This window comes from Thalassobacillus devorans (genome assembly GCF_011761345.1).
Classification (GTDB): Bacteria; Bacillota; Bacilli; order Bacillales; family Halobacillaceae; genus Thalassobacillus; species Thalassobacillus devorans.
The window spans coordinates 288,358-339,821 of the sequence record NZ_JAASRY010000005.1; the positions used below are offsets into that span (position 1 = coordinate 288,358).

Annotated in this window: 48 protein-coding genes and 1 riboswitch (1 of these 49 running past the window's edge); of the genes, 37 read left to right on the forward strand and 11 right to left on the reverse strand. The window is 43.2% G+C overall.

Features of this window, described 5'->3' with window-relative positions:
* Nucleotides 1–389: the 5' end (the start) of a LysM peptidoglycan-binding domain-containing protein gene (locus FHS45_RS16595; protein ID WP_229717929.1), read on the reverse strand. It extends 418 nt beyond the left edge of the window; 389 of the gene's 807 nt are visible here — the first part of the coding sequence; the start codon lies at nt 387–389; its stop codon lies beyond the left edge, outside the window.
* 214 nt (nt 390–603) lie between these two features.
* Between FHS45_RS16595 and FHS45_RS16600 the strand changes: the two genes are divergently transcribed.
* The 9 genes from FHS45_RS16600 to FHS45_RS16640 all read left to right on the forward strand — a co-directional run bounded on the left by FHS45_RS16600 (nt 604) and on the right by FHS45_RS16640 (nt 11,287).
* A complete protein-coding gene (locus FHS45_RS16600) occupies nt 604–1,164 on the forward strand; it encodes a CotY/CotZ family spore coat protein (protein ID WP_062439782.1) in 561 nt (186 codons plus the stop codon).
* Nucleotides 1,165–1,291: 127 nt separating this feature from the next.
* Complete coding sequence (gene eutB / locus FHS45_RS16605; protein WP_062439779.1) at nt 1,292–2,272, forward strand: hydroxyectoine utilization dehydratase EutB; 981 nt, start codon at nt 1,292–1,294, stop codon at nt 2,270–2,272.
* Nucleotides 2,273–2,296: 24 nt separating this feature from the next.
* Nucleotides 2,297–3,973, forward strand: coding sequence for a PucR family transcriptional regulator (locus FHS45_RS16610; RefSeq protein WP_062439776.1), 1,677 nt, complete (start codon nt 2,297–2,299; stop codon nt 3,971–3,973).
* Between the two features lie 181 nt (nt 3,974–4,154).
* The gene (locus tag FHS45_RS16615; protein WP_062440638.1) at nt 4,155–5,360 is read left to right on the forward strand and encodes a M24 family metallopeptidase; all 1,206 of its coding nucleotides are present in this window, start codon (nt 4,155–4,157) and stop codon (nt 5,358–5,360) included.
* Between the two features lie 13 nt (nt 5,361–5,373).
* Nucleotides 5,374–6,321 carry a cyclodeaminase gene (locus FHS45_RS16620; protein WP_062439773.1) on the forward strand — a complete coding sequence of 316 codons (948 nt, stop codon included), beginning with the start codon at nt 5,374–5,376 and terminating at the stop codon, nt 6,319–6,321.
* 23 nt (nt 6,322–6,344) lie between these two features.
* Nucleotides 6,345–7,544 carry a cystathionine gamma-synthase family protein gene (locus FHS45_RS16625; RefSeq protein WP_062439762.1) on the forward strand — a complete coding sequence of 400 codons (1,200 nt, stop codon included), beginning with the start codon at nt 6,345–6,347 and terminating at the stop codon, nt 7,542–7,544.
* Between the two features lie 15 nt (nt 7,545–7,559).
* Complete coding sequence (locus FHS45_RS16630) at nt 7,560–8,780, forward strand: M20 metallopeptidase family protein (RefSeq protein WP_229717930.1); 1,221 nt, start codon at nt 7,560–7,562, stop codon at nt 8,778–8,780.
* Nucleotides 8,773–9,822 carry a homoserine dehydrogenase gene (locus FHS45_RS16635; protein WP_062439759.1) on the forward strand — a complete coding sequence of 350 codons (1,050 nt, stop codon included), beginning with the start codon at nt 8,773–8,775 and terminating at the stop codon, nt 9,820–9,822. Before FHS45_RS16630 ends, FHS45_RS16635 begins: the two co-directional genes overlap by 8 nt.
* Nucleotides 9,823–9,838: 16 nt before the next feature.
* A complete protein-coding gene (locus tag FHS45_RS16640) occupies nt 9,839–11,287 on the forward strand; it encodes an aldehyde dehydrogenase family protein (protein ID WP_062439757.1) in 1,449 nt (482 codons plus the stop codon).
* A 51-nt stretch (nt 11,288–11,338) separates the two neighbouring features.
* Here the strand turns inward: FHS45_RS16640 and FHS45_RS16645 are convergent, their stop codons facing one another.
* The gene (locus FHS45_RS16645; RefSeq protein ID WP_062439754.1) at nt 11,339–11,596 is read right to left on the reverse strand and encodes a hypothetical protein; all 258 of its coding nucleotides are present in this window, start codon (nt 11,594–11,596) and stop codon (nt 11,339–11,341) included.
* Nucleotides 11,597–11,891: 295 nt separating this feature from the next.
* On the opposite strand from FHS45_RS16645, the gene FHS45_RS16650 reads away from it, so the two are divergent.
* The 12 genes from FHS45_RS16650 to lhgO all read left to right on the forward strand — a co-directional run bounded on the left by FHS45_RS16650 (nt 11,892) and on the right by lhgO (nt 24,833).
* On the forward strand, nt 11,892–12,671 hold the full coding sequence (locus FHS45_RS16650; RefSeq protein WP_062439752.1) for a glutamine ABC transporter substrate-binding protein: 780 nt from the start codon (nt 11,892–11,894) through the stop codon (nt 12,669–12,671).
* 151 nt (nt 12,672–12,822) lie between these two features.
* Nucleotides 12,823–13,479, forward strand: a complete 657-nt coding sequence (locus FHS45_RS16655) for an amino acid ABC transporter permease (protein ID WP_062439749.1) — start codon at nt 12,823–12,825, stop codon at nt 13,477–13,479.
* Complete coding sequence (locus FHS45_RS16660; RefSeq protein WP_062440633.1) at nt 13,479–14,201, forward strand: amino acid ABC transporter ATP-binding protein; 723 nt, start codon at nt 13,479–13,481, stop codon at nt 14,199–14,201. The genes FHS45_RS16655 and FHS45_RS16660 overlap by 1 nt, the downstream gene beginning before the upstream one ends.
* A gap of 243 nt (nt 14,202–14,444) precedes the next feature.
* Nucleotides 14,445–16,046, forward strand: a complete 1,602-nt coding sequence (locus FHS45_RS16665; protein ID WP_062439747.1) for an ATP-binding protein — start codon at nt 14,445–14,447, stop codon at nt 16,044–16,046.
* Nucleotides 16,039–16,716 carry a response regulator gene (locus tag FHS45_RS16670; RefSeq protein ID WP_062439744.1) on the forward strand — a complete coding sequence of 226 codons (678 nt, stop codon included), beginning with the start codon at nt 16,039–16,041 and terminating at the stop codon, nt 16,714–16,716. Before FHS45_RS16665 ends, FHS45_RS16670 begins: the two co-directional genes overlap by 8 nt.
* Nucleotides 16,717–16,886: 170 nt before the next feature.
* On the forward strand, nt 16,887–17,897 hold the full coding sequence (locus tag FHS45_RS16675) for a tripartite tricarboxylate transporter substrate binding protein (RefSeq protein WP_062440630.1): 1,011 nt from the start codon (nt 16,887–16,889) through the stop codon (nt 17,895–17,897).
* 130 nt (nt 17,898–18,027) lie between these two features.
* On the forward strand, nt 18,028–18,474 hold the full coding sequence (locus tag FHS45_RS16680; protein ID WP_243847164.1) for a tripartite tricarboxylate transporter TctB family protein: 447 nt from the start codon (nt 18,028–18,030) through the stop codon (nt 18,472–18,474).
* Between the two features lie 16 nt (nt 18,475–18,490).
* Nucleotides 18,491–19,984, forward strand: coding sequence for a tripartite tricarboxylate transporter permease (locus FHS45_RS16685; RefSeq protein ID WP_062439742.1), 1,494 nt, complete (start codon nt 18,491–18,493; stop codon nt 19,982–19,984).
* Between the two features lie 14 nt (nt 19,985–19,998).
* Nucleotides 19,999–21,429, forward strand: a complete 1,431-nt coding sequence (locus FHS45_RS16690) for a bifunctional 2-methylcitrate dehydratase/aconitate hydratase (RefSeq protein ID WP_062439738.1) — start codon at nt 19,999–20,001, stop codon at nt 21,427–21,429.
* Nucleotides 21,430–22,299, forward strand: a complete 870-nt coding sequence (gene prpB / locus FHS45_RS16695) for a methylisocitrate lyase (RefSeq protein ID WP_062439734.1) — start codon at nt 21,430–21,432, stop codon at nt 22,297–22,299. It begins immediately after the preceding gene.
* A 335-nt stretch (nt 22,300–22,634) separates the two neighbouring features.
* A complete protein-coding gene (gene glaH / locus FHS45_RS16700; protein ID WP_062439728.1) occupies nt 22,635–23,570 on the forward strand; it encodes a glutarate dioxygenase GlaH in 936 nt (311 codons plus the stop codon).
* 27 nt (nt 23,571–23,597) lie between these two features.
* On the forward strand, nt 23,598–24,833 hold the full coding sequence (gene lhgO, locus FHS45_RS16705; RefSeq protein ID WP_062439725.1) for an L-2-hydroxyglutarate oxidase: 1,236 nt from the start codon (nt 23,598–23,600) through the stop codon (nt 24,831–24,833).
* A gap of 70 nt (nt 24,834–24,903) precedes the next feature.
* On the opposite strand, the gene FHS45_RS16710 is transcribed toward lhgO, so the two are convergent.
* Complete coding sequence (locus tag FHS45_RS16710; protein WP_062439722.1) at nt 24,904–25,209, reverse strand: DUF3870 domain-containing protein; 306 nt, start codon at nt 25,207–25,209, stop codon at nt 24,904–24,906.
* A 22-nt stretch (nt 25,210–25,231) separates the two neighbouring features.
* Nucleotides 25,232–26,290, reverse strand: a complete 1,059-nt coding sequence (locus FHS45_RS16715; protein ID WP_062439719.1) for a DctP family TRAP transporter solute-binding subunit — start codon at nt 26,288–26,290, stop codon at nt 25,232–25,234.
* Nucleotides 26,291–26,383: 93 nt separating this feature from the next.
* Between FHS45_RS16715 and FHS45_RS16720 the strand changes: the two genes are divergently transcribed.
* The 7 genes from FHS45_RS16720 (at nt 26,384) to FHS45_RS16750 (ending at nt 34,252) form a co-directional block, all read left to right on the forward strand.
* Complete coding sequence (locus tag FHS45_RS16720; RefSeq protein WP_062439716.1) at nt 26,384–27,985, forward strand: ATP-binding protein; 1,602 nt, start codon at nt 26,384–26,386, stop codon at nt 27,983–27,985.
* Nucleotides 27,982–28,671 (forward strand): response regulator, encoded by a 690-nt coding sequence (locus tag FHS45_RS16725; protein ID WP_062439714.1) that lies wholly within the window; start codon nt 27,982–27,984, stop codon nt 28,669–28,671. The genes FHS45_RS16720 and FHS45_RS16725 overlap by 4 nt, the downstream gene beginning before the upstream one ends.
* Nucleotides 28,672–28,848: 177 nt before the next feature.
* Entirely contained in the window at nt 28,849–29,847 is a 999-nt protein-coding gene (locus FHS45_RS16730) for a TAXI family TRAP transporter solute-binding subunit (RefSeq protein WP_062439711.1), read from the forward strand.
* 42 nt (nt 29,848–29,889) lie between these two features.
* Entirely contained in the window at nt 29,890–30,378 is a 489-nt protein-coding gene (locus FHS45_RS16735; protein ID WP_062439708.1) for a DUF1850 domain-containing protein, read from the forward strand.
* A gap of 4 nt (nt 30,379–30,382) precedes the next feature.
* Nucleotides 30,383–32,554 carry a TRAP transporter permease gene (locus FHS45_RS16740; RefSeq protein WP_062439705.1) on the forward strand — a complete coding sequence of 724 codons (2,172 nt, stop codon included), beginning with the start codon at nt 30,383–30,385 and terminating at the stop codon, nt 32,552–32,554.
* A gap of 12 nt (nt 32,555–32,566) precedes the next feature.
* The gene (locus FHS45_RS16745) at nt 32,567–33,457 is read left to right on the forward strand and encodes a fumarylacetoacetate hydrolase family protein (protein WP_062439702.1); all 891 of its coding nucleotides are present in this window, start codon (nt 32,567–32,569) and stop codon (nt 33,455–33,457) included.
* A gap of 3 nt (nt 33,458–33,460) precedes the next feature.
* On the forward strand, nt 33,461–34,252 hold the full coding sequence (locus tag FHS45_RS16750) for an SDR family oxidoreductase (RefSeq protein ID WP_062439700.1): 792 nt from the start codon (nt 33,461–33,463) through the stop codon (nt 34,250–34,252).
* 117 nt (nt 34,253–34,369) lie between these two features.
* Here the strand turns inward: FHS45_RS16750 and FHS45_RS16755 are convergent, their stop codons facing one another.
* From FHS45_RS16755 to ectA, 5 genes are all read right to left on the reverse strand, one after another.
* A complete protein-coding gene (locus FHS45_RS16755) occupies nt 34,370–35,200 on the reverse strand; it encodes an STAS domain-containing protein (protein ID WP_229717934.1) in 831 nt (276 codons plus the stop codon).
* Between the two features lie 82 nt (nt 35,201–35,282).
* Nucleotides 35,283–36,515, reverse strand: coding sequence for a peptidase T (gene pepT, locus FHS45_RS16760; protein WP_062439687.1), 1,233 nt, complete (start codon nt 36,513–36,515; stop codon nt 35,283–35,285).
* 110 nt (nt 36,516–36,625) lie between these two features.
* Nucleotides 36,626–37,012, reverse strand: a complete 387-nt coding sequence (locus FHS45_RS16765; RefSeq protein ID WP_062439684.1) for an ectoine synthase — start codon at nt 37,010–37,012, stop codon at nt 36,626–36,628.
* Nucleotides 37,013–37,040: 28 nt separating this feature from the next.
* Nucleotides 37,041–38,318 (reverse strand): diaminobutyrate--2-oxoglutarate transaminase, encoded by a 1,278-nt coding sequence (gene ectB, locus FHS45_RS16770; protein WP_062439682.1) that lies wholly within the window; start codon nt 38,316–38,318, stop codon nt 37,041–37,043.
* A gap of 52 nt (nt 38,319–38,370) precedes the next feature.
* On the reverse strand, nt 38,371–38,889 hold the full coding sequence (ectA, locus tag FHS45_RS16775; RefSeq protein WP_082411899.1) for a diaminobutyrate acetyltransferase: 519 nt from the start codon (nt 38,887–38,889) through the stop codon (nt 38,371–38,373).
* Nucleotides 38,890–39,327: 438 nt separating this feature from the next.
* Here ectA and FHS45_RS16780 point away from each other — a divergent pair, with 438 nt between their 5' ends.
* The 3 genes from FHS45_RS16780 (at nt 39,328) to FHS45_RS16790 (ending at nt 42,082) form a co-directional block, all read left to right on the forward strand.
* On the forward strand, nt 39,328–40,665 hold the full coding sequence (locus tag FHS45_RS16780; protein ID WP_062439676.1) for an MATE family efflux transporter: 1,338 nt from the start codon (nt 39,328–39,330) through the stop codon (nt 40,663–40,665).
* Between the two features lie 182 nt (nt 40,666–40,847).
* Nucleotides 40,848–41,585, forward strand: coding sequence for a Cof-type HAD-IIB family hydrolase (locus FHS45_RS16785; protein WP_062439674.1), 738 nt, complete (start codon nt 40,848–40,850; stop codon nt 41,583–41,585).
* Between the two features lie 71 nt (nt 41,586–41,656).
* Entirely contained in the window at nt 41,657–42,082 is a 426-nt protein-coding gene (locus FHS45_RS16790) for a universal stress protein (RefSeq protein WP_062439673.1), read from the forward strand.
* 234 nt (nt 42,083–42,316) lie between these two features.
* Here the strand turns inward: FHS45_RS16790 and FHS45_RS16795 are convergent, their stop codons facing one another.
* The gene (locus FHS45_RS16795) at nt 42,317–42,799 is read right to left on the reverse strand and encodes a DinB family protein (protein ID WP_062439671.1); all 483 of its coding nucleotides are present in this window, start codon (nt 42,797–42,799) and stop codon (nt 42,317–42,319) included.
* A 123-nt stretch (nt 42,800–42,922) separates the two neighbouring features.
* Between FHS45_RS16795 and FHS45_RS16800 the strand changes: the two genes are divergently transcribed.
* Both FHS45_RS16800 and FHS45_RS16805 read left to right on the forward strand, forming a co-directional pair.
* Nucleotides 42,923–43,981 carry a C45 family autoproteolytic acyltransferase/hydrolase gene (locus FHS45_RS16800; RefSeq protein WP_062439670.1) on the forward strand — a complete coding sequence of 353 codons (1,059 nt, stop codon included), beginning with the start codon at nt 42,923–42,925 and terminating at the stop codon, nt 43,979–43,981.
* A 144-nt stretch (nt 43,982–44,125) separates the two neighbouring features.
* Nucleotides 44,126–45,433: a lysine N(6)-hydroxylase/L-ornithine N(5)-oxygenase family protein gene (locus FHS45_RS16805; RefSeq protein WP_062439668.1), complete on the forward strand. Its 1,308-nt coding sequence runs from the start codon at nt 44,126–44,128 to the stop codon at nt 45,431–45,433.
* 86 nt (nt 45,434–45,519) lie between these two features.
* On the opposite strand, the gene FHS45_RS16810 is transcribed toward FHS45_RS16805, so the two are convergent.
* Nucleotides 45,520–46,929: a Na+/H+ antiporter NhaC family protein gene (locus FHS45_RS16810; protein WP_062439667.1), complete on the reverse strand. Its 1,410-nt coding sequence runs from the start codon at nt 46,927–46,929 to the stop codon at nt 45,520–45,522.
* Nucleotides 46,930–47,073: 144 nt separating this feature from the next.
* A riboswitch (SAM riboswitch) is annotated at nt 47,074–47,185 on the forward strand.
* A gap of 212 nt (nt 47,186–47,397) precedes the next feature.
* Here FHS45_RS16810 and msrA point away from each other — a divergent pair.
* The 4 genes from msrA to FHS45_RS16830 all read left to right on the forward strand — a co-directional run bounded on the left by msrA (nt 47,398) and on the right by FHS45_RS16830 (nt 51,365).
* The gene (gene msrA, locus FHS45_RS16815; RefSeq protein ID WP_062439664.1) at nt 47,398–47,871 is read left to right on the forward strand and encodes a peptide-methionine (S)-S-oxide reductase MsrA; all 474 of its coding nucleotides are present in this window, start codon (nt 47,398–47,400) and stop codon (nt 47,869–47,871) included.
* 498 nt (nt 47,872–48,369) lie between these two features.
* On the forward strand, nt 48,370–48,798 hold the full coding sequence (locus FHS45_RS16820) for a hypothetical protein (protein ID WP_062439662.1): 429 nt from the start codon (nt 48,370–48,372) through the stop codon (nt 48,796–48,798).
* Nucleotides 48,799–48,810: 12 nt separating this feature from the next.
* Nucleotides 48,811–49,716 (forward strand): HD-GYP domain-containing protein, encoded by a 906-nt coding sequence (locus tag FHS45_RS20490; protein WP_062439658.1) that lies wholly within the window; start codon nt 48,811–48,813, stop codon nt 49,714–49,716.
* 224 nt (nt 49,717–49,940) lie between these two features.
* Nucleotides 49,941–51,365 (forward strand): hypothetical protein, encoded by a 1,425-nt coding sequence (locus FHS45_RS16830; RefSeq protein ID WP_062439655.1) that lies wholly within the window; start codon nt 49,941–49,943, stop codon nt 51,363–51,365.
* Nucleotides 51,366–51,464: the final 99 nt, after the last annotated feature.

Sequence of the window (51,464 nt, forward strand, 5' to 3'; positions counted from 1 at the left end):
GCGATACGATAAAGGGTGTCCCCCGTTTCAACTTCATACGTAAACGCAGGAACAAGCAGCAGCTGATCAATATATATAAGGTTCGGATTATTGATGTTATTAATCCCTGCAAGCAACTCTACGGAAGTTTGAAAAGAAGCTGCAACTCCTCGCAAACCGTCTCCAGGAAATACCACATAGCTCATAATTGCAGGTTGTTCCCCGGTAGGGACAATCAGGACATCTTCAGGGAAAATCAAGCCACGATCTGTAACAGGTGGGTACAAATGGTTGGCCTGTTCAATCGCTTCAATCGTACTGCCGAACCTCCGGGCAATCGAATATAATGTATCCCCGCGCTTGATTGTGTACATATAGCTTTTTTGCTGAATAATTGGCAAAATACACACCTCCTCACTTAGAAGCTATGTGAAAAAATATAGGAAAAGAACGAAAATACTCCGTCACCGAGGGGCAATTCCAATGTGCAACTGTCTATTCAACTATCATTCTTCAGAACAGGCACCCATTTTTTTGATAAATAGACGATTGTACAGCCATTACTGTCAATTCTCCATAGATTATTAGTGCAGTAAAATAATCAAGAAAAAGGAGAGATATTTAATGAGCTGTGGAAAACATGATTTTGACACCTGCGTATGTGAGACGGTTCGTAAAATCATCAAAGCACAAGATGAAGTAGCTGGCGTAGGAGATGATTGTTGTGATACAGGGTGTGAGCAGTCCATTCGTGACTTGCTTTCACCAGTAGGAAACGGCAATGGTCCAACTACAATCCCATTCTTTCTATATTGTAAAGGTGACTGTGACCCATTTATCGGAAGTGGGGTAACTCGTCAACGACTCGGCATGTCTCAAAACTTTGCGTTCCAATGTGTGGAATCGCCTATCTTCCGAGCGAAAAAATTCGTAGATAAAGATGAGTGCTGCGTACAATTGGAGTTGTTATTGCCAGTAAACGAAGGTGGGCAAACCCCTGGACCAGGCGGAGATACCGTTTGTGATTTCTTCCCTGGTAATGCTGTCAGAGACTTCCTGGCAACTGGAATCTGTATTACAGTTGACTTAGATTGCTTCTGTGGTATTGCTTGCTTAGACCCTGTAACGCCTCTACCTTCTTCAGAATTAACTATGGCAGCTGCTGATGCTTCTAAAAATTGCTAAGTAATAAGAAAGACAGCCAAAGGATGTATGATCCTTTGGCTGTCTTATTTACATAAATTGATAATTTAGAATTGACTGATAATTATATACTTATATATAATTCAGGAAAGGTATTGGGGGTGGTGGAATGGAAAGTGTACAAACAGCTGATGTGACATTCAGAGATATTTGGAGAGCTAAAAAGCGTATTGCCACAATCGCAACTAAGACTCCATTGCTTTTTTCTCAACCTTTGTCTGATAGAATGGGGTCTCATGTCTATATTAAGCTTGAGAATATGCAGCCGACAGGGGCTTTTAAACTAAGGGGAGCAGCAAACAAAATGTTATCTTTGACCGAGGAAGAGCGAAAAAAAGGGGTTGCTACCTTTTCAACAGGAAATCATGGGATTGCTGTTGCCTATGTCGCAGGAAAGAATAATATTCCCGCAACGGTCTGTATTTCGAAAAGAGTACCCCAGGAAAAGGTGAAAAAACTGAAAGAGCTTGGCGCCCATGTAGAAATCGTCGGTGACAACCAGGACGATGCCGAGCAATACTGCTATGAGCTTGAAAAGCAATCAGGCATAACGGTAGTCAAGCCGTTCGATGACCCAGAAGTGATCGCCGGACAGGGAACAATTGGTTTAGAGATACTAGAAGATTGTCCAGAGATTGACCAGGCTATCATTCCATTATCTGGCGGTGGATTACTTGCCGGGATCAGTCTGGCTTTAAAGACAACCGATCCTCAGATAAATATCACAGGAGTTTCTATGGAGCAGGGTGCGGTCATGCATGAAAGCCTCAAACATGGCAAGCCCATCGTTTTGAAAGAAGCAGATACATTAGCCGATAGCCTGCTGGGTGGTCTTGGTCCGGATAATCGCTATACTTTTTCAATGGTGAAGCAATTAATGGATGAGAGCGTGCTTGTATCAGAGGATTCGATTGCAAAAGGGATAATGTTTATGCTGGAATATCATAAAATGGCAATAGAGGGGGCAGCCGGAGCAGGAATTGGCTGGCTGCTGGGAGAAGAAAGTAATAAATATAAAAATATTGTCCTAGTCATCAGCGGAAACAATGTCGATCACGACACGATCCGTTCCTTGACCGGCAAGTATTAGTTTAACAAGGGTGAGGTGGGGGATATGGGATTGACCGTAAAAGACATCATCCAGCTTCCAATTATGGAAACAGCCAAGGTAAAGACAGGTAAGTCGGTATTACACGAAATAGAGGTCGATTGGATTTCGGTGATTGAGACCCCCGTTGAAAATTTTGTGCGCAGCAATGAATTCGTCCTAAGTACAGGAATTGGCTGTGAAGATGACCCCCTGCTACTGGAAGAATTTACGAGAGATGTCATCCAATCCGGAGCTTCTGTCCTGGCATTTGCCACTGGCCGGTATATCTATGATATACCAGATCGAATTTTACAGCTCGCTGAGCAAAGTGACTTGATTCTCATCGACCTCCCGTGGGAAATACGTTTTGGAGATATCCTGCAAGTTGTGCTGGAAGAGATTAGTTTTGAAAAGAAAGCTGAAAGACAGCAGGCCGAAGAAATAAGACAAGAATTGATTACCTTTGTCCTGAATGGAAAAGGCCTTCAGGAAATCTCTAATTATTTATATGAAAATACGAAGATACCGATTGCGATCAGCGATCATAATAAGCGGATCCGTGCCAACCATGATGTTGACCCGCACCTGCTGGATGTATTCAATGGAAAGGTCGACGGGCAGGTACAGCAAATCCCCCAGACGGATATCCAGTTCAGCGAGCATCCGTTGTACCACCATATCGAAGAATTCGTCATCGATCAACAGACATGTTATCAGCTGACTATTTTATCGAATCAGAAAAAACAAGGGTATTTGATTTTCAAACCGGATGACCGCCACCAGTTGACGTGGCTGGTCATGAATATTTTAGAGCATGCCCTGACGGCTTGTGCCCTTTATTTTTTGCAGGAAAATGCTATTGAAATGACCGAAATACGCTTGAAGGACAACTTTTTGCTGGAACTCGCCAAAAACGAAAATGAAATTACGAAACAAACGTTGTCTAAAGGGCAGCTGCTTGGTTATGATCTGACGAAGTCGTATATCTGTATGGTGGGTGAAATCAGTTTTACCGAAACGAATCAAAAGTTGAAAGAGACGGATCGTTCTGCAGGCTCTTCCCTCCACAGTCGTAATTATTATATTCAAAAAGAAATCAATCAGGCTGGCGAGCTGCTGAATAGAAGCACCATGACGACGTTTGAAGATGGAGAAGTCATTGTGTATCTGGAAGCGGATCATCATCCTTATATGGAAGCGTCCAACCAATTTCTTGATATGGTCGAAAGGCGTTTGAATGATTTATTAGCTGGTATTGAGATATCATGGGGGATCGCCATTCATAAGGACGGCCATTATTCCTTTCATAAAAGCTATCAGGAAGCGAAAACAGCGCTTGATATCGGCAAGCAGCAGTATGGAAAAGGGGAACGGACTTTTTTCAGTGATACACGCATCAACCGGCTGCTTATGGCTCTTTCCCATGATCCGGATATCTCGTCAATTGTCAAAGACACATTGGAGAAGCTGATTGAATATGATAAGAAGCGGCAGACGGACCTGATCCACACGTTCATTGTTTATAATAAATACAATAGCAATGTCAGTCAGACGGCACGTGCACTTAACCTTCACCGGCAATCACTATTACACCGTCTGCGGAATATAGAACATCTGACAGGCTTGTCACTAGTCGACTCTGATGATTTATTCCTGCTGGAACTTAGTGTCCGTTTATGGATGCTGAAAAAACTTGAATAATACAAAATATAGGCGCTCTGTGAAACCCATTATGGGTTCTTGCGGAGCGCCTATTTAATTTGTATAAAGCCTAGCTGAAAAAGTTCATACATATTGGACATTACATTTGTTTACTTTGATGAATACAATGAGAAGTAAGAATTATATAAAAATTCAGTTAACGTAAGGAGGGAATATGATGATGCTTCCTTTTGATATTTTAGAATACCATGGGCGGCTGGAAAAAACAAAGAAGCGCATGGAAGAGAAAGGGATAGAGGTGCTGCTGATCACAGATCCCGCTAATATGAATTATCTTTCTGGGTATGATGCATGGTCTTTTTATGTCCATCAGATGCTTGTCATCATTATCGATGAAGCACAGCCATTGTGGATAGGCCGATTCCAGGATGCGAACGGTGCCAGGAAGACAACCTGGATCTATGATGAAAATGTTATTTCGTATCCTGACTACTACGTTCATTCCGATACCTATCATCCAATGGACTTCATCGCTGAGATTTTAAATCAAATTGGTCAGGGAAACCGGGCGATCGGTGTTGAAATGGATAACTATTATTTTTCGGCGAAAGCATTCGAACAGCTGAAGAGGAATATGCCGAATGCAACTTTCAAAAATGCGGACTTGTTAGTTAATGGTGTCCGCATCATTAAGTCTGATCAAGAAATTGAATACATGAAGCGAGCCGCTCAGATAGCCGAACATGCCATGGAAAAAGGAATTGAAAGTATATATGCTGGGGCAAAAGAATCGGATGTAGCGGCAACTATATATTATCACCTCGTCAAAGGGGCGAATGGGCATGGAGGCGATTATCCTTCCATCGTACCATTGCTGCCATCAGGTGAAAATACCTGCACTCCACACCTTACCTGGTCAGAACGGTCCTTTATGACTGGCGAATCTGTCATCATTGAATTGGCTGGCTGTTATAAACGTTATCACGTTCCGTTAGCCCGTACGGTTTCGCTAGGAACGCCTACGGAAGAAATGACAACGCTTTCACCGATAGTGACAGAAGGAATTCAGGAAGTGCTGGCAGCGATAAAGCCAGGAATAACCTGCGGTGATATTGAGGAAGTATGGCGCAACAGCATCAAGAAGTATGGCATGGAAAAAGAATCGAGACTGGGCTACTCCGTTGGTTTGGGCTACCCCCCTGACTGGGGTGAGCACACCGCGAGCCTGCGAAAAGGTGACCAGACAGTTTTAGAGCCAAATATGACATTCCATCTGATTCCGGGACTTTGGTTTGATCACTATGGCATTGAAATATCGGAGACCTTCCGAGTTACGGATACTGGCTGTGAACGGTTTACCAACTATCCTCAAGGGTTGATTGTACGGGATCCATCGAACCTCAATCCAACCGATAAAATCAGCTAGGAGGTGTCTCGTGATGAAGCTGTTTGCTAAGGAGGAGATGGAGAAGGTCGTTCACCTCGATAAAGAAGTTATTGATGTAGTCGAGAAGGCCTTTACTGATTTAGTGAAAAAGGAAGTACAAATGCCGCCAATAATGCGGATTGATATACCGGAATATAATGGCGAAGTTGATATCAAATCAGCTTATATAGCCGGGTATGACAGCTTCGCCGTAAAGCTTTCCTCTGGTTTTTTCGATAATTATAAATTTGGCTTGCCAAGCGCCAGTGGCATGATGCTGTTATTGAGTTCAGAAACCGGGATCCCGCAGGCTGTGCTTGCAGATAACGGTTATCTTACGGAAATGCGTACAGCTGCTGCAGGGGCTGTCGCAGCTAAGCACCTGGCCCGGGAGCATATAAATACAGCAGGTGTAATTGGAACAGGGGCACAGGCACGATATCAAGTAAAAGCTCTCAAGCTAGTCCGGGACTTTGATCGATTGCTCGTCTATGGACGGACACACGAGAAAGCGGAAAAATACAAAGACGAGATGGAGCGGGAGCTAGGAATTGAGGTAACCATCTCCCGTACAGCGGAAGAAGTAGTCAAGGCTAGTGATGTCGTCATAACTACCACACCAGCAACTGACCCGGTGATTAAAGCCGAATGGCTTCATCCTGGCTTGCATATAACTGCGATGGGGTCAGACGCAGAGCATAAGCAGGAGCTTGAAAGCAGCGTATTGGAAAAGGCGGATGTATTCGTCTGCGATGTCGTAGCTCAGTCCATAAGGCTTGGAGAACTACGCGCATGCAACAGCCAGCGGGTGATCGATGAAGCGATTGAAATGGGGGAGATTACAGCTGGCAGCAAAAAAGGGCGAAGTTCTGAAAATCAAATAACAATTTGTGATTTGACTGGAACTGGAGTCCAGGATACAGCGATTGCTAGATATGCCTATGAGAGGCTTACTAAATAAATATAACAAGGGAGGAATTTAGGATGAAAAAGACAAACATCGGAACACGGGCGATTTGGGCAGGGGAAAAGGCTTCTTTAGCTTTCGGAGCAACACAGGTACCGGTAGTTCACAGTGTATCATTTGGTTATGACGATATGGATGACTGGTATGAAGTAGCGGTAGGCAATAAAGAAGGGCACATTTATGGGCGTAATACGAACCCTACCGTTCAGGCATTTGAAGAAAAGATCAGGATTCTGGAAGATGCGGAAGCAGCGACCAGTTTTTCAACAGGAATGGCAGCAATCAGTAATACACTGGGAACACTTTTGTTCCCTGGCGACCGGATCGTATCGATCAAAGATACGTACGGGGGCACGAACAAAATTTTCACAGAATTCCTTCCACAGCAGCAAATCGATGTAGAACTTTGTGAGACAGGTGATCATGAAGCGATTGAAAGAGAAGTAATGAAAGGCTGTAAAGTGCTTTATCTCGAGACACCGACCAACCCGACCGTCAAAATAACAGATATTGAGCGAATGGCAAAGGTGGCTAAAAAGGTCGGAGCACTTGTTGTTGTAGATAATACGTTCGCAACACCAGTCAACCAGAACCCATTGGCGTTAGGAGCAGACCTGGTCATCCACAGTGCCACTAAATTCTTAGGCGGTCACGCCGATGCACTCGGTGGAGCTCTTGTAGGAAGTAAGGAACTCGTTGAGAAAGTGTACCATTACCGCGAGATCAACGGTGCTACGCTCGATCCCATGGCGGCTTACCTGCTTCTCCGTGGTATGAAAACATTGAAGCTTCGTATTGATCGTCAAAATGAAAATGCCTTGGCGATAGCGCGTCATTTAAAAACCATCGATATTGTCGATGATGTATTCTACCCTGGGCTGGAAGAGCATAAAGGCCACGATATTGCAAAGACGCAAATGAAGGGATTTGGCGGCATGCTGAGCTTTTCTGTCAAAGGCGGTATGGATACTGTCCGCCATTTACTGCCTAAGCTTAAGTATTCCAACCGTGCAGCTAACCTTGGTGCTGTGGAAACGATTGTCGGTCCAGCCAGAACGACCAGCCATGTCGAGTGTACGCCGGAAGAACGGGCGGCAATGGGGATACCCGAAGGATTGATTCGCTACTCTGCAGGGATTGAAGATATCGAAGATTTAAAAGAAGACTTGAATCAAGCATTCCGTTCATTGCCAGAGAGTTTGACAGTGAAAGGGTGATAGGGAGGGGTCCCTGTGCAAATTAAACATGACCCGGCAACCGTGAATGCCGAACGAATAAAAGCAGAATTGATCCGGTGGCGGCGCCATTTGCACCGCCATCCGGAATTAAGTTTTCAGGAAAAAGAGACGAGTGCATACATTCTCCACGAGATTAAAGCGATGGGGGGTTTTGATATCCACCCCAATGTCGGCGGGTATGGCATTGTGGCTACCCTGAGCAATGGAGAGGGCCCTGTCATCGGGTTGCGTGCAGATATGGACGCTTTGCCTATTAACGAACACAATGATGCGGAATATCAATCCATTCACCAAGGTATAATGCACGCCTGTGGTCATGATGCCCATACGGCTATGCTGTTAGGAGCTGCCAGACTATTAAGTGAAGATGCAAAGGCAGGAAGGTTAAAGGGTACAATCAAGTTCATTTTCCAACCGGCAGAAGAAGACACCAACGATGCCGGGTTAACCGGGGCACCATTGATGCTGCAGTCCGGACTTTTGGATAGCATCGATGTATTCCTTGCTTTACATGTATGCCCCTGGCATGCGACAGGTGAAATTCAGGTGAATGACGGACCGAGCATGGCAAATATCGATAATTTCCACATGACAATCAAAGCGACTGGCGGCCATGGCGGCTATCCTCATTTGGCCACGGATCCGATTTGGATGTCGAGCTACTTTTTACAAGGATTGTACAGTATTATAAGCCGAAAAATAGACCCACTTTCCGTAGGTACCATCAGTGTAGGAGAAATTCATGGAGGGGAGACGGCAAATGTCATTCCTGATGAAGTGACAATCACTGGTACCATACGCTCCTACACGAAGGATATGCGGGCCCGGCTAGTCCAGGAATTAGAACAGGTAGCTAATGTCATTCCGCCACTGGGTGGAACTTATGTGCTGGAAATCGAAACTGGAGAGCCTGCTTTAGATAATGATAGACGGGTGAATGAAGTGATCAGGAGAGCTGCCAGACATCTCTACCCCAATATGAAAATCCATGAGGGGCCATTTGGTATGGGTGGCGAGGATTTCGCTCATATGATAGCTGAAAAGCCAGGAGCGATGTTTTTTCTCGGATGCGCTAAGAAAGGGACACCAGAACGAAAGCTGCATTCAGGTGACTTTCAAATAGATGAAAACGCCCTGCCAATTGGTGCAGCGATTTTAATGAATAGCGCTCACAGGTTGTTACAAATCGAAGAAGGGAGGAAGGTCGATGACTAAAATAGCATTTGTCGGTTTTGGTGGTGTCGGGCAGGCGCTGGCAGAAATTCTGTTGGAGAGGAAGGGGCAGCTGGAAAGTTGTTATAGCCTTGATGCAGAAGTGGTTGCGGTTTCGGATATGATGAAAGGTGCAGTTTATAAACCTGATGGGTTAAATGTTGCTCAGTTGCTCGAAGCAGTAAGGGAGACGGGTAATGTGGAGAACTACCCTGACGAGCCTGGCGTGGTCAAGGGACTCAATAGTATGGAAACAATTCAGCATACTAATGCCGATATGATTGTCGAGGTTACTTTTACTGATGTGGAAACCGGACAGCCTGCCATCGACCATTGCCGGGCAGCGTTTGAAAAAGGAAAAAGTGTCGTAACCACGAACAAAGGACCGGTGGCGCTCGCTTACAAAGAACTTAGTGGGCTTGCAGAGAAAAACGGGGCTTACTGGGGCTTCGAAGGTACTGTTATGAGCGGAACGCCAGCATTAAGAATGCCAATAGCTACACTTGCAGGCAATGAAATAACGGAGATCAAAGGAATCTTAAACGGTACAACAAATTATATTCTTACAGAAATGGAAAAAGGTAATTCCTACGAGGCAGCTCTACAAAAAGCCAAAGAGCTGGGGTATGCAGAAGCAGACCCGACGAATGATGTGGAAGGATATGATGCCCGTTATAAAGCGGCTATCCTCTCCGGATATCTAATGGGTACGCCAATTTCATCAAAGGATATCCCATGCAAAGGTATCAGTGATATGACGCTTGAAATGGTCAATGAAGCCCTGAAAGATAATAAGAAATGGCGATTATTGGCGCAGGTGAAGAAAGAGAATGGAGAGGTTACCGCCTCTGTTGAACCACAATTATTAGACGCGGATGATCCTTTGGCAGGCGTAACAGGTGCAACAAATGCCATTCTTTATGAATGTGATCTGGCAGGACCAATCATGTTGACGGGGGCAGGTGCCGGGCTTAAAGAAACAGGTTTCTCCTTATTGATTGACCTGATTGACTACCAAAGACAGAAGACTACGGCGAAAATTTAAGGAAGGTGGTGTTGAAATGCATACCAAAGTGAAAGCAGTAAAGATGCTGATCGGCGGAGAATGGGTCCATTCGAATCAAACATTTGAGGTGGTTGACCCTCAAAATAATCGTCCAATCGCTTCAGTACCTTTGGGGAGCAGTAAGGATATGCTTACCGCGATTGAAAAAGCAGAAGAGGCTTATATGAAAACGGCAGTCTGGCCAACCCACGAACGGATTCGAGTGTTATCGGAAGCAGCTAATTATATGAAAGAAAATGCAGAGGATTTTGCCAGAACAGTTGCTTCGGAAGGAAGCAAAACAATCAATGAAGCTCGTGGGGAAGTGAAGCGGGCTATCCAGACGATTCAGATTAGTGCCGAAGAAGCGCGCAGGATCAACGGGGAAACGATTAATTTTGACCAAAATGAAGGCAGTGAAAACCGTGTCGGCTATCATTACAGGTTTCCGGTAGGGGTTGTCGGTGCGATTACCCCATTCAATGATCCACTGAACCTTGTCGCCCATAAAGTCGGACCCGCAATCGCAGCCGGGAATGCTATTGTTGTCAAACCAGCATCTGTCACTCCGCTTAGTGCTTTGATGTTAGCGGAAGCTTTCGTCCACGCTGGATTGCCAGATGGATTCTTATCCGTGGTTACTGGTTCAGGACGTGAAATCGGTGAAACACTCGTCACTCACCCTTCTGTTAAAGTTTTATCCTTTACAGGCGGCCCGGATGCCGGGAAGAAGATATCGGAACAGGCAGGCCCTAAAAAAGTGAGCATGGAGCTTGGATCCAATTCTCCTGTAATCGTATTGAACGATGCTAACCTGAACGATGCGGTTCAATCCTGTGTCTCCGGTGCTTTCTCTGCAGTCGGCCAAAACTGTATCGGGGTTCAGCGAATCTACGTTCAAAAAGACGTTTACTCCCGCTTCCTTGATACGTTCATCAGTCGCACGTCTGAATTAAAGGTCGGAGATAAAATGGATGAACTGACGGATGTCGGTCCGATGATTAATGAACGGGAAGCCAAACGAGTCGAAAGCTGGGTGAACGAAGCATTAATGAAAGGAGCAAAGCTCCATACTGGCGGCAAACGAGAAGGAAGCTACTATTATCCTACTGTTTTAAGTGATGTACCAAAGACAGCCAAAATCGCATATGAGGAAATATTCGGGCCAGTTGTCCTGATCACTCCTGTTGCAAACCTGCATGAAGCCATTGAGCGTTCCAATGATGTGGATTACGGCTTGCAGGCAGGGATATTCACTTCTGATATCAATCATGCTTTCCATGCAATCAAAGGTTTGAATGTCGGTGGTGTCATGATTAATGACAGCAGCGATTACCGGATTGATGCCATGCCGTTTGGCGGTGTCAAAGGTTCTGGCATTGGGCGCGAGGGTGTCCGGTACGCTATTGAATCGATGACTGAACCAAAAGTTGTCTGCTTCCGGTTACAGGAAAATTTATTATAAAGTATAAAGCCGCCTGGTTCTCCAGGCGGTTTCTTTCTGTCACATCCCTATCTAACTCTTTGAATGAATGGCTTCTAATGCTTTATGTTTATCTTCCCTTTTTACATAAAACTTATATTCATTGCCATAATTATTACTCGTTACGCCTGTATTACCTGATAAGTGAACATTGGAGGCTACACGGTACTTAATGGAAGACGATTTAAGTTTGGAAACGACTTTATAGTATTCTTTCAGACTGAATGTAGAATAGATAAATGTTTTTTTGCTTGAAATCAAGTAATCGATCCAGTTAACCAGGAAGTTCATTCTATCACTCCTTGCAATTTTATAAGTACTTAGTTCTATAAATATGGTGAAAAATCCTAGTAAAATACTAGAAAAATGTTAGTTGATATAGTTTACAGGTTATCGTCAAATTGTAAATCTTTCGTAAACAGTAGTAATACGTAATAATTGGCTGCAATTATTAGCAATCAACCGAAAAAGTTATAAAAATCACTAATTTTGCATAAATATGACATAATATTCATTATTCAGAAAATTTTATTTAATCGTGACTTTTGAGATAATTAATTACGCACATAAAAAGGGGGACAAGAAAATGAGAAAAGGAAAAGGGTACTTATTTATACTGACAATTGTATTATCCGCTCTACTATTAGCTGGTTGTAACACTGGCGATGCAACGGAAAAGTATACAGTTGCGACAGATAATAACTTCGTTCCATTTGAATTTTTGAACGAAGAAACAGGTGAGATGGAAGGGTTCGACATCGATCTGATCAAAGCGATTGCTGATGAAGCTGGCTTTGAGGTGGAGATCGAGTCTATGAAATTTGATGGGGTAGTCAGTGGAATGCAGTCCGGCCGTTATGACATCGGAATTGCAGGGATGACTATTACAGAAGAACGTAAAGAAACAATCGACTTTTCAGATCCGTACTACGATGCAGGTTTGATGATTGCTGTTAATAAAGATAATGAAGAGATAAAGTCGGAAGATGATCTGGCAGGTAAAAAAGTAGGTACTCGTTCCGGGACAACCAGTGAAGAATATATTAAAGCAAACCATCCGGATGCTGATCTTGTAACATTCCCTGGTATTGTAGAAGCATACATGGACTTGGAGTCCGGCCGTCTGGATGCTGTTATGTATGATGTTCCGAACGTACAATATTATGTCGCCAATGACTCTGCAAAACTGAAAACTGTCGGAGATATTCTGCAAGGGGAGCAATATGGTATTGCATTCCCTAAAGATTCCGAGCTGGTTGAAGATGTTAACCAGGCGTTAGAAACGATCATAGAGAATGGTACGTACGATGACATCTATGAAAAATGGTTCGGTGAGCGTAAATACGGCACAGAATCCTCTGAATAATAGACAAGTCACCAAGAAGTCATAGCTGATCTTAAAAGCGTAGCAAGTGATTAGCTTGTTGCGCTTTTATTTTAGTCTAGGAAATTATAAAATCTTCTTTTTGTAGTCAATTTATATGATGCACAAAACGTAGAATAAGGAGCGAACATTCATGGATTTTATTACGCAATCCCACTATTACCGGGTTATGCCCATGCTGCTCGAAGGGCTGGTATGGACATTATTGATTACAGGTATCGGATTGATCTTCGGTTTTATCCTCGGAGCTATCTTCGGTTTTGCCCGTCTTTCTAAAAGTAAAATCATCTACGGTATTGCGACTGTCTATGTGGAAGTCGTCCGTGGAACACCGATTCTTGCACAAATTCTCTTCATCTATTTTGGTCTTTCCGATTTGTTAGGAGTTAATATTGATAAAATAACTGCTTCTATTATAGCTATTGCTATCAATGCAGGAGCCTACATCGCCGAGATTGTTCGTGGTGCTGTCTACTCGATTGATAAAGGGCAAGAGGAAGCAGGAAGATCTATCGGTCTGACTCGTAACCAGACGATGCGCTACATTATTTGGCCGCAGGCTTTCAGAAGAATGATTCCACCGCTTGGTAACCAGTTTGTTATCAGCTTGAAGGATACCTCGCTTTTCTCCGTTATTGCCGTAGGGGAGCTGCTATATATGGGGCAGCAGTATTACGGTGCGACCTTTGCCGCTTTTGAGGCTTTGACGATGGTTTGTATCATGTACCTAGTCATCACTGTGCCGACAGCGGTTTACTTGAGAAGGGTAGAAAGGAGACTTGACGTATGATGATCAGCGTTAGAGATTTGCATAAATCATTTGGTTCCGTTGAAGTATTGAAAGGAATTAATGCAGAAGTTAAAGAAAAAGAAGTAGTCTGCGTTATCGGGCCATCCGGTTCCGGAAAAAGTACGTTCCTTCGATGTCTGAATTTACTGGAAGAGGTGACTTCCGGCGATGTTCTGATTGAAGGCACAAACCTTACGGATCCGAAAGTTAATATTAATGAAGTACGCTCCCGGGTCGGGATGGTATTTCAGCATTTTAACCTTTTTCCACACAGAACGGTCATGGAGAATATCACCCTTGGGCCTATTAAAGTTAAAGGACTGAGCAAAGACGAAGCAAAGAAAGTCGCATTGCCTTTGCTGGATAAAGTCGGACTAAGCGATAAAGCCGATGTTTATCCGGAGAGCTTGTCAGGGGGGCAAAAGCAGCGTGTCGCCATTGCCCGTTCACTTGCGATGGAACCAAGAATCATGCTGTTTGATGAACCGACATCAGCCCTTGATCCGGAACTGGTGGGGGATGTTTTAGCTGTAATGAAGGACCTTGCCAAAGAAGGCATGACCATGGTGGTCGTTACACATGAAATGGGCTTTGCCCGGGAAGTTGGCGACAGGGTATTGTTCATGGATGAAGGGATTATCATGGAAGAAGATATACCCGAAAATCTCTTCGGAAACCCGCAGAACCCACGGACGCAGGAGTTCTTAAGTAAAGTATTATAAAAAGAAAGATTGTGTTTGGTGTTTTGCCGTGGTATAGTAGTTGAGCGATGAGCTAATTTGCGTAAGACGACAGGATTTGCTTGCATAAGCTAAACGATGAATGTGGTCATCGGTCCTTCGCCGCAAAATGTGAAAAGCCTTCCCATATCAGGGGAGGCTTTTTTTTATTTTCGCTTCAACCCTGTCCTGACATGTTAAAATAAACTAAAATAAAAGCGCTTTACGTAAAGGAGTTCTCTCATCATGACTAGCCGTTTCCATGTTTCCTTACAAACAAAAATCCTTGGGCTGGTAATCACATTAATTGTTTCGATTATCATTATACTCTCTGGAGTGTTTGCATATTGGGAAAAGCAGGAGACAGAGGAAAAAATGGGCCAGCTGGCACTACAGGCTGCGACTACACTTTCTTTTATGCCGACCATCAAAGAGGCATTTAATAGGGATGATCCAGCAGAGATTATACAGCCGATAGCGTTAAGCGTACAAAAAGAGATAGGTGCAGAGTTTGTCGTCATAGGGAATCAGGATAGTTTTCGTTATGCGCACCCTGACCCTTGGAAAATCGGGAAACAAATGGTTGGCGGAGATAACGATCGTGCTTTGAAAAATGGTGAATATTATATCTCAAAAGCAGAAGGTACATTAGGGCCGTCGCTGAGGGGCAAGGCACCTATCTTAGATGATGATGGAGATATCATCGGGATTGTGTCCGTCGGCTTTTTGATTGATGATATCAACTCAGCTGCCTTGCAGAAATTTATGGATATCGGTGGTATTTCTATTGCAGTTCTTCTTCTCGGCACATTTGGAAGTTTTATGCTGGCTAGAAGTATACGGAAGGACACGATGGGGCTTGAGCCTTTCCAGATAGCCTCGCTGTACCGCGATAGGGAGGCTGTTCTTTCTTCGGTGAAGGAAGGAATCATTGCAATTGATCATCAAGGCCTCGTTACGATGATCAATCAATCAGCAAAAGCTATGTTGAATATAGAGGAAGATACGAACAAGAAACCAATCGAAGATATATTACCGAATACTCAAATGCTTCGTGTCCTGGAATCCGGCATGCCTGAACATAATGAAGAAATGATTCTGAAAGACCGGGTCATCATTGTCAATCGCACACCTATTCTCGAGAATGACAACGTCGTCGGGGTAGTTGCCAGTTTTCGAGACAAGACAGAGGTAAGAGAAATGGTTAATGCTCTTTCTGAAGTGAAGCGGTATTCTGAGGACTTAAGGGCGCAAACCCATGAATTTACCAATAAAATGTACGTTTTGCTTGGCCTGCTTCAATTAGGAAATTATCAGGAAGCTGTAGATTTGATAGAAAGCGAGTTTCAAACTTCCCAAAATCAAAACCGTATCTTATTTGATCAAATTCAAGATGATACGGTACAGGCTATTCTGTTGGGGAAAATAAGTAAAGCGTCGGAACAAAAAGTAGAGTTCTCAATTGATAGTGAATCATCTCTTCAATTAATTCCAAAACATATCAATCGTTCTAAGCTGGTAACGATATTAGGTAATATCATTGACAATGCCTTCGAAGCGGTAAGTAGTCAGGAAGAGAAAAAGGTGAGTTTCTTTGCAACTGATCTCGGCAGTGATATTGTTTTTGAAATTACAGATAATGGACCTGGCATCTCTGACTCTATAATGCCGTATTTGTTCATGAGAGGATTTTCCACTAAAAAAGGTCAAAACCGAGGTTTTGGATTAGCGAACGTGAACGAAATTGTAGAAGAACTTGGTGGGACGATGGAAATCAGCCAGACATCCAGTGAGGGAGCAATGTTTTCAATATTCATACCTAAAAAGGGAGGTGGCTTCAATGATTAAGGTAGTGATCGCGGAAGATGATTTTCGGGTGGCACAGCTCCATGAAAAATTTTTAAGTGAAATAACAGGATTCCAAGTAGTCGGAAAAGCATTGAATGGAAAGGAAACTCTTGAACTCATAGCTGACGAACAACCAGATTTATTATTATTGGATGTCTATATGCCAGATAGGCTGGGGACGGAATTGCTGCATGATGTTAGAGAGCTTTCTCCTACGATAGATATCATTATGATCACAGCTGCCAATGATAAAGCAATGATTGAAATAGCTTTGAAATATGGTGTTATCGACTATATCATTAAGCCGGTTTCTCTTGACCGCTTCAAAAAAACTATCCATGATTATCAAGAAAAGCAACAAATGATAGACTCGACGGATACCTTCGATCAGGATATGGTAGATCAATTGATTGGCAGCAGGAAGAATACTATCCCTCCGAATGAAAATATGCCAAAAGGAATAGATCCACTTACCCTTGATAAGGTGAGAAGCATGCTTGCAGAAGCTAAAGACGGTCTGACCGCCGAACAGGCAAGTGATCAGATGGGGGCGTCCAAAACTACTGCCCGGCGCTATTTGGAGTATTTGATTTCTATAGAAGAAGGAAAGGCAGAAATGCGGTACGGTAAAGTAGGAAGACCAGAAAGAAAATATTACTTGCATACCTGACTAGCCACCGTGAAAACGGTGGCTGTTTTTTGTATAACCTCATAAATTTTATGTGGTTTATTTTTTTATTGCCTTTAAAACAGAATATTTTGAAAACGGTTACAAAACCATTTCTTTCTTTTACCATGAAGTTAATGAAAGATTACAATTTGAAAGGGAGAGATATTTACATGAAGAAATTATGGATGATGGCTATTTTATCATTACTTGTATTTGTAGTAGCTTGCGGCGATCAAAGCGCTGATTCAGAAGCGGATTCTGGAGAAGGCGGAGGTGACTGGGAGCCAGAGCAGAATATAGAAATTGTAGCTCCTAGTGGCGCTGGTGGCGGCTGGGATACAACAGCCAGAAGTGTCGGTAAGATTATGGAAGAGGAAGGTATTGTAGATACAGATATTGGTGTTGTCAATAAGCCTGGTGGCGGAGGCGCTGTAGGCTGGTCTTACATCAATAGCACGAATGATCCGCACAATTTATTCGTATCGTCTCCTCCATTAATATTTGTTCCGTTAAACGGGCAGTCAGACTTGTCCTATGAAGATTTCACACCACTATCCAATATGATTGCAGACTATGGTGCATTTGCTGTTTCTGAAGATGCCGAGTGGGACAACCTCAATGATTTGTTTGACGATATGAAAGAAGATCCTTCGAGCGTAACGGTAGTTGGAGCATCTTCACCTGGTTCCATGGATCACATGCAATTCGTTAAAATCGCCAAGGCGGCGGGTGTGGATATCCAGGAAATCAAATATGTTTCTGAACAGGAAGGCGGAGCGCTTACACAGATTTTGAATGGAAGTGCCGACGTTTATTCCACAGGTGTAGCTGAAACAGTGGAACAAGTAAAAGCAGGGAAAATTAAAGTTCTAGGTGTCACTTCAGAAGAAAGACTGGATGGAGATGTCTTATCTGATTTTGAAACTGCTAAAGAACAGGGAATCGATGCATCCTTCGTTAACTGGAGAGGGTTCTTCGGTCCGAAAGACATGGATCCTGCAGCAGTTGCTTATTATGAAGAAAAATTCAAGGAAGTCAGCGACTCTGATAAATTCGCAGAGCTTCGTGACCAGTACGGATGGGACGAAATGTACATGAATAGTGAAGAATACCAGGAGTTCCTAAAAGAACAAAATGACGAATTAGGAAGCCTGCTGGAAGAGCTGGGCTTAGGTCAATAAACAGAACATGCGAGTTTGTTTACTTAAGGGTCTGACTACTTTCATGCCGCCCAAATGGCGGTTCAGGAAGGCAGACCCTTCTCTTGCAAACTCGAAATCTTTTATGAAGGTGATGCATGTGCTTAAAACGATGAATCAAAAAATTAGTGTCTTTCTCATACTGTTTGGAATCGGTTATCTGTATTTAAGTTACAACTTGAAGGAATACCCATATGTTCCTGTGGATTCCGATCTTGTGCCGAAAGCGCTTGGGTACCTCCTGGTTGGATTAGCCGTATTGCTTTTCTTTGACAAGTCCTCCGAAACGGAAGAACAAAAGAAAAAACGCAGCGTGCCCAAAAAAGAATTGATGGTCATACTTGCAGTCGGAGGAATGATCTTTTTATATATTTTCTTATTTGAAATAGTCGGGTTCCTGATAGCTACGGCATTGTTTATTTTCTTCTGTTCCTGGTTCCTGGGTTATAACAGATGGGTGAGCAATTTATTGGTATCACTTATTTTTCCTTCCGTTTTGTATTATCTATTCAACTATTTATTACAGATTCGTTTACCACAAGGAATATTACCATTTTAAAAGGTGTTGGTGAAAAATGGGTGCATTAGACGGCCTGATGCAAGGCTTCCAAGTTGCATTTAGTTTACAAGGAATCATGTTCGTTTTGATTGGCGTTGTAACCGGGACATTAATTGGAATGATGCCTGGTTTGGGACCGATCAGTGCTATTGCTATCATGATTCCAGTCACATATGGAATGGATCCTTCCACTGCTTTGGTGATGATGGCTGGGGTTTATTATGGCGCTGTCTTTGGCGGTTCAACCTCTTCAATTTTATTAAACGCGCCGGGGATTTCAGGTACAGTAGCAACCGCATTCGATGGCTACCCAATGGCGCAGCGGGGAGAGGCTGGTAAGGCACTGGCAATTGCAGCTATCTCCTCTTTCACAGGAGGAACTGTTTCGGTGGTTCTATTGATGTTGTTCGCGCCAGCTCTCGCACAGGTAGCAGTTTCGTTTGGTCCCCCGCAGTATTTTGCCTTGATGTTTCTAGGACTTACTGCAATCTCAAGTCTATCGGAAGGTTCGACGATTAAAGCATTGATATCAGCTACGTTAGGTTTCATAGCAGCTACGATTGGGATGGATGCCCAGACAGGGACTACCCGCTTTACGTTTGGAACCCCTAATCTTATTGAAGGTATCGACTTTCTTGTCATAGCTCTTGGACTTTTTGCCATTGCAGAAGTCTGTTTCTTAATCATAAATCGAAAAGACAAATCGTTAAGCAAACAAAGTGACATCGGCAATTTGAAGTTGAGTAAAGAAGATCTTAAAGAAATGAAAGGACCGATGACCAGACAATCTTTCTTAGGTTTCATTCTTGGTGTGCTCCCAGGCGCCGGTGCAACAATTGCGTCATTTATCGGTTATATTACTGAAAAAAGGATAGCCAAGAAGCCGGAAGAATTCGGGAAAGGCTCGGTAAGAGGAGTGGCTGCACCGGAAACAGCCAACAACGCTGCTACGAGCGGTGCATTCGTTCCGTTGCTAAGTTTAGGTATTCCTGGCTCTGGTACTACTGCCGTCATGCTGGGGGCATTTCTGGTTCTGGGCATTCAGCCTGGTCCACTGCTAGTACAGGATCGTCCGGAAGTTTTCTGGGGGATTATTGCCAGTATGTATATCGGAAACGTATTTTTATTGATTCTTAACTTACCATTGATCCCTTATATCGCAAAAATATTGAAGATATCCCGGCCGATGCTGATCTCTCTTGTCATCATTTTCAGCTTAATTGGTGTATATTCTATCAGCTTCAGTACATTTGACCTTTATTTATTACTCATTTTTGGGGTGATCGGCTACTTGATGCGCTTGTTTTCATTTCCTGCAGCCCCATTCATACTTGCCTTTATCCTGGGCGGAATGATGGAACAGGCGTTGCGACAGGCGTTGACCGCATCGGGTGGCAATCTGGCAATCCTTGTTTCTGATCCTATTTCCATTTCCTTATTGATTGTCAGTGCCTTGTCATTTGTCGTGCCACTAATAAGAATTCGCAAAAAAGATGTTACACAAGATTAAGAGGTGAAAGGAACATGCAAGTATTTGATGAAGTAATTGAAGAAATCGCTGCTTACGTGACAGAAGAACAGCAATTCAGTGAAGAAGCCTATCGTAATGCCCGCTATGTTTTGCTGGATTCCGTCGGGTGTGCGATTCTTGCACAGAAATATCCAGAGTGTACAAAACACTTGGGTCCGATTGTACCAGGGATACAGACACCTAATGGTGCGCGCGTTCCCGGGACCTCTTATGAATTGGACCCTGTCCAGGCTGCCTTCAATATCGGGTTATTAATTCGCTGGCTAGATTATAACGATACCTGGCTTGCAGAGGAATGGGGGCACCCATCCGATAATCTTGGAGGTATATTAGCTTTAGCGGACTATCTTTCTCGCAAACGTCTGTCAGAAGGCAAAGATCCTTTGACTATGAAAGAAGTGCTCTACCGTTCCATCCAGGCACATGAAATCCAGGGGATTCTGGCCTTAAGCAATAGCATGAACCGACAGGGGATCGATCATGTGCTTTTCGTTAAAATTGCAACCACTGCAGTCGCTGCAGCCATGTTAGATGGCACGAAACAACAAGTGATGAATGCTGTCAGTAATGCATGGATTGATAATGGAAGCTTGAGGACTTACCGTCATTTTCCGAATACGGGATCCCGTAAATCATGGGCAGCAGGTGATGCGACCAGTCGTGGAGTCCGCCTTGCATTAATGGCGGTGAAAGATGAAATGGGCTATCCGACAGCACTCAGTGCTAAAACATGGGGATTTCAAGATGTCATGTTAGGGGGAAAAGATCTGACACTTTCCCGTAAAATGAAAGATTATGTGATGGAAAATGTTTTATTTAAAATATCTTTTCCAGCTGAATTTCATGCTCAAACTGCTGCCGAATGTGCCATCCTATTGCACGAGCAAGTGAAGGAAAGAGTGGGTGAGGTGCAAGAGATCGTTATTGAAACGCAGGAATCAGCCAAGCGGATTATCGACAAGACAGGGGAATTGAATAACCCGGCTGACCGTGACCATTGTATCCAATACATCACCGCTGTGGGACTGCTGTTAGGAAAACTAGAAGCCGACCATTATGAAGATGATTTTGCACTGGCTAATCCTGAGATTGATCAGCTTCGAGAAAAAATGAAAGTGGTAGAATATGCTGACTATACCGAAGAATATCTGGATCCTGATAAGCGCTCAATCGCTAACGCTGTGACGGTTCACTTTAATGATGGAAGCAAAACAGAAAGGGTGGAGATACGCTATCCAATCGGCCACCGTGAGCGAAGGAGAGAGGGCTATCCTCTATTAGAAGCTAAGTTTCTTAAAAATATGGAAGTTCGATATACAAAAAAACGGACGGAGCATCTATTAAATCTTCATAACGAGGAGAAACTTCCAGATAAAGAAGTCCATGCGTATTTCAAGGAACTTGTAGAGCAGGGGGGATTGTAGATGTCATGGATGATGGACGAGCGAACAGGGCAGAAGGAATTGAGTACATCATTTCGAAACCAGATGAAGAACAAGGAATTAATGCGGCTGGTGGGCGCTCATCATGGATTATCAGGTATCATAGCAAAAGATGTTGGTTTTAATTCCCTTTACTTATCGGGAGGAGCATTATCTGCAAGTAAAGGGCTGCCTGATATCGGATTAATGACTCACGAAGAACTAGTTCACAAGTCAGAAGAAATTATCGATGCTACAAACTTACCATTGCTCGTTGACATCGACACTGGCTATGGAGAGGCTTTTAACGTAGCAAGGCTGGCCCGTGATTTAGTAAAAGTCAGGGTAGCCGCTGTCCAGATTGAAGATCAGGTTTTCCCGAAGAAGTGCGGACATTTGGATGGCAAGCAATTGACAGCTAAAGAAGAAGTAGGAGAAAAGATACGTTTGATGAAACAAGCAGAACCCGACTTGGTCATCGTCGCACGTACCGATGCGTTAGCGGTCACTGGCAGGGAAGATGCTATTGATAGAGCAAAATACTATATGGAAGCTGGAGCGGATGCCATTTTTCCTGAAGCCGTGCGAACAGATGAAGAAATGAAATATTTTGCTTCCCGGCTGGATGTTCCATTGCTTTTCAATATGACCGAGTTTGGTAAAACCCCTTATAAGACGGCTGAAGAAATTGCTGCACTTGGATTCTCAATGGTGATCTATCCTGTTACATCACTACGCGTAGCTGCCAAAGCTGTGGAGCGTGTGTATCGAACTATCTATGAAAAAGGAACACAGCAAAGTATGCTTGAAGATATGCAGACCAGGAAAGAGCTATACCAGGCGATCGACTATGAAAAATACGATGAGCTTTAAAGGTTACAAAAGTGTACGCGCTCTTAACAATTACTATAAGTATAGTGAAAAAGTTAATTATATTATTGACAGAAAATTTAGATTCCTATATAGTAGATAACAGAAAGCAACCTTTAGAAAGGTCTCCCCTTTCAAAGCCGGTTTGCTAATTTATCACTAATGTTCAAATAAATAAGTGACTGTCAAAACTGCCAGAGCTCTGAGCGCCAGAGCACCCACGCAGTTTAGAAGCCAGTATTTTTCCTTGAAATTAAGGGACAATACTGGCTTTTTTTAATCGCTGAAGGGCCCGTCAGCAGCCAAAAACTATTAAAAATATCAGGAGGTTTTTAACAATGTGTGCGATGGATCTACAAAAAGGTAAATTAGAGCTTCAAACTGGAAAAGGTTATAAGGTGGAGCAGCATCCGGACCACCACCGTCTCTATCATATTGAATTTGAAAGCGATGTCATTGATAAATTCGTAGCAGACTTAAAGGATGTCAGTGATGAGCAGCTGGAATATGTTCCATATATGCGTTTGATGGCGGCTGATAAACTGGTAGAGTTAGTAGGAGAAGAGTTTGTACAGACAATCCGTGGTATTCTTCATGACCGTAATACAGGCGGGTTTACCATTGGGCTGCAGGGCCGGACGAAAGACGATCAGGATTATGTGAAGTTTTCTACGGCACTGACCCATCTTGTCGGTACGCCGAACTTCGATGCGATGTCAGGTAAGTACTACGCACGTTTTACGGTAAAGCATACAGATGATAGTGATTCCTATCTTCGCCAGGCATACCGGACGTTCACATTGCACACCGATGGTACCTATGTCGATGAGCCGACGGACTGGCTGCTGATGATGAAGTTCGAGGAAGAAAATGCCGTTGGCGGACGCTCCCGTTTGCTTCATCTAGATGATTGGGAAGAGATGGATTATTTTTATAATCATCCGATGGCAAAATATAAATTCACATACAAAGCGCCTGCAAGTAAAAACGTCTCAGAAGATATACTGCGCCAGACTTTCTATGAGCATAATAATGGTCCTTGCATTTGTTTCATCGACCAGTTCGTATACCCGGAAACTATCGATCAGGCAAAGTATCTAAAGGACTTGTCCCATTCCATGGAAAATTCGCCGGCCACAATCGGTCTTGATCTTCCGGAAGGCGACTTGATCATGCTGAATAACCACTTCTGGCTGCATGGCCGTGAAGCGTTCGAAAAAAATACGGAATTGCATAGAGAATTGCTGCGTCAGCGAGGAAGATTCGCAGAGTAAGCGTTGGATGAGGAGGGAGTAGTCAGCATGTATGATTTCACCATAATCGGTGGGGGAATAGTCGGATTATCTACCGCCTATTCTCTTACTAAAAAATATCCGGCTGCCAAAATAGCCGTCATAGAAAAAGAACAATCCTGGGCGAGTCATCAGACTGGCCGCAACAGCGGGGTCATCCACTCCGGTGTCTATTACAAGCCAGGGAGCATGAAAGCCAGACTAGCCAAGCAGGGCGCCGCTTCCATGGTAGCGTTTTGTAAAGAGCATAGTGTCGATCATGAGGTTTGCGGAAAAGTGTTGGTGGCGACCGAAGAGGAAGAGCTGCCAAGAATGGAAAAGCTATATAAGAACGCACACCAGAATGGCATAAATGCTACTTGGCTAAGTCGGGAAGAACTGCTGGAAATCGAGCCCCACGTCAACGGGAAAGCGGCCCTGAAGGTGCCGACAACAGGGATCGTCAACTATAAACAAGTAACCGAGACGTTGGCGAGGTTAGTAGAAGAAGCAGGGGTAGATTTGCTGCTTGGTACGAAGGTATTAAATATTGATGAATCATCCCGGGAGGTATTTATCGACACGGATAAACAGACTATCCTGTCCCGTTTCTTGGTCAACTGCGCCGGGCTTCATAGTGACCGCCTGGTAAAGATGGCTAAGATACAGACAGACGTGAAAATCGTACCATTCCGCGGCGAGTATTTCACGTTGAAAGATGATAAACGCCACCTTGTGAAAAACCTGATATATCCGATTCCGAACCCGGATTTCCCTTTTCTTGGCGTCCATTTAACCAGGATGATTGATGGCAGTATTCATGCGGGTCCTAACGCTGTACTGAGCTTCAAACGGGAAGGGTACCATAAAACAGCCTTTCACCTGAAAGATACGCTGGAGACGATTACTTTTCCTGGCTTTTGGAAAATGGCGGGCAGTAACTTACAGGAAGGCTTGAAAGAGATGGTGCGATCTTTCCATAAACAAACCTTTGTCAAAAGCCTGCAGCGACTTGTCCCGGAAATTCAGGTGGATGATGTAGTACCTACTCATGCGGGGGTAAGGGCACAAGCGATGTTGAAGGATGGTCGTCTCGTGGATGATTTCTATATCATCCCAGGGAAGAAGTCGATCCATGTCTGTAATGCGCCTTCACCGGCCGCTACGGCATCCTTAGAAATCGGGAAAGAAATTGTTCACCGGATCCCTCCTCAGGACCACTTGAAGGCGACAAATGAACTGAAGCCAAGTCTTGTCACGAATTAAGCTGTTTCGTTTCAACACATTGATATCGGAAGAATTATATACTAAAAAACCGCTCACAAGGAGCGGTTTTTTAGTCGTGCATTTGATACTGTTTATAGGAATCTTTTAAGGCAGCTGCAATAGCATTGCCTGCTTTCCCTCGATAACCGTTTTCCAGCTGTTGCAAAGGCTCATCCAACCCTTCCTTGAGGCTGTACCCTTTTAACAGATTTTTTACGTATTCTCTGCCGTGATCGGTTGCCAGTGTGCAGGACGCGTCCACAATGACCCCGTATTTTTTATCGATTTCCAGAGTCAGCGTCAAGGATTCCGAAATATGATTGGCTGCAATTCCAGTTGGTAACTTCGAATGCCCGGCTACAAAAATTGTATTCATGTTTTCTCCTCCTACAAGCTAGTTAATTACTGTATTTATCCTTTAATTTATATATTTTCTTCATTAACTTTGAGCCTACCATCGATTCTGTTTCTTCATAAATCGGACGGAGCCGCTGCTCCCATGCTTCCTGTTGCGTTTGTGTCAGGTAATCAATCTGCAGGTTCTCTTCCTGCCTCAATTTTCTTGTAGACTCGTCGTTCATTTCAATGGAGTGGCGTCGAACCCAGTTCGTGGTTTCTGTCATCGCTCCTTCGATGATTTCTCTATGTTCGTCAGAAAGGTTGTTCCAAAACGCTTCATTGATCAATACGGCATACCCAAGGTAACCATGGTTACTGATAGTCATATAGGACTGATCCTGAAATAACTTTTTTGAATAAATATTGGAAGCAGTGTTTTCCTGGCCGTTGACGAAGTCCACTTCAAGATTACGATATGTTTTATTAAAAGGAAGTTCACTGGTACTGGCGCCTAATTGTTCGAACTGGGACTCTATGACAGGACTAGGCATTATCCGGAAATGGAGACGATGAAAATCCTCGGGATTTAAGATTGGGTGGCTGCTATTGGTAACTTGTTTGTAACCATTATACCAAAAGGTCAATCCTTTGATGTCATCCTGTTCAAGGTCACTGAGCAGTGTTTCCCCGATTTCCCCCTGATAGGCCTCCTCTATAGCTTGATAGGAAGGGAAAGCGAATGGGAGGTCGAGAACTTGCCATTTCGGAAAACGTTTCGTTAAATTAGAAGTGGCAGGTGCAATCATTTCCACCCGTCCCTCTCTCAGTGCTTCATACTCATTCTGATCACTATAGAGCGTGCCGTTGGAATGCACTTGGATTTTAATTTCCCCGTTGGTACGTGATTCTACAAGAGATGCAAATCTTCTGGCTGCCATTCCTTTCGGGGTATTCTCTGCCACTACATGACTGAATTGGATGACAATCTTATCTTTGATCCCTTCCTGCTCATCATCATATTCCAGAGAGCTGGAGGCATTACTCAAATCGAATCCGAAAAACAGGGCAGTGAAAATTCCGGTAATGATAAAAGCCGTAATCGTGATGACTGTGCGCAATCCTGCCACCTCGCTCGTAATCGTTTTCAATAGTGTAACACACTAAAGAATAAATGGTACACTAGGTATAGCCTGATGGAAGGAAGGTTCCTCATGACACTCAAGCATATGCCTATCCGCTGGAAAATCACCATCCTGTCATTTGGGGTCGTTCTTTTTTCGATTCTGATCGGTGGGATTATTGTAATTGGAAATACGATTGAATCAAAAGAAGATGCGTTGGGAGAACACGCCATGATCACCGGGCGGACGGTCGCCAACCTTCCTGATATCAAAGAAAATTTGACAGAACCAGCCGGCTGGACAAAAATAAACCCCATTGTAGAACGGATTCGAACCGTGAACGATGCGGACTATATTGTTATTTTGAATATGAACAGGATTCGATATTCTCACCCCGTTGCTGATCAGCTAGGTACCGTATCATCCGGTAAAGATGAAGGTCCTGCCTTTGCAGAACACAGCTATACCGCTAAAGCGCAAGGGGAGATGGGGACGGCTATCCGTGCGTTCGTTCCCATTATGAGTGAGAATCACGAACAAATCGGAGTGGCAATTGTTGGGAATATCCTTCCATCCGTTGGTGAAATTTTAAATGATATAAAAAAAGAAATTCTATTTGTTCTTTTTTTAACTGCCTTATTCGGGGTGATCGGTTCCTGGCTGCTTGCCCGTCATTTGAAAGACCAGACTTTTCGACTGGAGCCTTATGAAATTGTACAGCTATTAGTAGAAAGAACAGCAACTTTCCAGGCAATGAATGAAGGGATAGTCGCAATCGATAAGAACGGAAGCATATCGATTCTTAATGATAAAGCGAAACAAATTCTTGATATAAAAGGAGACCGGATTGGCGATCCAATTCAATCTGTTGTGCGTGAGACCAAATTATTAAAAGTATTACAGGAAGGGGCTCCTGTCTATCATGAAGAAATGCGGGTCGGGGACAAGTTGATTATGAGTACCCGCGTACCCATCCGTGTGGAGGATGAAATCGTAGGTGCTGTCGCAGTTTTCCAGGACCGGACAGAGGCAACGAAGCTTGCTGAAGAATTAACTGGTGTGAAAGCCTTTGTCGATGCACTACGGGTACAGAACCATGAACATTTAAATAAGCTTCATACAATTGCAGGACTGATTCAATTGGACAAAAAGGAGCAGGCGCTGGAATTTGTATTTGACGCTAGTGAAAAACAAGAAGAATTATCCCGGTTTTTGATTACGAAAATGAAAGATTACAGTATTTCCGGACTTCTGCTCAGTAAGGTGAGCCGGGGGAAAGAAATAGGGATAGAGGTTTCCATTGATGAAACCAGTGAATTGAAAAGTTATCCCCCGTTACTGGACAAACATGATTTTGTACTGATTTTAGGAAACTTAATCGAAAATGCCTTCCACTCCTTCCATGGTATCAAACGGGATCAGAAATGGGTGGATATCTCCATCAAACAGGATGATACCGTCTGTTCCATAGCAGTGGAGGATAATGGAAAAGGAATTCCAAAAGAGAAAAAGAATCATATTTTTGAGAAAGGCTACACCACGAAAGGGGAAGGTGGTTCAGGCTATGGTTTGTATCTCGTCCATAAAACAGTGGAAAAAGGACAGGGTGAAATAGAAGTTATTTCTCAACCAGGGGAAGGGACGAGCGTCTTGTTGATATTTCCGATGAACTTGAAGGAGGAAAAAGCATGACATCACCCGTGATAAAAGTTTTGTTGATTGAAGATGATCCGATGGTTCAGGAAGTAAACAGGCAGTTCATCGAACGCGTCCCTGGATTTCAAGTGGAAGCAATCGCTTCTGACGGAGAAGAGGGAATGGAGCTCACCAGGAAAATTAAACCAGACTTGATTGTGTTAGATATTTATATGCCTGAAAAAGATGGGATGGAAACGCTGGAACAGCTTCGAGGGGAACAGCTGGATATAGATGTCATTGTAATTACAGCTGCCAAAGATAAAGGAACGATTAAAAAAATGCTGCAGCGGGGCGCGACGGACTATATAGTCAAACCATTCAAGTTCGAACGCCTGGAGCAGGCGCTGACTCGCTACCGGGACCTGCATCAACGTTTTTCCGGTGAGGGAGAGCTGGCCCAGAAGCAAATTGATGATGTCCTGACAGGCACCAAACCGTTGCCATCTTCCCCGAAAGAACTACCCAAGGGATTGAATGAACAGACGCTGGAGCAAATAACGGTTTTCTTAAGGGGGCAAGAGGAAGCCCTTTCTGCAGAACAAGTTGCAGATGGGATTGGCATTGCCCGTGTAACAGCAAGAAGGTACCTGGATTATTTGAAAAATATCGGGGAAGTCGTCCTTGATATTCAGTATGGCGGTGTTGGACGCCCTGTAAATCGATATAAAATCAATCATTAAACAGGCTTATCTCATTTGGAATGAGGTGGCCTTTTTTATTTTCCTTCTTTAAGGAACTCGAGGGTAATAATATAGTGACCAAAATGACCAAAATGTCCAATATGGTCATAATATTCAAAAAATGAGATGTAAGCGGTAACATGTAATTAGTTTATATTTCGAAATGGGGGTTTTTATATGATAAAGCGATTATCATTTATTTTTACTTTAGCAATTGTCATGCTGTTGGCTGCTTGTGGTGGTAATGATGAGGCGGATGGTTCGGAAGGAGATTCCGGTGGTTCTGGTGAACAATCAATTGTATTTGGTACAGGTGGTACATCCGGAACCTATTACCCGATCGGCGGAGCATTGAAGCCTATTTTTGAAGAAAGTGATCAAATTGGCAATGTTACGGTGGAGTCCACTGGTGCTTCCGTCGCCAACATTCAGAACATTCAGGATGGATTGAACCAGATGGCAATTATCATGAGTGATGTAGGATATGATGCGATTGAGGGTACTGGGCAATTCGATGGTGGCTCTGTTGATGTACAAGCAATGGCTGGCATGTATCAGAATGTTGTCCAAGTAGTTGCTTTGAAAGATAGTGGGATTGAATCCATCGAAGATTTAGAAGGTAAAAAAGTCGGTGTTGGTAAGGTGGGTTCCGGAGTAGAACAAAGTGCGAAGAAAGTATTGGAGTCTGTGGGAGTGACTTACGACGATTTATCTAAAGTGACGCATACTGGCTACGCTGACAGTGTACAGGAAATGAAAAACGGAAATCTGGATGCGGCATTCTTTACATCCGGAGTACCAAACAGTAATATCACTGATTTGATGCAGCAGACGGACATTAACTTTGTAGAAATCAAAGGGGATACTGCTGAAAAACTGATGGAGAAATATCCATTCTATAAAGAATATACGATTGAAGCAGGCAACGAAGCTCAATATGAGTTAGAAAATAAAGTAGAAACAGTAGGTATTCAAAACATGATTATCGTTTCTCCTGATCTAAGCGAAGATGTCGTCTATGACATGACAAAACGATATTACGAATATCTGGGAACAGATGAAGTTGCAGTCGGAGCACTTAAACAATTAGAGCGTGATGAAATTGCTAAAGACTTAATTGCACCTCTTCATCCGGGAGCAAAGAAATTTTATGAAGAACAAGGAATTTTGGAGTAAGCAAAAAGGGCATCGATTTGGTGCCCTTTTTAAAATAGTCCGATGAAACGAATCATCATTTTACTTGCTGCTTGTATTATCCTCCTGCTTCCGGTGATGACGTTCTACACGATTCCTGTACTGAAAGTTTCTGGAGAAAACGAGTTGGAAAAGGTGCTATATCTTCAGAAGGATAAGGACTTTTCGATTCGGTGGACCCATTCTGTTGAAAATGAGGAATGGGAAGAGTTCTTTAAAGTGGAAGAAGGTCAAATTGTCCTTGACTCGACAAGGTTCAAAACATTTGGGGCCGGGGTGCCAAGTGATACTGGTGAGGATACATTTATTAAAGACGGCTGGGTCTACATGACAGACATCCATCAGCCGATAGGCATGGAACTGGTGACGAGAACAGGAAAAACAACGGATCATCGTGTCATACGTGGAGACGAGGTCTGGCAGATGAGAGCTTCTCAATCCTATCGTTTCACAGTGGAAGAAGCAAATTTGCTCCATGCCATCGGTTATTATATAGCTACTAGAATGAGGTGAGCGTATGGGGAAGAAACAGAAAAAATCAGCAGAAGATTATGACCGCGAAAGTACAGTGAGGACAGGAATCACAAAGCCGATAGCACTCGTAATTTCTATTTTGGCAATTTCCTTATCACTGTTCCATTTATATACTTCCTATGCTGGATCGCTTGTTGATATCAAGCAGCGGAGTATTCACTTATACACATTAATGACACTTGGTTTCTTACTATATCCATTTGTTCGCAGCAAAGGAAAACCGGGCAAGTCGGTTCCTTTCTATGATTATTTCACTGCTGCACTATCACTCGGTGTCGGTATTTATATGTTTTTTACTGCAGAACGAATTATAGAATCGGGAGGGCGTATCAATGATACGGACTTCTATATTGGTTTACTTATCCTATTTTTATTATTCGATATTACGCGCAGGGTAACAGGATGGGGCTTGGCATTATTAGCTCTAGGTTTCCTGATTTATGGGTTCTATGTAAAACTCTCAATTTATCCTGAATTGACATCACCTGTCGTTTTAAGTGTATCGAAGCAAATCATCGGACAACTCATTTTTATTACGGAAGGGGTACTTGGCACAGCGATTGGTGTATCAGCCAGTTATATCATCCTATTTATACTATTCGGGGCATTTTTAGGACGATCCGGAATGGGTCAGTTGTTCAATGACCTAGCCTTAGCTGTTGCGGGACATACGAAAGGTGGTCCGGCAAAAGTCGCTGTCATCTCCAGTGGATTCCTTGGCTCGATCAATGGTTCCGCAATTGCAAACGTAGTAACTACGGGTGCGTTTACAATTCCGTTGATGAAGAAGATTGGCTATAAAAAGAATTTTGCTGGTGCTGTGGAATCGGCAGCTAGTGTCGGTGGACAGATTCTCCCGCCAATCATGGGAGCAGCTGCCTTTATCATGGCGGAAAACCTGAACGTAGCTTATACCAAAATTATTCTGGCTGGTATCATTCCGGCACTGCTATTCTATGTCGGAATATTACTGCAAGTCCATTTTCGAGCTTCAAAGCGTGGCCTGCAGGGGATGCCAAAAAGTGAACTGCCAAGGTTGAAAGCAGTCATTGCCAAACGCGGGCATTTAATCATCCCGATGTTGATTTTGTTGTACTTGTTGTTTTCAGGAAAGACACCTTTTTATGCGGCTTTCTGGTCCATCATCGCAACCGTGGTGATTGCCGGTTCGAGGCAGATGGTACCGATTATAACTGGTATTTCCTTGTTCCTGATTTTTCAGCCTCAGCTGACTGCCCTTTTCAGTGGCGGAGCTATGCCAAAGGTGCGCAGTGATTGGTGGGAATTACTCTTGATTATTGGTATTCCTTTGGCTATCAATCTATGGAGAAAATGGCTGAAGCTTGAAGCCGATGAAGTAGGCGTGAAAGACGCGCTTAAAGCTTTGGAGGATGGAGCGAGAACCACGGTTCCTGTTGCGATTGCCTGTGGGGCTGTAGGTATTGTTGTAGGTATTGCCTCTTTGACAGGAGTGGCTTTGGAAATTGCCAACAGCATCGTCAATATCGGCAGTGCTGTAAACAGTCCATTGATCCAGCTGATCATCACCTTATTCCTGACAATGATCACTTCTATTATCCTTGGAATGGGTCTGCCTAGTATCCCGACGTATATCATTACCAGTACAATGGCAGCACCAATCCTATTGCAGCTTCCACTGTACAGGGAACTTGCAGGGTCTACGGAAACAGCTACATTCGTTGCTCATATGTTTGTGTTCTATTTTGGTATTTTTGCTAATATTACGCCGCCTGTCGCGCTGGCCGCATTCGCAGGGGCCGGGATAGCAGGAGGAAATCCGAATCAGACTGGATTCCAGGCGATGAAACTAGCGATTGCCGGGTTCATCGTACCATTCATGTTCGTGTTCTCGCATGAAATGCTGATGATCGATGCTAACTTTATGAATATTATTGTTATCACCATCACTTCGTTAATCGGAGTATTCTTATTATCGATCATGACGGAAGGTTACTTTATGAAAGAGGTACCGGGTTGGCTGAGGGCTGTGTCCGGTGCAGCAGCACTGCTATTGATCTACCCTGGCATCTGGACAGATTTGATTGGTTTGATCGTATTCTCATATGTACTATTTACCAATTTTAAAAACACACCAAATCTGCCATCGAACCAGACCGTAGAAGCAGGCAAGTAAAGGGGGAAGGCTATGCGTTTTGCAACGATAGAACATGGGGAACAGGAAATCGCAGCTATTGTGGATGGTGAGCGTCTGCTCACTGTCCAATCTATCAATGATGTGCTAGGTACAGCTTGGCCGATAGGGCTGTATGAATTGATTAATGAAGAAAAACTATCTTCCCTGAGAGATTGGTGGAACGAAAGAAGTGAAGATGAGAAAAAGGATTTTGAATCTCACTATCTAGCAAGTGAAGAAGCTGTCTATCGGCCACTTTATCGCCATCCACGAAAGATTTGGGGGATCGGTCTTAATTTTGTCGACCATGCTTCTGACTTAAATGAAAAAGTACCAAGCACGGAACCAGCCAGTTTTATGAAACCAGAAACCACTATCATCGGTCACAACGATAACATCCAGTTACCTGTGCAGTCAGAGCGTACAACAGGGGAAGCAGAATTAGGTGTGATCATCGGAAAGGAATGCAAAAATATTTCCGAGTCAAATGCGAAAGGTGTTATTGCCGGTTATACTACCGTCATTGATATGACCACAGAAGACATTCTGCAGCGCAATCCTCGCTATTTGACACGCTCGAAAAGTTTCGATACTTTTTTCAGTTTCGGTCCAGAATTTATTACTACGGATGAAGTAGCCGATGTATTTGCTTTAGAAGTAGCGACAATCATTAATGGCGAATGTCATCGAAAAAACTCCGTAAGCAATATGACTTTTAATCCTTATTATCTCGTGGCTTTTCATTCCCAGGTAATGACACTACAGCCAGGTGATATCATTTCCACAGGTACTCCAGGAGCAGGGGTTATCCGGGACGGAGATGTGATTGAATGCGAGATTGATGGATTCTGCAAACTGAAAAATAATGTAGTAGACTTGAAGAAACGAAAGGAAAGGGTGTAGGACTTGGACTATCAATTACAAGGAAAATCAGTGATCGTGACTGCTTCAAGTAAAGGCTTAGGTAAAGCGACAGCACTGGAGTTCGCAAAAGAAGGAGCCCATGTATTAATTTCCAGCAGGAATGAAGAAGAACTACAGGCCGCTAAAAAAGAGATTCAGGAAGTTAGCGGGAATAACCATGTCGATTATGGGGTCTGTGATGTCACAGATGCTTCGCAGATTAAACAACTGATTCAAAAAGCGGTGGATTGGAACGGGACCGTAGATGTGTTGGTCAACAATGCTGGCGGCCCGCCAGCAGGCACCTTTGATAAGTTTACGGATGAAGACTGGCAGGGGGCATTCGAGTTAAATCTGCTTAGCTTTGTCCGGACCGTCCGGGAAGTACTTCCTTCCATGCGGGAGCAGCAAAGCGGAAGAATCGTCAATATCGCTTCGTCTTCGATCAAGCAGACATTGGATAACCTGATTTTGTCCAATACGTTTCGTGCCGGCATCGTTGGTCTATCGAAATCACTATCCCAGGAGCTTGCTGGTGATAATATCTTAATCAATACGGTAGGACCAGGAAGGATAGCAACCGATAGAGTTGCCCAGTTGGATGAAAAAAGAGCAGAAAAGCTGGGAATTACAGCTGAGGAAGTAAAGCAGCAAACGGAACAGTCGATCCCGATCGGCCGCTATGGGGAACCGGAGGAATTCGCAAGAGCAATCGTATTTCTGGCTTCAGGAGCGAATACTTATTTGACCGGTCAGTCACTCGTTGTTGACGGCGGACTGGTAAAAGCACTCTAGCTACTTGGACTAAACTTTAAGCTAGACGTTATACTCTAAAAAAGGTCAGCATGCTGTCTAAACAGCTGCTGACCTTTTTGATCCCATATTAATCAACTAAAGTTCAGTTTTTCAAGGTTATTTTTCTTCCATGGCATTTGCAAGGGAAGATTTGATTGTGACATCCTCAAACGCAATACCAAGTTGAATGGCTGTTTGGGCGATTTCCGGACGCATACCTGAAATCATTGGTTTGATGCCAAGCAGTTGTAAGGATTGAATCAAATTAGAAATCTGGTGAGCTACCAGTGTGTCAATCGTTGCTACACCCGAGAGGTCAATATACAATTGACTAATCCCTATCCTGGAACAATTATGAAGGGTATTCTCCAGGATAACACCAGCGCGTTCACTATCAATCTCTCCAATCAGTGGGAGCAGCGCCCGCTTATCGTCCAAGGCGATGACTGGAGCACTCAATTGTTGAATGATATCCTCTTTTGCTTTCAATAATTCTTTGGAGTTTCTATTCGCGCCTTCGACGAACATCAGGATAGCAGTATCGAACCCTGTGATGATCAATTCATTCCAGCTATCCATATCCTCTTGTGTTATGTTATGTTCAGTTTCTGTTACAAACCTTTTTAAGTATTTGAGATAGAGCATACGCACTCGCATAAATTCACGTATGACGTAGTTGCTGGGTGTATTCAAGTGGTTTTGATCGGCAGCAATTTCAGATGCCCATTCATCAAAAACTTCCGCCCACTCTTCTTCAGTTTTAACAAAAATTTGAGTGAAAAAATGATGGAAGTCATAATTCTGTTTTTTTAATCTTTCTACTACTTCCGGTGTACGAATGGCATAGATGGAAGCAGGGTCATTTTCTTCGATTGTGTTATACCACTCTTCCGTTATTTCTTTTGCATGCTCTAAAAAATATTCGCGTAGTGCTTCATTTTTTGACAATTTACACTCCCCCAAATTGGTTGGTATTCCTATTACCTACTACCCGTACAGTGGAAGATTTACACGTGCAATTGAAGGATATCTAAGCCTGTTTCTCAAAAAGGCGAGATATTTCTACAATTACATGTACAGCTTTTTCCATATTATCAACCGAGATGTACTCATATTTTCCATGAAAGTTTTCTCCACCGGTAAAAATATTCGGCGTTGGCAGACCCATATAAGATAACTGGGAACCATCTGTACCGCCACGGATGGGCCGGACAAGCGGTTCAATATCTACATTTTTCATTGCTTGATAAGCGGTGTCGACGATTTCTTTAACAGGTTTGATTTTATCTCCCATATTGTAATATTGATCTTCCATCTCTAAGAGTATTCGTTCTTGCCCGTGCTTTTCCTTCATCTGCTCCGTAATGGTGATTATATTTTCTTTTTTTGTTCGAAATGCGTCCTTATCAAAATCACGGATAATATAAGTTAACTCTGTTTTTTCCACATCGCCATGCATAGAAACGAGATGATAAAAGCCCTCATACTCTTCTGTGTACTCTGGTGCTTGATCCACTGGAAGATGAGAGTGGAATTCCATTGCCAGTTTGGTGGAATTAATCATTTTTCCTTTAGCAGTGCCAGGATGGACGCTGTTCCCCAAAAAAGTAATTCGGGCGCCAGCAGCATTGAAGCTTTCATACTGCAGCTCCCCCAGGGGTCCGCCATCGACCGTATAGGCAAAATCAGCCTGGAATCGTTCTACATCAAATCGATGGGGGCCGCGTCCAATTTCTTCATCAGGGGTAAAAGCGATCCGGATATCTCCATGCTTGATTTCTGGATGCTCGACCAGATAGTGCATGGCTGTCATGATTTCCGTGATTCCTGCTTTGTTATCTGCGCCAAGCAAGGTCGTTCCATCCGTCGTGATAAGTGTATGACCTTTATAACCGATTAGCTCAGGGAAATATTCCGGTGATAAAACTACGTTATGTATATCGTTCAGTGTGATCGAATTACCGTCGTAATTCTCTACTACCTGTGGGTTGACGTTTTTACCAGTGAAGTCCGTGGCAGTATCAAGGTGAGCCAGGAATCCAATGGTCGGAACGTTTTTATCGGTGTTGGAAGGCAAAGTCGCCATCACATATCCGTGTTCGTCAATAGTCACACCCTGCATACCGATTTCTTTTAGTTCTTCCATCAGGATATTGGCAAGCGTCAGCTGCCCTGGGGTCGAAGGGCACTCTGGGTTGCTGGCATCGGATTGGGTGTCTATTTTGGCATAGCGGGTGAAGCGGTCGATCAACGTATTTTTCATAAAACGGCCTCCGTGTTTTTAACCATTATATAGCAAAGAAGTAAGAAATAGCTAGATGGATTTAAGATAAAGAAAAAAGCTTCCAACCGAAGTCGGAAGCTTTTATGATATTAATCTTCTACTAGTGGATAGACACCATTTTCATCGTGTGTCTCTTGCCCTGTAATCGGAGGGTTGAAGACGCATACCATACGCATATCTGTTTTAGCACGCAGGTAATGTTCGTCGTTTTGGTCCAGAACATAGATGGTATCCTTTTCGATTGGCCATACCTTTCCGTCTTTTACTGTTTCAACTTCGCCTTCACCTTCGATACAGTAAACAGATTCTAAATGGTTCTGGTACCAGATGTGTGTTTCTGTACCAGCTTTAATGACCGTATCATGAACAGAATAGCCCATGTTATCTTTTTTCAATACTAAACGTCTGCTTTCCCAAGTATCTGCTTTTACGTGATTTTCTGAATCGATTACATCTTGTAGTTTGACTGTTTTCATGTCTGATTCCTCCTGGTTCGTTGGTAGTTTAGTTAGTTACTGGTTCACTTACTAGTGCTTTTACACTTTCTTCTATGATGTCAAAGCCTTTTTGAAGACCTTCATCATCAATATTCAATGGAGGGAACAATTTGAATACTTCACTTTTCGGTCCGGAAGTTTCCATGATCAAGCCGCGGTTGAAAGCTTCAGCTGCGACTTCATCGGCAAGACCTTCTTTCGCACATTCGATACCGACCATAAGTCCACGGCCGCAGAACGTACCTTGCAGCTCTGGATATTTTTCAGTAAGTCCAACAAGGAAATCTTTGACTTTGGCGGATTTTTGCTTGATCCCTTTCTCGAATTGCTCATCTTTCCAATAATCCAAAGCTGCAGAAGCTGTGATGAATGCATGGTTAAAGCCACGGAATGTTCCGTTATGCTCACCTGGTGCCCAGATATCAAGGTCTGGACGGAATAGAGTGATTGCAAATGGAAGGCCGTAACCGCTCAATGATTTGGACAGACATACGATATCAGGTTTGATACCTGCTGGTTCAAAACTGAAGAAAGTACCAGTACGTCCGACGCCTGCCTGGACATCATCAATGATTAACAGGATGTCCCACTTCTTACAGATTTCGTCGACTTTTTTCAGCCATTCCATACGTGCTGCATTGATGCCGCCTTCACCCTGAACAGTTTCAAGAATCATTGCGGCGGGTAAATCTACCCCGCTGCCGTTGTCTTCCAGGAAACGTTCTAAATATTCAAGTGTATCCATACTTTCATCAACAAAATTGTCGTATGGCATGGTCACGGTATTATTCAATGGAATACCAGCACCTTTACGTTTCATTGCATTACCCGTAACAGATAGAGAACCGATAGTCATACCGTGGAAGCCGTTCGTAAAGCTGATAACGTCTGTACGGCCTGTGACTTTACGTGCAAGTTTCAGAGCGCTTTCAACCGTGTTTGTACCTGTTGGTCCAGGGAACATGATTTTGTAGTCCAAGTCACGTGGTTTCAGAATGACATCATTGAATTTTGTCAGGAAGTTCGCTTTTTCTGTTGTGGCCATGTCCAGTGTATGGGTTGGACCATCGCTTTTGATATACTCTACAAGTTTATCTTGCATATGATCATCATTGTGCCCGTAGTTCAATGCGCCAGCTCCAGAGAAGAAATCAATATATTCTTTTCCATCTTCATCCCACATTTTGTAGCCTTTCGCTTTAGAAAAAACAGTAGGGAAGCCGCGGCAGTAGCTGCGTACCTCGGATTCATATTTTTCAAAGATGTTCATATCAGTTTTACTCATTGTTTTCCTCCTTGTTTAATCATCGGATTACTTGGTGTTTATTTTCAAAGTTTTACCGTTTAAATGGTCCAATTCGGAAATTCAATTCTTCTTCGTGTTCATCGCCAGGGAACATTTCTTCTGTGAAACGTTCGGTGACCTTGCACTCGGTGTCATGATCACGAGCTAATCTTCGGAATAAGGATTGAGATGCTTCATTCGATGGGGTGACTGTCGCTTCCAGGTAATGGACATCCTGGCATGCTTCCCGTGCTACAAGTTCATTGAGAAGTTTGGATGCGACTCCTTTCCCTCGTTGGGAAGAATCTACTCCAATCTGCCAGACAAACACCACATCAGGATGTTCAGGGGGAATAAACGCGGTTACAAATCCAACTAATTTATCATCTTCTTTTGCTACTACACAAGTATCAGAAAAAAACTCACTCATCATGAGATATTTGTAAGCTGAATTTTGATCAAGGGTGGAATTATCTACTAAATCCCACATTGCTTTTCCATCATCCAAGGTTGGTTCGCTAAATGTTAATGTTGCGGTTGAGACTGCTCGTTCTTTTGTCGTTTGAGTGATGGTGGATTCTCCTTTCCATTTTTAATAAGGTGTAACCTTACATACTTGATAATGTTAAATCGCTCTCGTTTTTTTATCAAACTAGCTTAATCTTGCTGAATAAGGTTTATTATCGCTGAGTTATACTGAGTGGAGCTTAATGGGGGATTCTTTAAATAATGCTTAGGAATTCTGTAATTTTCTAAAAGTTTTAAAAAAATCGAATCTTAAACCCTTGATATGAAAGGGTTTTAATTTCTGGGGGGATTTTCCGCTTTATTTAATGTGATTGGCGTGCAATCGACCTCCTTATCGGCATGTGTGGGGTTCCTGTTTTATATATTTGGTTCTCATGAACACCGTCATATCAGCGTTCAACCTTTAAATGCCCATATGGAAAAATTATAAACAGCAATTATTCTGGCAGGATGATAAAGTAGAGGAGAAAGGAAGTCGGTTATGGGGGATCAACATAATTTTACAAGCGGACATATAGGAAAACAGCTGGTCATCTTCTCAGGTCCAATTATGCTGACCAACTTGCTTCAGGTATCGTACCAGTTCATCGACAGCATGTGGGTTGGAAATCTCCTTGGGGGTAATGCACTGGGTGCTGTGGCTGTAGCGAGTACGGTCATATTTACGCTTTTGTCATTCATCATCGGTCTTAACAATGCGACATTGACTGTTTTATCGCAACAGAAAGGAAAAGACGATCAGCAAGGCCTGAGGCGCTATTTGAATGCGTTTGTTGTCGTTCTGCTATTTTTATCTGCAGGACTGGGCCTCCTTGGTTTCCTGTTGGCCGAAAGAGTCCTGTTGATGTTAGGAACACCGGATGCGATGATGCCGGGAGCGAAGTCATACTTACAAATCAACTCCATGGGGATTCTTTTTTTAATGGGGTATAACTTTATCGGAACAGTTATGCGTGCACTTGGGGACAGCAAAACCCCGCTTCGGTTCGTGGTGGCTGCTGTTCTTTTGAATGCTGTGCTCGATCCAATATTCATTTACATATTCAACCTGGGTATTGACGGAGCTGCCTATGCGACGGTTGTTGCGCAAGGAGCTTCTTTCCTCTATGGGATGTATTTTGTTTTGAGAAAGAATCTGGCTCCATTTTCTATCCCTTCCTTTCCGAGTAAACAGGAAGTGGGGGTAATTCTGCACTTAGGCATCCCTTCCGGCCTGCAGATGGCTGTCATCTCTGCCGGGGTAGCTGCCATCATGAGTGTTGTCACTGCATTCGGAGAGGATGTGGTAGCCGGATTCAGTGCTGCACAGCGCCTGGATAGTGTTTTGATGCTGCCACCAATGGCACTGGCAACAGCTGTGAACAGTATGGCAGGTCAGAATATTGGCGTGAAAAATTGGGATCGCGTACACAAAATCGCTCGTTATGGCTTGATTTATACGATAACAATCATGCTGGTGGTTGCGTTGCTGTTAGTGTTGTTTGGGGAATATGGAATTAAATTGTTCGTGCAGGAAGAAGCCCCAGTATCTTTTGGTGGTGAATATCTGCGAATAGTAGCCTTCTTTTATCCATTCTTAGGCATCAATTTCATCTTGAATGGAATCGTCCGGGCTTCAGGTGCTATGTATCAGGTACTAGTGTTGAATATCATCTCTTTTTGGGTACTCCGGTATCCGCTGACTGCCTTATTTTCCAGGCTGTTAGGAGATTCAGGAATTGCGGTTGGCATGGGAGTAAGTTTTGTCATTAGCAGTGTGGTGGCGTCACTTTATTACAAATATGGGAAATGGAATACGAAGCAGCTGTTTGAGAAATAACAGTCCATTAAAAAAGTCCAGGAACCCATTCAATAATAAGGGTTCCTGGACTTTTGTATTGATTTTAATGAAACTGCTTTGTGGGTATTCAAGGGTGAATACAACATTCCTTTTCTGTTATTATATAAAAAGTTATCGAGTTATATTAAAATGAGGTCAGCAAATGAGAGGACGTGTTAGTCATGGATATAAAACTGATTGCACTTGATATGGACGGGACCCTCGTCAATGACGAAGGCCATGTTTCAGAGGAGAATGAACAAGCTATTCAACGAGCTAAGGAAAAGGGGCTTCATGTCGTGTTAAGTACCGGTCGTTCCTTGCCAAATTGCCGGGATATTGCCGAAGAGCTTGGCCGGTCTTCCTATATTGTTACCGTGAATGGTGGAGAGATTTATAATCATAATTTTGAATTAGTGGATCGCCAGCCGCTTGAATCCAGCCTGGTCAAGCGGTTATGGGAATTGAAAGAACAGCATGATACCATTTTTTGGTCTAGTACTTCAGAAGGAATGTTCAATACAGGCCAACCATTTGACCGGGATATTGAAACCTATGAATGGCTAAAGTTCGGGTTCGATATCGAAGATGATGAAGTGCGTCAGGTGATTATTGATGAATTGGTAAAAAACGAAGCACTGGAAGTGACCAACTCAAGCCTGACGAATATCGAAGTCAATGCTGCCGGTGTGAATAAAGCCGCTGCCTTACGAAAGGTAACCAACTGGCTTGACTTGTCCATGAACCAGGTTATGGCGGTCGGTGACAGCCTGAACGACATAGCAATGATCCGTGAAGCTGGATTTGGTGTGGCTATGGGAAATGCACAGGACATCGTTAAAGAGGAAGCAGATTGGGTGACATTGTCGAATACAGATCACGGGGTCGCCCATGTAATTGAACGAATTCTGAACGATTGATCAGAAAATTCCGGCAATCGATGGGAATATGGTATAATAGAGGTAGATTCCTAGAGAAGGGAAGGGGTAAAATGGTCAAGAAATACATCGTACCGGTAGACGGTTCCGAGCACTCCCTGCGTGCCCTTGATTATGCCGCTAAGCTAGCCGGACAGAATGGAAGTCGTATCCTTCTCGTCAACGTACAACCGCTATTCGACACGTATAACACTCATCGTGTTTTTACTAATGAAGAAATTGAAGCTCAGCAGGAAAGAGCAGCTAACGAAGCAATTGCTTTGGCGGATGAACATCTGAAAAGCGTTCCTGTCTCGGTAGAAACGAGAAAGATGGTTGGAAAAGTAGCTCCAGCTATATGTGAAGTGGCGGATGAGGAAGAAGTCGAAGGAATCATTATGGGATCCCGTGGAATGGGCGCATTGAGAGGTGCGATTTTAGGCAGCATAAGCTACAGCGTTCTTCATTCCGCAAAAGTCCCCGTAACTATAGTGCCATAAAGAAAGTTAAGAAGCTTTAAGCCAGTCCCACTTACGGGCTGGCTTTTTTGGTGAGTGAGCATACTGCTGCGAAGTAGGGGTCTGGGCGCGAAAATATGTGATTAAGCGCTAAATTATGAATTATTGCGCGAAAAAGCAGTTATTGGCGCGAAAAAATTAAATAAAGCGCGAAAATTTATTTTTATGCGCGAAAGCAACTTTATAGTTTGTAAATATACTTTCTCGACCCCGCTATTATTGGTAATTTTTTACTTCATTCATCTGTTCCAGATGACGAAGCTCATGATATCCGACGAACTCGACCCATTGTAAAAGGTTCATTTTGCCAAAAGCGGGGTGGGGCATCGCTCTTTTTAGAAAGTCGTCTTCCTCATAGTTTCGAAGGAGGAACAGCAAGGAATCTCTGCTTTTGGAGAGACTATCCAAAGCTTCATCAGGGGAATCAAATTGGCCTTTCGGCCGAAGCGATTCAGGGGCGTCTACTTTATGGGAGCGGTCTACGGTTCGCTCAATAGGCTTTTCCTTCACTTCCTGAACGTCTTCTTCAGCTAATGATTTTTTCAGCTGCTGAGTCACCCATCCTTCGATTAAGTATAAATGTTCCAGTGTTTCCAGGATAGACCATGTATGTTCATCCGGTTTTTTCCGTGCTTCTTCATCGGTAAGGTCAGCAACGAAATTAATCACTTGCTGGCGTTGTTCTTCAATTTTATACACTCATTTCACCCTTTCAACTGGAATGCATGCTATGTTCTATCATAAAATAATTCTATTCATTTGAAAAATGATGACAATTATAGGTAGTCTTATTACATACATTCATATAAAAGAGGGATCAGCTTGAAGAAAATACATAGCGATATAGTACAATTTAGAGGTACCCATTATGATTTTGGCTACAAACAGGGGGAGCTATTAAAAGATTCTCTAACAGTTAAAAACCGCGAAAAACAATGGAAGGTAAGAATTCCAAGGTTTACGGTAGAAGAGGAAGAAGTAAAAACGGCCATCACTAATTTTGCCCCGGGTGTCTGGTCGGAACTGGAAGGGTTACGGGATAGCCTTGGTTGGCCAATGGAACGGGTGATGAAAGAATTTGGCGGTTACCGTGTTAATTATCAAAAATCCGGATGTTCAATTCTTACGGGAAAGGACTTTTTCGTTCGGAATTATGATTATCAGCCGAAAACATATGAAGGTCGTTATGTCTTTTTCCAGCCGACCGATAAAGGATATGCCATCGCTGGCCCGACACAACGGATTACCGGACGGATGGACGGAATGAATGAGAAAGGGCTTGTGCTGGGGTATAATTTCATGCATCGCAAAAAGCCGGGCTTAGGTTTCATCTGCTGCATGATCAGTCGTCTCGTATTAGAGAGCTGTGCTGATGTAGCGGATGCAATTGCGATGTTAAAAGAAATCCCCCATCGTCACTCCTTCAGTTATATTGTATATGATCGAAGCGGACAGACCTATGTGGTAGAAGCTTCCCCGCGTGGTGTCGAAGTTCGTCAATCAGCAATGTGCACCAATCATTTTGAAATCATGAAGCATGAAAATCGTAATCACCTCGTTGATTCCTACAAGCGGATGGATGCAATGGAGCGTAGTGGTGCCAAGCAGGCTTATGAAGCTTTCCGTGTCATGAATGATACGGAAAAAGGAGTCTTTTCGAAAAAATACAAGAGCTGGGCTGGTACCATCCATACATCCGTCTATCTCCCTCACCAGATGAAAACCTGGTTTGCCTTAGGCGGAGACCAGGAGCCGACCGAATTGGACTTCGGTAACTGGCTAAAAGGAGAAGATATTGAGATGGCACACATCACCGGCGAGGTGGATACGGATATTCCATTCGTCCACATTGATAATGGAGCGCATTTCAGTTCCAGATAGAATAGATTAGCTTGAAATAGAGGACCATAAGCGTAACAGCTTGTGGTCTTTTTTTTAGTATTTAGGCAAGTAACGTGAAACTTATGATACGATAAAAGATAGTATGACAATCGGAGAAATCAACATACAGGGGAAGTGAAGAGTTTGGACAAAGCAAAATTATATGACTTGATTGGTATTGGCGCAGGACCGTTTAACTTGAGCCTGGCAGCATTACTGGATGAACAGCCGGAAATAGATGCCATGTTTTTTGAGCAAAAAGAAAAGTTCGAGTGGCATCCCGGAATGCTGATTGAAGGCACGAAGCTCCAGGTGCCATTTCTGGCAGATTTAGTTACCATGGCAGATCCGCGCAGCAAGTATACATTTTTAAACTATATCAATGAAAATGAACGTATGTATCAGTTTTATTTTTTACAGCGCCTGGATATTCCCCGTCGGGAGTATAATGATTATTGCCAGTGGGTAGCTGGTCAGCTGGCCAGTTGTAAGTTCGGCCACCGGGTGACGAACCTTAGGCATGTAAAGGATAACGAAGCTTATTTCGAAGTAGAGGTTGTGAACCTTGCAACGAATGAAACACATGCCTTCCGCACGAAAAACCTCGTGTTAGGGACAGGAAGTGTCCCATCCGTTCCTGCATCATTGCAAGGATTGCCAGAGGATGATGTGTTCCATACGGCTGATTTCCTGAACCATCAGGATCGGTGTAAAAGAGCAAAATCAGTTACGGTGGTCGGATCGGGGCAAAGCGCTGCGGAGGCGTTCCGGGAATTGTTGAAAGACCAAAAACAATATGGTTACCGGCTTGATTGGATTACGCGTTCTCCTGGTTTTGATTCGATGGAAGAATCGAAACTAAGTTTGGAACATTTCTCGCCGGACTATGTCAATTACTTTTACCAGCTTCCCCAGGAGAAAAAAGATGAAATATTTCCGACCCAGGGCTTATATTATAAAGGAATCAGCAACCACACGGTGACAGATATCTATAACCTGTTGTATGAACATTCGGTTGGCGGTGAACCATTAGATGTAGGGCTTCAAGTATTGTCAGAAGTAGAAAAAATAGAACAAAAACCGAACGGAGAAGGCTACGAACTTACCTGCAGGCAGACGGAAACGGACGAAACGTTTACCCATGTCAGTGAGGTAGTGATAACGGCAACCGGTTATAAGCCCCTTGTCCCCGAATTCATTGAGAGCCTGGCTTCCATCATTGAGTGGGATGAGAAAGGGCGATATAAAGTAGAAGCGGATTATCGTTTGGAAACAACCGAAGAAGCTAATGAAATTTATGTACACAGTGGCATCTCTCACACCCATGGGGTCGGATCCACCAATCTTGGATTGGCGATTCACCGCAACAAAGTAATTATCAATCATATGCTTGACCGTGACGTTTACAAACTTCCAGCTAAGAATGTCTTCCAAAACTTCAGCGCTCGATAACAAACGACCAGCCCATCATCTTAAGGGCTGGTCGTTTGTTTGCTTATAAAGCAATTAAATTCACTTTGTATTTAAAAAAGCGGGTGTTACATGAAAAAGGAGAAGGCGAAATAAAGCGCTGCGGCTAAACCAGCAGCAAGAAGAGCAGGTTTCAGCTTGAATTTTGCATATTTGACCGGATTAAGATCTAATATTCCTGCGGTAGTATTAGTATCGTCGCTTAAAGGGGAGGCAAACGCACCGAACGTTCCACTGGCAAAGACGGCTCCGATGACAATCGGCAATGAGCTGCCTGCAGATACGGCAATCGACAATCCGACAGGCATTAGAATCCCCCAGGTCCCCCAGGATGAGCCGATAAAATAAGATAAACCACACCCAACGATAAAGAGGACAACGGCCACATAGCCAGGAGGTATCCATCCAAAGGAAGACGAAACCGTATCAGCGAACTGCAAAGCTTCAGAACCTTTACTCAATCCCCAAACCATCGCAAGCAGTACAATAACCCCCATCATTTCATTTCCTTCATGTATCAACGTATTCATCATCGTTCGTAATGGCTGGCGGGCTATTTTCAGATAGACCATCAGAAATACGATGGTCAACACTACGGCCAATACCATAGCATCAAGTACATTAGCGTTTATTAAGGCTTGAAATCCTTGTTCACCTTTAGCCAAACCAAGAACATACATCAATAAAAAAGTCAGGATAATCACACTGAACAACGGTATGATCAATGTCCATGGTCTGTTAGGGAGATCTTTGGCGACAGCTGGGTGGCAGTCCTCCCATTGGTCGTCTTCTTCGTTTGATGATTTTGTTCCATCTTCAGCATCGGTTGCGGACTTTTTATTCCGATGAAAAAAACTGAGGTAGAATCCAATCCCGAGCATAGCGAATGCGAAAAAATTGAACGGAATACTTTGAAGATAGAGCCTATAAGGGTCGCCTTCAGTCCCAGCCTGATGAATCGACATCTCAATTACCGAACTCATATATCCTACAAAAGCGGTAGCAACCGGAATTAAAACAACAAGCGGGGAAGCAGTCGTTTCAATGACAAATGCTAATTCCTGCTTTGTCATTGGCAGCTTTTTTCTCATTGCTTTCATTACTGGAGCGATTGTGACAATCCGGAAACTGGGTGCGCTGAAGGTGCCGACAGAAGACAACCAGGTCAATAGGAATGCTCCACGCTTTGTATCCACTTTTTCTGTAGCTGCTCGTACGAATCCCTTTATTCCCCCAGCGAATTTAATGAGCCCTATTAATGCCGAAAATGCATAAAGAAAGATGATGATTTTTAAGTTGTTTTCGTCTTGTAAACCCTCAATGATGAACTGAAGCGAAGTAGTCATCCCTCCCAGCCAGTCTGGTTCAGCGAGATACCCAGCGACAACTACAGCCAGTAAAAGACTGGGCACTACTTGTTTCGTCCAAATAGCGGCTACTACCACAGCAACGAACGGTATGACGGACATCCAGCCCATATGTACACCTCTTTCCCTTAACCTGCTCGCTATAGGTTGTGGAAAAAATAAAGGACCTATTCGAAAAAAGTGGTTTTTATCCCTTTACTTCGGCATAGAATTTATTGTAAGATAAGAATTACAAATTTAAATACAATCGTTAACTTCTTATCCAGAGAGGCGGAGGGACTGGCCCTTTGATGCCCGGCAACCATCGGATCGTCATGATTCGAACGGTGCCAATTCCTGCAGGATGAATGATCCTGAAAGATGAGAGGACGTATGCATAAACGTACGGATCCCTTTCTTTTGGATAAGAGAGGGATCTTTTTGTACTTTAAGAATTTAGCTTTGTTAAAAGATTAAAGTATAAGAAACTCTAGACTTTCACCAGAAGAACCTGGTTGGAAGCCGAGTGTTTCTAAACGTATAAAGGCTCGTCAATCTCTTGCGAAAGAAGTAACGTGAGTGGAAAGGAAGCGATGAGTAATGGCAATAGCAGTATTTTCAGCAGGATGTTTCTGGGGAGTAGAGGCATGGTTCGAACGTTTGAATGGTGTAGACCAGACAAAAGTAGGTTACAGCGGAGGTGCCGTTGAAAACCCTTCGTATGAATTAGTCAAAACAGGAAAGACTGGGCATGCTGAATCAGTGAAGATAGATTTTGATCCTGAAAAAATTTCTTACTCTGAACTTGTTGATGCATTCTTTGAATGCCATGATCCAACGACAAGGAATCGTCAAGGAGAAGATATTGGGTCTCAATATCGCTCCATCATTTTCTATCAAGATGACCAGCAGAAGCAAATTGCTGCAGAAAAAATTCAGGAATGGAATCAAAAGGGTGTATTTAAAACCGAAATAGTCACCGAGGTAAATCATGCCGCTCCTTTTTATGAAGCAGAAGAGCATCATCAAAAATACTTACAAAAAAATGGAACAGCATCCTGCGGAATCGTGTGAGCCAATCACACGATTCTTTTTTATTGTCTAGGAAATTATAAAATTTTCTTTTTGTAAATAACCTTAAGTAGTCGGTTACATCCAGCTCCGACGCACAGGACGTGCTAGTGCCGATGACGCCACAGGACGTGGCGTTTTCATCGGCCAGCGCCTACCCCCTCGAGTTCTTAAGTCAATCCTCTCTGTGATTATAAAAACTTGGCTTATCGCCAAGGGTTTATGGCAAAAGCCTTAGTTTTACTTATACTTTAAACCTTTATAAATTTAATTGGTCTAAAAGTACAAAAAACGTCACGGCGAGGATTGCCTTAAACTTGTCGGGGGTGAGCAAGGCGCTTGCGCTTTTGTTTTAGCCAAGTTTTCTAATGTCATAATTTGAAGCATTCTGTTAAGTTCTTGTTTTTTGTGACGATATAAGGGGGGAGTGGACCCGCTTTCAGTATGTCTTATCAGCAAATGTGATTACATAACGCACACAAATAACGGGGGGTAATAGGAATGATGAAAAAGTTAGTTGGAATGTTGCTTTTATCTTTAGTGTTGATGCTAGCTGCAGGAGGTAATGTCTTCGCAGCCGATAATGGAGACGAAAATATGGATGCAGCTTTGAAGCTGGCTGATACCACGAATAGTAAAATTTACTTCTTAATTGAAAAAGCCCAGGAAACAGGAGATGCGCTTCAGGAAAATTACCTGGAAGACATGGAAACAATTGAGGATGAAGCAGAAGCGGCAGCACGTACAGAAAAATATAATCAGAACCTTGATTTGTTGATTGCGGTGCTTGATTACACTACCCGAACGTTGACCTATACAACCATCACAGCTATAGAAAAACTCGGTGTGGAGGCTGAAGTCGAATGGGTAGAGGTTCAGATTGCTGACCGAACAGTAATGGTTGACCCGGTAAGAGTAGTAGGATTCTAAAGGTGGGTAAATGTGAAAGGGTTAAATATTTATAACCAACAAGCTTTTATAGACAACTTAAAGTACACAACAAACGAATTAAGGTTACTTGAACGCGGTGATGGAGTAGAAGTCATGTTGCAAACAATCAAAAAAGGAAACATATTTTATGTTTACCCTAGTGAGAGCGCCAATGTGATGGAATTCTTCTATATTCTCAACGGACAATTGGAATGTAAAATGGAAGATAAAACAGTCTCAATGACCCAAAATGATTATTATTCCGTGAAAAATTTGAGTAATCCTGTTCACTTTAAAGCGACAACAGATGTCACTTATTTATGGGTGATAACAGAACCTACATTTTACTATATGAGTGAATATATGAGAGGGCTCAGAGAGCTGGTGTATAAAGTAGAAGAAAAGGATCGATATACCTCACTTCATAGCAGGAGGGTCACTGATTATGCAGTAAAAGTTGCTCGTAAGCTTAGGTTAGGTAAAGAACATCTTGAAAAACTTCATTTAGCATCAGAATTGCATGATGTAGGAAAAATCAACATCTCTGAAGACATACTCAACAAGCCTGGAAAACTCACAAAAGAAGAGTTCGATCTAATTAAGAAGCATCCTGGAGATGGCGCTGACATGCTGGCGAATACATATTACAAAGAGTTAGCACCAATAATAATTCAGCATCATGAACGATTAGATGGATCGGGCTATCCTCATGGGCTGACAGAGGATGAAATTAGATATGAAGCCAAAATTATTGCTGTTTGTGACACGTTTGATGCGATGACAGAAGATAGAACTTACCGTAAGGCGTTTACGTCAGAATATGCGATGGAAGAAATAAAAAGTCTCGCTGGCATTCATTACGATCCTGATATTGTCGCGGTATTTGAAGAAGTATTGAAGGAAGAAGGAAAGTTATAAACTTTAAAGACGTTCTTCACCGGAGCGTCTTTTTTGTATTTTAAAAAGTCTCTATGTAATTAAAGGACGAAAGTCTTTCTTCAAAAGTACTTGGCAACAAGGCAAGTTTTTCTAAGGCATTTTTTTTATGATGACAGCCTATTTAATGATAAGCCCACACATATATAGGCGGATGCACATAGAATACTCCAAAATCGAGCAATAGCTCGAAAGGAGACATCAAGATGGTTTTGACTGCAGCTCACTGGGTTTATGCAATTGTGACGCTGGCTGTTATTATGACCATGATATTCAGGAAAGGTGTCGTGCTGCCGACTTTGCTTGGTACTTTCCTGGTTGCATGGATTTATAATGGGAGTCTCGTCAGTGGGTTCACTTCTGTATTTAATGCAAACCTGACCGCAGCAAAAGAGTTGTTCAGTATTTTCCTCATTATTACATTCATGGTTGCTTTGCTGCATGCATTGAAGGATTTGGGTGCCGATCGACAAATGATTGCTCCGATTCAAAAAGTGATGACGAACGGACATATCGCTTTTATCATGTTGATCCTTGTCACCTTTGTAATTTCCTTATTTTTCTGGCCGACTCCCGCTGTACCATTAATTTGTGCGCTCTTGGTACCTGCAGCGGTGAGAGCAGGGCTTCCTATTATGGGTGCCGCAATGATTGTGGCTATATCCGGACAAGGAATGGCGTTGTCTTCGGACTATGTTATCCAGGTCGCACCGATGTTGAGTGCTACATCAGCTGGTATCGAAACAGCCGCTGTAGCAGATAAAGCTTTGCTACTATCATTGATTACCGGTGCGGTTGCCATCTCTATCGCTTATATGTTGATTAGAAAACAGATTCGAAAACCGAATGATCCTGAAAACGAAAAAGCTTTAAAAGCATTGCCGGGCGGTGGCAGTACAAATAGACCTGCTGCTTCTAAAACAGATTCGCGATGGGGGAAAGCTTTTGCTGTCATTGTCCCTCTTTCCATGCTGCTGGTTATGTTATATATGGCATACACGAAATTCAGCAGTGGAAGAATGGGTGGTTTTGAAGGAGGAGACGGAGCGGCGTTTATCGGCGGCGTTGCTGTATTATTATTATCTTTTGCTACACTTGCTTTTGGAAAAGGAAAGGCGCTGGATCGTATTTCCGAGCACATTACAGAAGGTTTTGTATTTGCTTTTAAAGCGATGGGACCTGTCATCCCGATTGCCGGCTTTTTCTTCCTGGGAAGTGGAGATTTTGCCGGAAACATACTATCGCTGGGAGAAGAAGCCAGTCCTGCATTTTTGTTCGATCTCGTGCAGGCAGGGCAAAATGTAATCCCGGAAAATATGGTACTGTCTGCCTTTGGTATTCTGATTATCGGTATGATTACTGGATTGGATGGGTCTGGTTTTTCCGGTCTGCCATTAACAGGGGCACTTTCTGGAGCACTTGCTTCAGGAAATATTGATCCTGCTACCCTGGCAGCTATTGGACAGATGGGATCCATTTGGGTTGGCGGCGGAACTTTGATCGCCTGGTCATCGCTCGTAGCTGTAGCTGGTTTTTGCGGGGTTTCCGTAATGGAACTTGTACGCAAAAACTTCTTCCCGGTCATCATTGGGCTGATGGTATCCACTACTCTCGCTTTATTTATTTGGTGAAAATAGGGGCTGTCCCATAAGTCTGTAACAGACTAATTGGGGCAGCTTTTTTCGTTTATTGTTGATATCGGAAAAGTGGGGCTGGGAAACGATTCCCTT

Bases quoted from the DNA above. Each gene is read 5' to 3' on its own strand.
- FHS45_RS16600 (WP_062439782.1), top strand. From the start codon at position 604: ATGAGCTGTGGAAAACATGATTTTGACACCTGCGTATGTGAGACGGTT.
- eutB (WP_062439779.1), top strand. From the start codon at position 1,292: ATGGAAAGTGTACAAACAGCTGATGTGACATTCAGAGATATTTGGAGA.
- FHS45_RS16610 (WP_062439776.1), top strand. From the start codon at position 2,297: ATGGGATTGACCGTAAAAGACATCATCCAGCTTCCAATTATGGAAACA.
- FHS45_RS16615 (WP_062440638.1), top strand. From the start codon at position 4,155: ATGCTTCCTTTTGATATTTTAGAATACCATGGGCGGCTGGAAAAAACA.
- FHS45_RS16620 (WP_062439773.1), top strand. From the start codon at position 5,374: ATGAAGCTGTTTGCTAAGGAGGAGATGGAGAAGGTCGTTCACCTCGAT.
- FHS45_RS16625 (WP_062439762.1), top strand. From the start codon at position 6,345: ATGAAAAAGACAAACATCGGAACACGGGCGATTTGGGCAGGGGAAAAG.
- FHS45_RS16635 (WP_062439759.1), top strand. From the start codon at position 8,773: ATGACTAAAATAGCATTTGTCGGTTTTGGTGGTGTCGGGCAGGCGCTG.
- FHS45_RS16640 (WP_062439757.1), top strand. From the start codon at position 9,839: ATGCATACCAAAGTGAAAGCAGTAAAGATGCTGATCGGCGGAGAATGG.
- FHS45_RS16645 (WP_062439754.1), bottom strand. From the start codon at position 11,596: ATGAACTTCCTGGTTAACTGGATCGATTACTTGATTTCAAGCAAAAAA.
- FHS45_RS16650 (WP_062439752.1), top strand. From the start codon at position 11,892: ATGAGAAAAGGAAAAGGGTACTTATTTATACTGACAATTGTATTATCC.
- FHS45_RS16655 (WP_062439749.1), top strand. From the start codon at position 12,823: ATGGATTTTATTACGCAATCCCACTATTACCGGGTTATGCCCATGCTG.
- FHS45_RS16660 (WP_062440633.1), top strand. From the start codon at position 13,479: ATGATCAGCGTTAGAGATTTGCATAAATCATTTGGTTCCGTTGAAGTA.
- FHS45_RS16665 (WP_062439747.1), top strand. From the start codon at position 14,445: ATGACTAGCCGTTTCCATGTTTCCTTACAAACAAAAATCCTTGGGCTG.
- FHS45_RS16670 (WP_062439744.1), top strand. From the start codon at position 16,039: ATGATTAAGGTAGTGATCGCGGAAGATGATTTTCGGGTGGCACAGCTC.
- FHS45_RS16675 (WP_062440630.1), top strand. From the start codon at position 16,887: ATGAAGAAATTATGGATGATGGCTATTTTATCATTACTTGTATTTGTA.
- FHS45_RS16680 (WP_243847164.1), top strand. From the start codon at position 18,028: ATGAATCAAAAAATTAGTGTCTTTCTCATACTGTTTGGAATCGGTTAT.
- FHS45_RS16685 (WP_062439742.1), top strand. From the start codon at position 18,491: ATGGGTGCATTAGACGGCCTGATGCAAGGCTTCCAAGTTGCATTTAGT.
- FHS45_RS16690 (WP_062439738.1), top strand. From the start codon at position 19,999: ATGCAAGTATTTGATGAAGTAATTGAAGAAATCGCTGCTTACGTGACA.
- prpB (WP_062439734.1), top strand. From the start codon at position 21,430: ATGTCATGGATGATGGACGAGCGAACAGGGCAGAAGGAATTGAGTACA.
- glaH (WP_062439728.1), top strand. From the start codon at position 22,635: ATGTGTGCGATGGATCTACAAAAAGGTAAATTAGAGCTTCAAACTGGA.
- lhgO (WP_062439725.1), top strand. From the start codon at position 23,598: ATGTATGATTTCACCATAATCGGTGGGGGAATAGTCGGATTATCTACC.
- FHS45_RS16710 (WP_062439722.1), bottom strand. From the start codon at position 25,209: ATGAATACAATTTTTGTAGCCGGGCATTCGAAGTTACCAACTGGAATT.
- FHS45_RS16720 (WP_062439716.1), top strand. From the start codon at position 26,384: ATGACACTCAAGCATATGCCTATCCGCTGGAAAATCACCATCCTGTCA.
- FHS45_RS16725 (WP_062439714.1), top strand. From the start codon at position 27,982: ATGACATCACCCGTGATAAAAGTTTTGTTGATTGAAGATGATCCGATG.
- FHS45_RS16730 (WP_062439711.1), top strand. From the start codon at position 28,849: ATGATAAAGCGATTATCATTTATTTTTACTTTAGCAATTGTCATGCTG.
- FHS45_RS16735 (WP_062439708.1), top strand. From the start codon at position 29,890: ATGAAACGAATCATCATTTTACTTGCTGCTTGTATTATCCTCCTGCTT.
- FHS45_RS16740 (WP_062439705.1), top strand. From the start codon at position 30,383: ATGGGGAAGAAACAGAAAAAATCAGCAGAAGATTATGACCGCGAAAGT.
- FHS45_RS16745 (WP_062439702.1), top strand. From the start codon at position 32,567: ATGCGTTTTGCAACGATAGAACATGGGGAACAGGAAATCGCAGCTATT.
- pepT (WP_062439687.1), bottom strand. From the start codon at position 36,515: ATGAAAAATACGTTGATCGACCGCTTCACCCGCTATGCCAAAATAGAC.
- FHS45_RS16765 (WP_062439684.1), bottom strand. From the start codon at position 37,012: ATGAAAACAGTCAAACTACAAGATGTAATCGATTCAGAAAATCACGTA.
- ectB (WP_062439682.1), bottom strand. From the start codon at position 38,318: ATGAGTAAAACTGATATGAACATCTTTGAAAAATATGAATCCGAGGTA.
- FHS45_RS16780 (WP_062439676.1), top strand. From the start codon at position 39,328: ATGGGGGATCAACATAATTTTACAAGCGGACATATAGGAAAACAGCTG.
- FHS45_RS16785 (WP_062439674.1), top strand. From the start codon at position 40,848: ATGGATATAAAACTGATTGCACTTGATATGGACGGGACCCTCGTCAAT.
- FHS45_RS16790 (WP_062439673.1), top strand. From the start codon at position 41,657: ATGGTCAAGAAATACATCGTACCGGTAGACGGTTCCGAGCACTCCCTG.
- FHS45_RS16810 (WP_062439667.1), bottom strand. From the start codon at position 46,929: ATGGGCTGGATGTCCGTCATACCGTTCGTTGCTGTGGTAGTAGCCGCT.
- msrA (WP_062439664.1), top strand. From the start codon at position 47,398: ATGGCAATAGCAGTATTTTCAGCAGGATGTTTCTGGGGAGTAGAGGCA.
- FHS45_RS16820 (WP_062439662.1), top strand. From the start codon at position 48,370: ATGATGAAAAAGTTAGTTGGAATGTTGCTTTTATCTTTAGTGTTGATG.
- FHS45_RS16830 (WP_062439655.1), top strand. From the start codon at position 49,941: ATGGTTTTGACTGCAGCTCACTGGGTTTATGCAATTGTGACGCTGGCT.